The organism is Pseudomonas sp. KK4 (assembly GCF_001984065.1).
Classification (GTDB): Bacteria; Pseudomonadota; Gammaproteobacteria; order Pseudomonadales; family Pseudomonadaceae; genus Aquipseudomonas.
Genome location: NZ_LYVP01000003.1, coordinates 57672 through 112323 on the forward strand (window position 1 = coordinate 57672; position 54652 = coordinate 112323).

The 54652-nt window shown below is 59.5% G+C and carries 60 protein-coding genes and 2 tRNA genes (1 of these 62 running past the window's edge); 42 read left to right on the top strand and 20 right to left on the bottom strand.

Annotation, left to right across the window (positions count from 1 at the left end; all coding sequences use genetic code 11):
• The 7 genes from fghA to rpoS all read left to right on the top strand — a co-directional run.
• Window positions 1-591 carry the 3' portion of an S-formylglutathione hydrolase gene (gene fghA, locus B0W55_RS01700; RefSeq protein ID WP_077044313.1) on the top strand. The gene continues 255 nt to the left of window position 1, outside the view, so only the last 591 of its 846 coding nucleotides appear in the window; its start codon lies off the left edge, out of view; its stop codon occupies window positions 589-591.
• Between the two features lie 43 nt (window positions 592-634).
• Window positions 635-1108 (top strand): 2-C-methyl-D-erythritol 2,4-cyclodiphosphate synthase, encoded by a 474-nt coding sequence (ispF, locus tag B0W55_RS01705; RefSeq protein WP_007970721.1) that lies wholly within the window; start codon window positions 635-637, stop codon window positions 1106-1108.
• On the top strand, window positions 1105-2163 hold the full coding sequence (truD, locus tag B0W55_RS01710) for a tRNA pseudouridine(13) synthase TruD (protein WP_077044314.1): 1059 nt from the start codon (window positions 1105-1107) through the stop codon (window positions 2161-2163). The genes ispF and truD overlap by 4 nt, the downstream gene beginning before the upstream one ends.
• Window positions 2151-2900: a 5'/3'-nucleotidase SurE gene (gene surE, locus B0W55_RS01715; protein WP_077044315.1), complete on the top strand. Its 750-nt coding sequence runs from the start codon at window positions 2151-2153 to the stop codon at window positions 2898-2900. The genes truD and surE overlap by 13 nt, the downstream gene beginning before the upstream one ends.
• Window positions 2901-2941: 41 nt before the next feature.
• Complete coding sequence (locus B0W55_RS01720) at window positions 2942-3577, top strand: protein-L-isoaspartate(D-aspartate) O-methyltransferase (RefSeq protein ID WP_172901226.1); 636 nt, start codon at window positions 2942-2944, stop codon at window positions 3575-3577.
• 211 nt (window positions 3578-3788) lie between these two features.
• Entirely contained in the window at window positions 3789-4646 is an 858-nt protein-coding gene (locus B0W55_RS01725) for a peptidoglycan DD-metalloendopeptidase family protein (RefSeq protein ID WP_077044317.1), read from the top strand.
• A 105-nt stretch (window positions 4647-4751) separates the two neighbouring features.
• Window positions 4752-5759 carry an RNA polymerase sigma factor RpoS gene (gene rpoS / locus B0W55_RS01730; protein ID WP_077044318.1) on the top strand — a complete coding sequence of 336 codons (1008 nt, stop codon included), beginning with the start codon at window positions 4752-4754 and terminating at the stop codon, window positions 5757-5759.
• Between the two features lie 482 nt (window positions 5760-6241).
• Here the strand turns inward: rpoS and fdxA are convergent, their stop codons facing one another.
• Together fdxA and mutS are read right to left on the bottom strand one after the other, a co-directional pair.
• Window positions 6242-6565, bottom strand: coding sequence for a ferredoxin FdxA (gene fdxA / locus B0W55_RS01735; RefSeq protein WP_077044319.1), 324 nt, complete (start codon window positions 6563-6565; stop codon window positions 6242-6244).
• A gap of 142 nt (window positions 6566-6707) precedes the next feature.
• Window positions 6708-9287 carry a DNA mismatch repair protein MutS gene (gene mutS / locus B0W55_RS01740; RefSeq protein ID WP_077044320.1) on the bottom strand — a complete coding sequence of 860 codons (2580 nt, stop codon included), beginning with the start codon at window positions 9285-9287 and terminating at the stop codon, window positions 6708-6710.
• A 211-nt stretch (window positions 9288-9498) separates the two neighbouring features.
• On the opposite strand from mutS, the gene B0W55_RS01745 reads away from it, so the two are divergent.
• The 23 genes from B0W55_RS01745 to recX all read left to right on the top strand — a co-directional run bounded on the left by B0W55_RS01745 (window position 9499) and on the right by recX (window position 26521).
• Entirely contained in the window at window positions 9499-10233 is a 735-nt protein-coding gene (locus B0W55_RS01745; protein WP_077044406.1) for an XRE family transcriptional regulator, read from the top strand.
• A 483-nt stretch (window positions 10234-10716) separates the two neighbouring features.
• Window positions 10717-11133: a tail fiber assembly protein gene (locus B0W55_RS01750; protein WP_077044321.1), complete on the top strand. Its 417-nt coding sequence runs from the start codon at window positions 10717-10719 to the stop codon at window positions 11131-11133.
• A gap of 151 nt (window positions 11134-11284) precedes the next feature.
• A complete protein-coding gene (locus B0W55_RS01755) occupies window positions 11285-11635 on the top strand; it encodes a phage holin family protein (RefSeq protein ID WP_077044322.1) in 351 nt (116 codons plus the stop codon).
• 29 nt (window positions 11636-11664) lie between these two features.
• Window positions 11665-12189: a hypothetical protein gene (locus tag B0W55_RS01760; protein ID WP_077044323.1), complete on the top strand. Its 525-nt coding sequence runs from the start codon at window positions 11665-11667 to the stop codon at window positions 12187-12189.
• Between the two features lie 3 nt (window positions 12190-12192).
• Window positions 12193-12804, top strand: a complete 612-nt coding sequence (locus B0W55_RS01765) for a phage baseplate assembly protein V (protein ID WP_077044324.1) — start codon at window positions 12193-12195, stop codon at window positions 12802-12804.
• 11 nt (window positions 12805-12815) lie between these two features.
• Window positions 12816-13148 carry a phage baseplate protein gene (locus B0W55_RS01770; protein WP_077044325.1) on the top strand — a complete coding sequence of 111 codons (333 nt, stop codon included), beginning with the start codon at window positions 12816-12818 and terminating at the stop codon, window positions 13146-13148.
• Window positions 13145-14140 carry a baseplate J/gp47 family protein gene (locus B0W55_RS01775; RefSeq protein WP_077044326.1) on the top strand — a complete coding sequence of 332 codons (996 nt, stop codon included), beginning with the start codon at window positions 13145-13147 and terminating at the stop codon, window positions 14138-14140. The genes B0W55_RS01770 and B0W55_RS01775 overlap by 4 nt, the downstream gene beginning before the upstream one ends.
• The gene (locus B0W55_RS01780) at window positions 14137-14772 is read left to right on the top strand and encodes a phage tail protein I (RefSeq protein ID WP_077044327.1); all 636 of its coding nucleotides are present in this window, start codon (window positions 14137-14139) and stop codon (window positions 14770-14772) included. The genes B0W55_RS01775 and B0W55_RS01780 overlap by 4 nt, the downstream gene beginning before the upstream one ends.
• Complete coding sequence (locus B0W55_RS31045) at window positions 14772-16544, top strand: phage tail protein (protein ID WP_256576167.1); 1773 nt, start codon at window positions 14772-14774, stop codon at window positions 16542-16544. The genes B0W55_RS01780 and B0W55_RS31045 overlap by 1 nt, the downstream gene beginning before the upstream one ends.
• Window positions 16545-16555: 11 nt before the next feature.
• On the top strand, window positions 16556-16978 hold the full coding sequence (locus tag B0W55_RS01790; RefSeq protein WP_083743152.1) for a phage tail assembly chaperone: 423 nt from the start codon (window positions 16556-16558) through the stop codon (window positions 16976-16978).
• Window positions 16979-17077: 99 nt separating this feature from the next.
• The gene (locus B0W55_RS01795; protein WP_077044328.1) at window positions 17078-17287 is read left to right on the top strand and encodes a hypothetical protein; all 210 of its coding nucleotides are present in this window, start codon (window positions 17078-17080) and stop codon (window positions 17285-17287) included.
• 2 nt (window positions 17288-17289) lie between these two features.
• Window positions 17290-18456: a phage tail protein gene (locus B0W55_RS01800; RefSeq protein WP_077044329.1), complete on the top strand. Its 1167-nt coding sequence runs from the start codon at window positions 17290-17292 to the stop codon at window positions 18454-18456.
• On the top strand, window positions 18456-18962 hold the full coding sequence (locus tag B0W55_RS01805; protein WP_077044330.1) for a phage major tail tube protein: 507 nt from the start codon (window positions 18456-18458) through the stop codon (window positions 18960-18962). The genes B0W55_RS01800 and B0W55_RS01805 overlap by 1 nt, the downstream gene beginning before the upstream one ends.
• A 152-nt stretch (window positions 18963-19114) precedes the next feature.
• A complete protein-coding gene (locus B0W55_RS01810; RefSeq protein ID WP_077044331.1) occupies window positions 19115-19693 on the top strand; it encodes a phage tail assembly protein in 579 nt (192 codons plus the stop codon).
• Window positions 19694-19821: 128 nt separating this feature from the next.
• Entirely contained in the window at window positions 19822-21597 is a 1776-nt protein-coding gene (locus tag B0W55_RS29525; RefSeq protein WP_083743153.1) for a hypothetical protein, read from the top strand.
• Complete coding sequence (locus B0W55_RS01820) at window positions 21597-21980, top strand: phage tail protein (RefSeq protein WP_077044332.1); 384 nt, start codon at window positions 21597-21599, stop codon at window positions 21978-21980. The genes B0W55_RS29525 and B0W55_RS01820 overlap by 1 nt, the downstream gene beginning before the upstream one ends.
• Window positions 21973-22185 (top strand): tail protein X, encoded by a 213-nt coding sequence (locus B0W55_RS01825; protein ID WP_077044333.1) that lies wholly within the window; start codon window positions 21973-21975, stop codon window positions 22183-22185. The genes B0W55_RS01820 and B0W55_RS01825 overlap by 8 nt, the downstream gene beginning before the upstream one ends.
• A 9-nt stretch (window positions 22186-22194) precedes the next feature.
• A complete protein-coding gene (locus B0W55_RS01830) occupies window positions 22195-23211 on the top strand; it encodes a phage tail protein (RefSeq protein ID WP_077044334.1) in 1017 nt (338 codons plus the stop codon).
• Between the two features lie 36 nt (window positions 23212-23247).
• On the top strand, window positions 23248-23811 hold the full coding sequence (locus B0W55_RS01835) for a glycoside hydrolase family 19 protein (RefSeq protein ID WP_077044335.1): 564 nt from the start codon (window positions 23248-23250) through the stop codon (window positions 23809-23811).
• Window positions 23793-24320, top strand: a complete 528-nt coding sequence (locus B0W55_RS01840) for a lysis system i-spanin subunit Rz (RefSeq protein WP_077044336.1) — start codon at window positions 23793-23795, stop codon at window positions 24318-24320. The genes B0W55_RS01835 and B0W55_RS01840 overlap by 19 nt, the downstream gene beginning before the upstream one ends.
• Before the next feature lie 79 nt (window positions 24321-24399).
• Entirely contained in the window at window positions 24400-24900 is a 501-nt protein-coding gene (locus B0W55_RS01845; RefSeq protein WP_077044409.1) for a CinA family protein, read from the top strand.
• An 83-nt stretch (window positions 24901-24983) separates the two neighbouring features.
• Window positions 24984-26042: a recombinase RecA gene (gene recA / locus B0W55_RS01850; RefSeq protein WP_077044337.1), complete on the top strand. Its 1059-nt coding sequence runs from the start codon at window positions 24984-24986 to the stop codon at window positions 26040-26042.
• 8 nt (window positions 26043-26050) lie between these two features.
• Window positions 26051-26521, top strand: coding sequence for a recombination regulator RecX (recX, locus tag B0W55_RS01855; protein ID WP_077044338.1), 471 nt, complete (start codon window positions 26051-26053; stop codon window positions 26519-26521).
• A 45-nt stretch (window positions 26522-26566) separates the two neighbouring features.
• Here the strand turns inward: recX and B0W55_RS01860 are convergent, their stop codons facing one another.
• Window positions 26567-27688, bottom strand: coding sequence for a TIGR00730 family Rossman fold protein (locus B0W55_RS01860; protein ID WP_077044339.1), 1122 nt, complete (start codon window positions 27686-27688; stop codon window positions 26567-26569).
• Window positions 27689-28029: 341 nt separating this feature from the next.
• On the opposite strand from B0W55_RS01860, the gene B0W55_RS01865 reads away from it, so the two are divergent.
• Window positions 28030-28230 carry a hypothetical protein gene (locus B0W55_RS01865; RefSeq protein ID WP_077044340.1) on the top strand — a complete coding sequence of 67 codons (201 nt, stop codon included), beginning with the start codon at window positions 28030-28032 and terminating at the stop codon, window positions 28228-28230.
• Here B0W55_RS01865 and B0W55_RS01870 read toward each other — a convergent pair whose 3' ends face one another.
• Window positions 28231-28656, bottom strand: coding sequence for a PA3611 family quorum-sensing-regulated virulence factor (locus B0W55_RS01870; protein WP_077044341.1), 426 nt, complete (start codon window positions 28654-28656; stop codon window positions 28231-28233).
• A gap of 189 nt (window positions 28657-28845) precedes the next feature.
• Between B0W55_RS01870 and B0W55_RS01875 the strand changes: the two genes are divergently transcribed.
• From B0W55_RS01875 to B0W55_RS01885, 3 genes are all read left to right on the top strand, one after another.
• Window positions 28846-29589 carry a tRNA-uridine aminocarboxypropyltransferase gene (locus B0W55_RS01875; RefSeq protein WP_077044342.1) on the top strand — a complete coding sequence of 248 codons (744 nt, stop codon included), beginning with the start codon at window positions 28846-28848 and terminating at the stop codon, window positions 29587-29589.
• Window positions 29590-29779: 190 nt separating this feature from the next.
• Entirely contained in the window at window positions 29780-30430 is a 651-nt protein-coding gene (gene erdR / locus B0W55_RS01880) for a response regulator transcription factor ErdR (protein ID WP_077044343.1), read from the top strand.
• 76 nt (window positions 30431-30506) lie between these two features.
• A complete protein-coding gene (locus B0W55_RS01885) occupies window positions 30507-30869 on the top strand; it encodes a diacylglycerol kinase (protein WP_008060649.1) in 363 nt (120 codons plus the stop codon).
• Here the strand turns inward: B0W55_RS01885 and B0W55_RS01890 are convergent.
• Window positions 30866-31792 carry a LysR family transcriptional regulator gene (locus B0W55_RS01890; protein WP_077044344.1) on the bottom strand — a complete coding sequence of 309 codons (927 nt, stop codon included), beginning with the start codon at window positions 31790-31792 and terminating at the stop codon, window positions 30866-30868. The two genes, B0W55_RS01885 and B0W55_RS01890, sit on opposite strands and share 4 nt — an antisense overlap.
• A 148-nt stretch (window positions 31793-31940) precedes the next feature.
• Between B0W55_RS01890 and fpr the strand changes: the two genes are divergently transcribed.
• A complete protein-coding gene (gene fpr, locus B0W55_RS01895; protein WP_003443014.1) occupies window positions 31941-32720 on the top strand; it encodes a ferredoxin-NADP reductase in 780 nt (259 codons plus the stop codon).
• Between the two features lie 125 nt (window positions 32721-32845).
• Here fpr and tsaA read toward each other — a convergent pair whose 3' ends face one another.
• The 6 genes from tsaA to rimO all read right to left on the bottom strand — a co-directional run bounded on the left by tsaA (window position 32846) and on the right by rimO (window position 38009).
• Window positions 32846-33544, bottom strand: a complete 699-nt coding sequence (gene tsaA, locus B0W55_RS01900; protein ID WP_077044345.1) for a tRNA (N6-threonylcarbamoyladenosine(37)-N6)-methyltransferase TrmO — start codon at window positions 33542-33544, stop codon at window positions 32846-32848.
• 183 nt (window positions 33545-33727) lie between these two features.
• The gene (locus B0W55_RS01905; protein WP_077044346.1) at window positions 33728-34498 is read right to left on the bottom strand and encodes an SDR family oxidoreductase; all 771 of its coding nucleotides are present in this window, start codon (window positions 34496-34498) and stop codon (window positions 33728-33730) included.
• Between the two features lie 191 nt (window positions 34499-34689).
• Complete coding sequence (locus B0W55_RS01910) at window positions 34690-35160, bottom strand: DUF1456 family protein (protein WP_077044347.1); 471 nt, start codon at window positions 35158-35160, stop codon at window positions 34690-34692.
• Between the two features lie 76 nt (window positions 35161-35236).
• Window positions 35237-35947: an rRNA pseudouridine synthase gene (locus B0W55_RS01915; protein ID WP_077044348.1), complete on the bottom strand. Its 711-nt coding sequence runs from the start codon at window positions 35945-35947 to the stop codon at window positions 35237-35239.
• Window positions 35948-36072: 125 nt separating this feature from the next.
• Window positions 36073-36546, bottom strand: coding sequence for a GNAT family N-acetyltransferase (locus B0W55_RS01920; protein ID WP_077044349.1), 474 nt, complete (start codon window positions 36544-36546; stop codon window positions 36073-36075).
• 125 nt (window positions 36547-36671) lie between these two features.
• Complete coding sequence (rimO, locus tag B0W55_RS01925) at window positions 36672-38009, bottom strand: 30S ribosomal protein S12 methylthiotransferase RimO (protein WP_077044350.1); 1338 nt, start codon at window positions 38007-38009, stop codon at window positions 36672-36674.
• Window positions 38010-38300: 291 nt separating this feature from the next.
• Between rimO and B0W55_RS01935 the strand changes: the two genes are divergently transcribed.
• The 3 genes from B0W55_RS01935 (at window position 38301) to B0W55_RS01945 (ending at window position 40957) form a co-directional block, all read left to right on the top strand.
• Complete coding sequence (locus tag B0W55_RS01935; RefSeq protein WP_077044352.1) at window positions 38301-40202, top strand: potassium transporter Kup; 1902 nt, start codon at window positions 38301-38303, stop codon at window positions 40200-40202.
• Between the two features lie 165 nt (window positions 40203-40367).
• Window positions 40368-40658 carry a Phd-YefM gene (locus tag B0W55_RS01940; RefSeq protein ID WP_077044353.1) on the top strand — a complete coding sequence of 97 codons (291 nt, stop codon included), beginning with the start codon at window positions 40368-40370 and terminating at the stop codon, window positions 40656-40658.
• Window positions 40659-40669: 11 nt separating this feature from the next.
• On the top strand, window positions 40670-40957 hold the full coding sequence (locus B0W55_RS01945; protein WP_077044354.1) for a type II toxin-antitoxin system RelE/ParE family toxin: 288 nt from the start codon (window positions 40670-40672) through the stop codon (window positions 40955-40957).
• Between the two features lie 68 nt (window positions 40958-41025).
• Here the strand turns inward: B0W55_RS01945 and B0W55_RS01950 are convergent, their stop codons facing one another.
• The 4 genes from B0W55_RS01950 to B0W55_RS01965 form a co-directional block, all read right to left on the bottom strand.
• Window positions 41026-42321: a virulence factor family protein gene (locus B0W55_RS01950; RefSeq protein ID WP_077044355.1), complete on the bottom strand. Its 1296-nt coding sequence runs from the start codon at window positions 42319-42321 to the stop codon at window positions 41026-41028.
• Window positions 42321-44963 carry a bifunctional lysylphosphatidylglycerol flippase/synthetase MprF gene (mprF, locus tag B0W55_RS01955; RefSeq protein ID WP_077044356.1) on the bottom strand — a complete coding sequence of 881 codons (2643 nt, stop codon included), beginning with the start codon at window positions 44961-44963 and terminating at the stop codon, window positions 42321-42323. The genes B0W55_RS01950 and mprF overlap by 1 nt, the downstream gene beginning before the upstream one ends.
• Window positions 44964-45242: 279 nt before the next feature.
• Window positions 45243-45319: transfer RNA gene (locus B0W55_RS01960), tRNA-Met, on the bottom strand.
• A gap of 227 nt (window positions 45320-45546) precedes the next feature.
• A tRNA-Met gene (locus B0W55_RS01965) sits at window positions 45547-45623 on the bottom strand.
• A 300-nt stretch (window positions 45624-45923) separates the two neighbouring features.
• Between B0W55_RS01965 and dinB the strand changes: the two genes are divergently transcribed.
• Window positions 45924-46985, top strand: coding sequence for a DNA polymerase IV (dinB, locus tag B0W55_RS01970; RefSeq protein ID WP_077044357.1), 1062 nt, complete (start codon window positions 45924-45926; stop codon window positions 46983-46985).
• A gap of 100 nt (window positions 46986-47085) precedes the next feature.
• On the opposite strand, the gene B0W55_RS01975 is transcribed toward dinB, so the two are convergent.
• The 4 genes from B0W55_RS01975 to B0W55_RS01990 form a co-directional block, all read right to left on the bottom strand.
• Window positions 47086-48039 carry a hypothetical protein gene (locus B0W55_RS01975; protein WP_077044358.1) on the bottom strand — a complete coding sequence of 318 codons (954 nt, stop codon included), beginning with the start codon at window positions 48037-48039 and terminating at the stop codon, window positions 47086-47088.
• Window positions 48040-48056: 17 nt separating this feature from the next.
• Complete coding sequence (locus B0W55_RS01980) at window positions 48057-49772, bottom strand: proline--tRNA ligase (RefSeq protein WP_077044359.1); 1716 nt, start codon at window positions 49770-49772, stop codon at window positions 48057-48059.
• A 144-nt stretch (window positions 49773-49916) separates the two neighbouring features.
• On the bottom strand, window positions 49917-51476 hold the full coding sequence (locus B0W55_RS01985) for an AmpG family muropeptide MFS transporter (RefSeq protein ID WP_077044360.1): 1560 nt from the start codon (window positions 51474-51476) through the stop codon (window positions 49917-49919).
• Window positions 51477-51520: 44 nt separating this feature from the next.
• The gene (locus B0W55_RS01990; RefSeq protein ID WP_077044361.1) at window positions 51521-51874 is read right to left on the bottom strand and encodes an MGMT family protein; all 354 of its coding nucleotides are present in this window, start codon (window positions 51872-51874) and stop codon (window positions 51521-51523) included.
• 160 nt (window positions 51875-52034) lie between these two features.
• Here B0W55_RS01990 and B0W55_RS01995 point away from each other — a divergent pair, with 160 nt between their 5' ends.
• Window positions 52035-53042, top strand: a complete 1008-nt coding sequence (locus B0W55_RS01995) for a DUF481 domain-containing protein (RefSeq protein WP_077044362.1) — start codon at window positions 52035-52037, stop codon at window positions 53040-53042.
• A gap of 146 nt (window positions 53043-53188) precedes the next feature.
• On the opposite strand, the gene B0W55_RS02000 is transcribed toward B0W55_RS01995, so the two are convergent.
• Complete coding sequence (locus B0W55_RS02000; RefSeq protein WP_002554837.1) at window positions 53189-53398, bottom strand: cold-shock protein; 210 nt, start codon at window positions 53396-53398, stop codon at window positions 53189-53191.
• A 353-nt stretch (window positions 53399-53751) separates the two neighbouring features.
• Here B0W55_RS02000 and dcd point away from each other — a divergent pair, with 353 nt between their 5' ends.
• Complete coding sequence (dcd, locus tag B0W55_RS02005) at window positions 53752-54318, top strand: dCTP deaminase (RefSeq protein WP_007904652.1); 567 nt, start codon at window positions 53752-53754, stop codon at window positions 54316-54318.
• 107 nt (window positions 54319-54425) lie between these two features.
• Entirely contained in the window at window positions 54426-54635 is a 210-nt protein-coding gene (locus B0W55_RS02010; protein ID WP_017336784.1) for a hypothetical protein, read from the top strand.
• Window positions 54636-54652: the final 17 nt, after the last annotated feature.

Genomic DNA, 54652 nt, shown 5'->3' on the forward strand with positions numbered 1-54652 from the left:
CCCCGCGGCGCCGATGTGCCGGGCGATCCGGATGGTGCCTGGGACTTCGGCCTCGGTGCCGGGTTCTATCTCAATGCCACCCAGGATCCCTGGTCGCGCCACTATCGGATGCATGACTATGTCGTGCAGGAATTGCCGGCATTGGTCGAAGGCCATTTCCCGGCGTCGGACAAGCGTGGCATCAGCGGGCACTCAATGGGTGGCCACGGTGCGCTGGTCTGCGCGTTGCGCAATCCTGGGCGTTATCTGTCGGTGTCGGCGTTTTCGCCAATCAACAATCCGATGGACTGCCCCTGGGGGCAAAAAGCGTTTTCCCGCTATCTGGGCGAAGACCGCTCGAAATGGCGGGAGTGGGATGCCTGCGCGTTGATCGCCGAGGCCGAAGAGAAGCTGCCGCTGCTGGTGGATCAGGGTGACCGTGACGATTTCCTCGCCACCCAGCTCAAGCCGCAAGCCTTGCAACAGGCAACCAAACAGGCAGGTCATCCGCTGACGTTGCGCCTGCAACCCGGCTACGACCACAGCTATTTCTTCATCGCCAGTTTCATTGACGACCACTTGCGGCATCACGCGCATGCTCTGGGTGCCTAATGCAGGTAGAATCACGCCCTGACAAAAATCGGGGCGTTTTTTTATGCGTATTGGCCACGGCTATGATGTGCACCGTTTCGCTGAAGGCGATTTCATTACTCTGGGCGGTGTGCGTATCGCACACAGCTTCGGGCTGCTCGCTCACTCCGACGGTGACGTCCTGCTGCATGCCCTGAGCGATGCCTTGCTCGGCGCAGCCGCGCTGGGTGACATTGGCAAACACTTCCCGGACACCGACCCGCAATTCAAGGGCGCCGACAGCCGTGCGCTGTTGCGTCATGTCGTCGCACTGGTCCATGCCAAGGGCTGGAAGGTCGGCAACGTCGATAACACCATCGTCGCCCAGGCGCCGAAAATGGCCCCGCATATCGAATCGATGCGCGCGCTGATTGCCGCCGATCTTCAAGTTGAGTTGGATCAAGTGAACGTGAAAGCCACCACCACCGAGAAGCTGGGCTTCGTCGGTCGCGAAGAAGGCATTGCCGTGCATTCCGTTGCCTTGTTGCTGCGCGCATGAACGAACTGCAATTGCTCGGCCCGCGGGCTTATGGCGAGGCCCTCGGCACGGCGGTATTGAAAGCGATCGCCGAGGATTTTCAGGTCGACGAAGTCCTTGATATTCCCCTGAGCGGCGACGGTGAACACCTGTGGATCTGGGTGGAAAAGCGTGGCCTGAACACCGAGGAAGCGGCGCGGCGCATCGCCAAGGCCGCCGGTGTGCCGTTGCGCACCGTCAGTTATGCAGGGCTCAAGGACCGTCAGGCCCTGACCCGTCAGTGGTTCAGCGTGCAGTTGCCGGGCAAGGCCGACCCTAATCTGGCGGCGGCGGAAAACGACACGCTGAAAATCCTCAAGACGTCCCGGCACAAGCGCAAGCTGCAACGCGGCGCTCATTCGGCCAATGGCTTCACCTTGCGCCTGACGCAGTTCGCCGGTGACAAGGCGGCCATTGAAGAACGACTGAGGTTGATCGCCAAACAAGGCATCCCCAATTATTTTGGCGCCCAACGCTTCGGGCATGATGGCGGCAACGTGGTCGATGCCCGGGCCTGGGCGGCGCGAAAGGCCTTGCCGGAGCAGCGCAATGTGCGCTCGCGCCTGCTCTCGACCGCCCGCAGTTTTCTGTTCAACCAGGTATTGGCCGCGCGTGTCGCCGACGGCACCTGGCAGCGGGCTCAGGTCGGTGACCTGCTGGCGTTCACCGACAGCCGCAGTTTTTTCCCCGCCGGCGAAGCGGAGTGCAGCGACCCGCGCCTGGCCATTCTCGACCTGCACCCGACGGGGCCACAGTGGGGCGAAGGTGACTCGCCGGCCACCGGCGCAGTCCATGAACTGGAGCAGGCAATCGCCGCCCGCGAAGCGGACCTTCGCGATTGGTTGATTAATGCCGGAATGAGTCACGAACGTCGAATCCTGCGGCTGCCCATTGCCGGGTTGACGTGGCATTATCCCGAGCCTGACATTCTGCAACTGGAATTCGTCCTGCCGGCCGGATGCTTCGCCACCGTATTGGTGCGCGAGCTTGTTGATCTGGTGCCGGTGGGGCAGACGGACAGCCCATGCGTATTCTGATTTCTAACGACGATGGGGTAACCGCACCCGGTCTCGCCGCGCTTTATGCTGCGCTGGCGGATTACACCGAGTGCGTGGTTATCGCCCCGGACCAGGACAAAAGCGGCGCCAGCAGCTCGCTGACGCTCGATCGTCCGTTGCACCCGCAAATCCTGGCCAATGGCTTTATCAGTGTGAACGGCACCCCGACCGACTGCGTGCACCTGGGCCTCAACGGCCTGCTGGAGCGTGAGGCCGACATGGTGGTTTCCGGAATCAACCTGGGGGCCAACCTGGGGGACGACGTGCTGTATTCCGGAACCGTGGCGGCAGCGCTCGAAGGGCGCTTCCTGACGCGCCCGGCGTTCGCCTTCTCGCTGGTCTCGCGCCAGGTCGACAACCTGCCGACGGCCGCCTATTTTGCGCGCAAACTGGTCGAGGCCCACGCCGACCTGGATCTGCCTGCGCGCACGGTATTGAACGTGAACATTCCCAACCTGCCGCTGGAGCACATCCGCGGCATCCAGTTGACTCGCCTGGGGCACCGCGCCCGTGCCGCTGCGCCGATGAAAGTCGTCGACCCGCGGGGCAAGGCCGGGTACTGGATCGCCGCGGCCGGGGATGCCGAAGACGGCGGCCCGGGCACCGATTTCCATGCGGTGATGCAGGGCTACGTGTCGATCACGCCACTGCAACTGGATCGCACCTTCAATGATGCCTTCAGAAGTCTCGATGGTTGGCTGGAGGGACTGCGCTGATGTCTCGTGAGCAAGACGATATGCTGCGACGCGGCATCGGCATGACGTCGCAGCGAACCCGCGAACGCCTCATCCAGCGCTTGTACGAGGAGGGTGTGTCCAACGCCAAGGTGTTGGAAGTCATCCGTCGTACGCCGCGTCACCTGTTCGTCGATGAAGCGCTGGCGCACCGTGCCTACGAAGACACGGCACTGCCGATCGGCCATAACCAGACCATCTCCCAGCCTTATATGGTGGCGCGCATGAGCGAGCTGCTGCTGGAGGCGGGGCCTCTGGACAAGGTCATGGAGATCGGGACCGGTTCGGGCTACCAGACGGCCGTGCTGTCGCAACTGGTCGAGCGGGTGTTTTCCGTAGAGCGCATCAAGGTGCTGCAGGATCGGGCCAAGGAGCGTCTGGTCGAGCTGAACCTGCGCAACGTGGTATTTCGCTGGGGCGATGGCTGGGAAGGGTGGCCGGCGCTGGCGCCGTACAACGGCATTATCGTGACCGCGGTGGCCACTGACGTACCTCAGGCGTTGCTCGATCAACTGGCGCCCGGCGGGCGGCTGGTGATCCCGGTTGGCTCTGGTGAGGTCCAGCAACTGATGTTGATCATTCGCGAGGAACAGGGCTTTTCCAGGCGTGTTTTGGGGGCGGTACGCTTCGTTCCTTTGCTCAACGGGCCATTGGCCTGAGCATTTATTCAAGCGCGCTGAATTCTCTTCGATGGCCTTTGTCTTACAGCGGCGTCGATGGTTTAAACGGGTGGTTTTGTGTAACAGCAAACGTGTGCGTGAAGCCTTTTCGCTTCATGGAGAGTAAAGCCTGCACGGCCCGTTATACTTGCGACATTTCGCGCCGGAACACGGCGAATCCTATTTTCAGCCACCACAAAGGGAGCGGCGGGTGAGTCTCACAGTCATTGCGCAGCGTATGGGTAAAACGAGCTTTCAGCGCCTGGTGACTGGCCTTGTCATGAGCACCTTGCTGGTCGGTTGTTCCAGCAATAAATCCAGCGACGTACGCGTCGTCGACCGCAACAATGCTGCCCCTCAGCGTCCGGCGGTGACCACGGGACAGTACGTCGTGCGCCCCAAAGACACCCTGTTCTCGATCGCCTTTCGCTATGGCTGGGACTACAAGGCCCTGGCGGCGCGTAACAACATTCCCGCGCCTTACACGATTCACCCGGGTCAGACGATTCGCTTCGATGGTCGCACCGGTTCAACGCCGACGACGGTAGTCAGTTCATCCAATTCAACGCCATCGTCCTCGAGTAAAACCACTGTGATTCGTCGCCCTGTCGACGGTGCCACTACGAGTACGCCGGTGGTTGTACCGTCCGTCGCCAACAAGCCGGCACCCGCTCCATTGCCGCCTCCCGGCCCGGCCCCAACCGGCTGGGGATGGCCTTCTAATGGCATTTTGATTGGAAAATTCTCTTCAAACGGTAGTTTGAATAAAGGAATTGATATCGCCGGAGATTTGGGACAGCCTGTTTTAGCTGCGTCTGATGGGACGGTGGTATACGCCGGGAGTGGCTTAAGGGGCTACGGCGAATTAGTCATCATCAAACACAGCGAAACCTACGTCAGTGCCTACGGACATAACCGCAGGCTGTTGGTTCGGGAGGGGCAGCAGGTCAAGGTCGGACAGACAATTGCCGAAATGGGGTCAACGGGTACAGACCGGGTGAAACTGCATTTTGAGATTCGCCGCCAGGGTAAACCTGTAGATCCGCTGCAATTCCTGCCACGCCGTTGATTGCTACCAGCCTGTTTCCTTCACGTAGAGGGGACAGGCTCCAGCGTTGCCAAGGATAAAGGCGCCGCTTGAGCTTGAGGTCGAACTCACCAAAGGACTATAACAATGGCTCTCAGTAAAGAAGTGCCGGAGTTTGACATCGACGATGAGGTTCTCCTGATGGAGACCGGCATCGATACGGATTCGATGTCGAATGATGAAGGGGCGGCTCCACCTTCCGTTCGTGCCAAATCCAAACACTCCGCTTCGCTAAAGCAACACAAATACATTGACTACACGCGGGCACTCGATGCCACGCAGCTGTATCTCAATGAAATCGGTTTTTCCCCACTATTGTCCCCAGAAGAAGAAGTTCATTTTGCGCGACTGTCGCAAAGTGGCGATCCGGCCGGGCGCAAACGCATGATTGAAAGTAACCTGCGGCTGGTGGTGAAAATCGCCCGGCGTTACGTCAATCGTGGCTTGTCGCTGCTGGATCTGATCGAAGAGGGCAACCTTGGCTTGATCAGGGCCGTGGAGAAATTCGATCCCGAACGTGGCTTCCGCTTCTCGACCTACGCAACCTGGTGGATTCGTCAGACCATCGAGCGCGCGATCATGAATCAGACCCGGACCATCCGGCTGCCGATCCATGTGGTCAAAGAGCTCAACGTGTACCTGCGGGCCGCACGGGAGCTGACGCAGAAGCTTGATCATGAACCCTCACCCGAAGAAATCGCCAACCTGCTGGAAAAACCGGTGGGAGAGGTCAAGCGCATGCTGGGCTTGAACGAGCGGGTGTCTTCGGTCGACGTCTCGCTGGGTCCGGATTCGGATAAAACCCTGCTGGACACCCTGACTGACGATCGTCCAACCGATCCATGTGAACTGCTGCAGGATGACGACCTGTCCCAGAGCATCGATCAGTGGCTGTCGGAGCTCACCGACAAGCAGCGCGAGGTGGTTGTACGCCGCTTCGGTCTGCGCGGCCATGAGAGCAGCACCCTCGAAGACGTAGGCCTGGAAATCGGCCTGACCCGCGAGCGGGTCAGACAGATTCAGGTTGAAGGCCTGAAGCGTCTTCGTGAGATCCTGGAGAAAAACGGCCTGTCGAGCGAGTCGCTGTTTCAATAACAGGCTCGTGTAGATGGCAACAAAACGCCCCGACTGGTCGGGGCTTTTTGTTGCCCGGTGAAAAGCGGCTAAAGGAAGGCCGTCGCTCATTTTTGCAGACCCGCACTGTAAGCCTTCGCTTACTCCTTGCGTAAGTGTTCGTTATTTTTACAGTGCGAGAGTCGTCAGTTGTCGTTGTTTATAACCGCTATATATATGAAAAATAAGAATTTTTTTAAAGATTATAAGTATGTGACAGGCTGTTCTGTCTGAAAGCGGTGGTTGCTATGAGCGCGGATCACATTAGTATCGGCGGTGTGTCAACGGACAGACACGCCCTTCACGGATGAAGGGAAGGACATCGCTGGAAGCGATTCATCAGGACGATGAAAAGGAATACAGGGAATAGGGAAAAAATGTGGGCGGGTCAAACCGCCCCTTTTTTTGCCCGCAGAAAAGCAAAAAGGCCCTTGTGGGGCCTTTTTTTGGGAACGCGTGGGTAATCAGCGTTCGAGGTGTTCGATCTTGCCTGGCTTGCCATCCCAATCGGCGGAGTCCGGCAAAGGATCCTTGCGCTCAGTGATGTTCGGCCAGACTTCGGCCAATTCCAGGTTCAATGCAATGAAGTTTTCCATGCCGGCCGGGATTTCATCTTCGGAGAAGATGGCCACGGCAGGGCATTCAGGTTCGCACAGTGCGCAGTCGATGCACTCATCCGGGTGAATCACCAGGAAATTCGGGCCTTCGTAAAAGCAGTCCACCGGACACACTTCTACGCAGTCGGTGTACTTGCACTTGATGCAGTTGTCGGTGACGACGAAGGTCATTTCTAATTCTCTCCTCAGGCGCGGCTTGCTGCGCCCCTTCACGTGGGGGTCGCATGGTTCGGGAGCGATAGTCTGCTGGCCAGGCTAAAAGCCAGCAGCATCCCAAACCGCGCGAGATTCTAACAGCTTGCAAGCCCGTGCGTTAGATCCGTGTCTTTAGTGTATAGAGCATTTCCAGCGCGCGGCGCGGCGTCATGTCATCCAGATCGAGCTTGGCCAGGTCATCAAGCACCGGATGCGGCAGGCTGGCGAACATATCGCTCTGCTGCGGCGCCGCCGGTTTGCCTTTGACAGGCTTGGGCGCTTCATGGGGCAGGGCGGTGTCTTCCAGGCGGCTCAAATGCTCCCGCGCACGCACGATCACTTCGCTCGGTACACCGGCCAATTGTGCCACGGCCAGGCCGTAGCTCTGGCTGGCAGGCCCTGGTAGTACGTGGTGCAGGAACACAATGCGTTCGTTGTGCTCGGTGGCATTGAGGTGCACGTTGGCCACCAGCGGCTGGGCTTCCGGCAGCACCGTCAGCTCGAAGTAGTGGGTGGCAAACAGCGTGTAGGCACGCAGATGCGCCAGTCGTTCGGCCGCAGCCCAGGCCAGGGATAGACCGTCGAAGGTGCTGGTACCGCGGCCCACTTCGTCCATCAGCACCAGGCTGCGTTCGGTGGCGTTGTGCAGGATGTTGGCGGTTTCACTCATTTCGACCATAAAGGTCGAGCGCCCACCGGCCAAGTCATCGCTGGAGCCGATCCGGGTGAAGATCCGGTCGACCAGGGACAATTCACAACTGGCTGCCGGTACGAAGCTGCCGATATGGGCCAACAGTACGATCAACGCGGTCTGGCGCATATAGGTGGATTTACCGCCCATGTTCGGGCCGGTGATCACCAGCATGCGGGTGTTGTCATCCAGGCTCAGGTCGTTGGCCACGAACGGTGTGGTCAAGACTTGCTCGACCACTGGATGACGACCCTGGCTGATGCGCATGCACGGCTCGCTGACGAAGCGTGGGCAGTTCAGGTCAAGGTTCAGCGCGCGCTCGGCCAGGTTGCTGAGCACGTCCAGTTCGGCCAGTGCGCCAGCGGTGTCCTGCAGGGGCGGTAATTGCGCGATCAAGTCTTCGAGCAGCGCTTCGTACAGCATCTTCTCCCGGGCCAGGGCGCGGCTCTTGGCCGACAGCGCCTTGTCTTCGAAGGCCTTGAGTTCCGGGGTGATGAAGCGCTCGGCGCCCTTGAGCGTCTGCCGGCGGATGTAATCGGCCGGTGCCGACTCAGCCTGCTTGCTGGGCAATTCGATAAAGTAACCGTGGATGCGGTTGTAGCCGACCTTCAGGTGCGACAGGCCGGTGCGGGCCTTTTCTCGTGCCTCGAGGTCGATCAGGAATTGTCCGGCGTTCTCGCTCAGCGATTGCAGCTCGTCGAGTTCGCTGTCGTAACCGGTCTTCAGCACGCCGCCGTCGCGGATCACCGCCGGCGGGTTGTCGATGATGGCTTTCTCCAGCAACGCGGCCAGTTCCGGGTAGGTGCTGGTGATGGTCGCCAGTTGCTGCAGGTGCGGTGCCTCGAGCTCGGTCATCGCCCGTTGCAGCTCAGGCAGTGCGCCGAGGGCGTCACGCAGGCGTGCAAGGTCTCGCGGACGAGCATTGCGCAGACCGATACGCGCGAGAATCCGCTCGATGTCGCCGATTTCCTTGAGCTGCGGCTGCAGCTTTTCAAAACGGTAACCGTCCAGCAGGCAAGTGATCGACGACTGGCGAGCCAGCAATACGCTCAGGTCCCGCAGCGGGCGATTGAGCCAACGGGTCAGCAAGCGGCTGCCCATGGCCGTCTGGCAACGGTCGACCACCGATTGCAGCGTGTTGTCGCGACCGCCGGCCAGGTTGGTATCCAGCTCCAGGTTGCGCCGACTCGCACCGTCGAGCACCACGGTGTCATCCAGGCGTTCATGGCGCAGGCTGCGCAAATGGGGCAGGGCCGTGCGCTGGGTTTCCTTGGCGTAGGCCAGGAGGCAACCGGCGGCGCCGATGGCCAGGGTCAGGTTCTCGCAACCGAAGCCTTTGAGGTCCTGGGTGGAAAATTGCTGGCACAGACTTTTCAGCGCCGAATCCCGTTCGAAATCCCACGGCGCGCGGCGACGAACCCCACGACGCTTTTCCGCCGGCAGGTCCTTCGGCCAATCGTCCGGGATCAACAGTTCCACCGGATTGACCCGTTCCAGTTCCGCCAGCAGATTTTCCCAGCCCTTGATTTCCAGCACGCTGAAGTTGCCGCTGGTGATATCCAGTACCGCCAGGCCGAACAGGCGTTCGTCACCCAGCACCGCAGCAATCAGGTTGTCACGGCGCTCGTCCAGCAGCGCTTCGTCACTCACCGTCCCCGGCGTAATGATCCGCACCACCTGTCGCTCCACCGGCCCTTTGCTGGTGGCCGGGTCGCCGACCTGTTCACAGATCACCACCGACTCACCGAGCTTCACCAGCTTCGCCAGATACCCTTCGGCGGCATGGTAAGGAATCCCGCACATCGGAATCGCCTGCCCGGCCGACTGCCCGCGGGCAGTCAGGGTGATGTCGAGCAACTTGGCTGCCTTCTTCGCGTCTTCGTAGAAGATCTCGTAGAAGTCGCCCATGCGGTAGAACATCAATTGGTCTGGGTGTTGATTCTTCAGGCGCCAATACTGCTGCATCATCGGCGTGTGGGAAGACAGGTCGGAAACGGCTTTATTCATTGGGGATCGGAAAACTCGTTCAAGGGTGTGGGACAAAGGTGGGGCATCTGCCCGGCTTTTCCGCAATGGGCGCAAGATTAACATGGGCGGTTGGCCGGACGCAGGCATGAACGCCATGTGGTCCTGCTCGGCAGCGTCATTCATCCTGTTATGCGAAATTCATGCAAATATGCATTTGTCTTCCGCGCGAAGAACAAGCAATATGCGCATTATGCAAAAACGCAACGTTTCTACCGTTTTAAGAGCACTGCTCGATCAGCACGGCATCTCCCCCACGGAGCTTCACCGTCGCACCGGCGTGCCTCAATCCACTCTCTCGCGGATTCTCAGCGGGAAGATCGTCGATCCTTCGGATAAACACATCTCCAGAATCGCCGAGTACTTCGCCGTGAGCACCGACCAGTTGCGCGGGCGCGCCGATGTCGCGCCGGCGGCCGCTGGCGGGCGCGATCAATTGCATTCGGAACTCAAGGACATAAGTCTGTGGGACGACGATACCCCCGTCGATGACGACGAAGTGTCCGTCCCCTTTCTTCGCGAGGTTGAATTGGCAGCGGGATCGGGAAGATTCGTCATCGAAGAGAGCGAGCGCTCCAGCCTGCGCTTCGGCAAGCGCAGCCTGCGTCATAACGGCGTGCAGTTCGACCAGGCCAAATGCGTGACAGTGCGCGGCAACAGCATGTTGCCCGTGCTGCGCGATGGTGCCACGGTCGGGGTCAACGCCGGCAAATGCGGGATTGGCGATATCGTCGACGGCGACCTCTATGCCATCAATCACAACGGCCAGTTGCGCGTGAAACAACTGTATCGCCTGCCCACCGGCATTCGCCTGCGCAGCTTCAATCGCGACGAACACCCCGATGAGGACTACAGCTTCCAGGAAATGCAGGAAGAGCAAATCGTCATCCTCGGTCACGTCTTCTGGTGGGGCATGTACGCCCGTTAACCCCTTCACCTTGAATCGAAACCCGCCCTGAGCGGGTTTTTTTTCGCCTGCAAAAAGCCGCCAAGCCCTTTGTTTACAGATGTTTCATGCGTTGGTGCATTCTCGATGCATAAATAAATGCATTTGTGCATTGACTGTATATGCATCCATGCATATTCTTTGTCTCAAGCCGCTCAACAAAGTGGCTCGAAACCAGGCTCTTTAGTTTCACCAAAAGGCAGCGATGAACCGGCCTCAACGGTTCAGAGGGTTGGCAACTGACCCGGGTGTGCAGCGTAAAGCACCAGAAGCAGTTATCCGGCGGGCAGGGACCGCGGTCGGAAGAACAATTTGAACAGACCCGTACCGCGCCAGTAGCGCCGAAAGGTCGACGCGAAGGACCGCATTACTGAAAAGCCTGGCGCGAGCCGGGCTTTTTGGAATGCCTACCTGATATAGGCAGATCGCAACGTGCCGGATGCCGGCATTTATAAGGAAATTGAGATGAAGAAATACGTACGCATCGTCGACGGCAAGGTCGACAACATCTTTGAAACGAACAATCCGATTACCGAGGAGTTTCCAACCGATCAAGTGTGGGTTGATGTAACTGCATTGCCCAAGATCGACTATTCGTGGAACGCGGTTAACACCAACGGCGTCTGGACATTCAGCGACAGCGATCCGTGGGGCCAGCCATCTTGGCTTTCCCAGCAACTGCGAAGCGAAAGGGGGCCCCGAATCGATAAGGCCAACGCCACGCTGGCTTCTACCGCGCTGCAGTACAAGGTTGAACTGGGTCTTGCCACTGCGGCGGATGAAGCCGGTTTGCTGGCCTACAAGCAGTTCTTCATTGATATGAGCAACGTGAACAAACAACCGGGTTACCCGTTGACTGTCACTTGGCCAGAACTTCCTTAAATACAGCGTCCAGCACTTGCCAGACACTCCGCAAAGCCAAGCGCATTACTGAAAGGCCCGGCCAATGCCGGGCTTTTCACAGTCCCTGCCTTAAGACACGTGGTTGAGCCCAACACACCGATCACTCATCAATCACCCCAGGAGGCGTGACATGACAAACGAGCACCAAGCGTTGCTGGACATGCCGATCTGGCTCGTCATCGTCCTCGCCCTGGTGGGCGGGGTGTCCGGCGAAATGTGGCGAGCCGACAAGGATGGCGCCCGAGGCTGGTCATTGCTGCGGCGGCTGGCCTTGCGCTCTGGCGCCTGCATCGTGTGCGGCGTTTCGGCCGTCATGCTGCTGTACGCCGCCGGGATGTCGATCTGGGCGGCGGGCGCCTTCGGTTGCCTGACGGCGATGGCGGGGGCGGATGTGGCCATCGGGCTCTACGAACGATGGGCGGCGAAGCGGATCGGGGTTTGTGACGTGCCACCTCGTGATTCTCGTTCCGACCAACAGTGAACCCTTCGACGCCCTAACAGGAAGTTTTTATGCCCCTTGTTATTGAAAGGCCTTCGCAGCTTTACGCCGCGATTGTCGCAGCCCTGCGCGACTCAACATTGGGAATCAACATCGGGAGCCGTGAAGATTCGATCGATGTCAGCGATCAACCCTGGGTGTCGATCGCCATCGATCGCGACGCCACGGATAGTCGTGCCAGTGATGGGCGCATCGCCCATGTGCTGACGGTTTCGTTGCAAGCTGTGGTGGACGCGACAGCCGTGAACCCGAGCCTCGCAGCCTGTGACCTGACCAGTGCGCTCAAGGATTTGGTCACGGATAACCGGTGGGGGCTGCCCATCGATCAATGCGATCTGCCGTCAAACCTGGACGCTCTGCCTTCGCTATCTGCCAGTGGCATGCGGGAGCACAACGCGTGGACCCTGACGTTCACTCAAACGCTGTACTTCGGCGCTCCTGTGCTGGACGACCCGTTGGGCACACCAAAGTTCGCCCGCACCTGGGAAGTCTCGAGCATCGACGACCCGGACCAATACACGGAACTGGAGGACTGACTCATGTTCGATGCGTTTTTACGCTCGCAATTGGGGCCGATCATCGAACGCCTGGCCGAGATGGAAGCCGAGCTCGAAGACTTGTACCGACGCACCGACAGCCTGTGTCGCATTGGCGTCTGCCAGGAAGTCGATGCGGCCAGCAACACGTGCCGGGTTCGTCACGGTGAGCTGCTGACACCGGCCATCCGCTTTTTCAATCCCAGCGCCGGAGCGCAAAGCGAGTCGCGGATCCCTTCGGTGGGCGAGCAATGCCTGTTGCTCAACCACGCGGCGGGTGAGGGCAGCGCTCAATCCGTTGCGTTGTTCGGGCTCACCAGCAATCAGTTTCCTCCCGCCTCGACTCAAGCGTCGCTGACGCGTCGCGTTTACGGGGACGGTACGGAAAGTGGTTACGACGATGCCAGTCATGCCTTGCACTGGAAAAACGGCCCGGCGGCGTTCAACGGCGATCGCCAGGCGCTCGAGTTGAATATCGGCCCGGCGCGGCTGGCCATGAGCCCCCAGGCCATTGAGCTGCAAATGGGCGCGGTCGGCATGCGACTCGACGCATCCGGTGTGCACCTGAGCGGTCCGGTGGTGGATCACCAAGGCCGCGTGATCAGCACTGCATAAGGGTATTTCCAATGATTGGAATCGATAGAAACACCGGGGCAACGGTCGATGACTGGCCGCAGTTCGTGCAGCGCGCCACCCGGGCGCTGACCACGCCTTTGGGCACACGGCAGAAGCGTCCGCTTTATGGCTCTGCAATCCCGGACCTGTTGGGCCAGAACCTCGGCGACGATTTGCTGATCCTCGCCCAAAGCCATGCCGCACAGGCGTTCTACAACAGCCAGAACGGCATCGACGATTTCCAGCCGCAGGTCATTGTTGCCAGCCGGCAAGGTGCCGGTTTGCTCCTGCGCTTCGCCGGCACTTGGCAAAACCGCAATCAGACGTTCGAGGTGGTGACATGAGCATGTTGATACCGGGTCAGAACCAGTTGGCCGAGCCGGCCATTGTCACGGTCGAGGCGTTTGAGGATCTGTTGGCTGAGTTCAAGACTTTCGTCGTCGAGTACGTGGGCGCTCGTGCTCCCGCCACTGCGACAAAGCTCAAGGTCAGCCTTGAAAACGAAAGCGAGCTGCTGACCCTGGCCCTCGAGGCTTTTTGTGTGCGACTGCAATTGCACGAGCGTAAATACAACGCTCGCATCAAGCAGATGCTGGCCTGGTGGGCGACTGGCAGCAATCTCGATGCGCGCCTGGCGGACATGGGGCTGGAACGCCAGTTGCTCGATCCCGGCGACCCGGCCGCTTTTCCGCCCGTCCCGCCGGTGTATGAAAGCGACGACGACGCGCGATTGCGTTACTACCTGGCACCCCATGCGCCGGCTGCCGGCTCGCGCATGCAGTATCGCCGCGAAGTGTTCACCCTCGGCGAGCGCCCGGTGGTGAAGGTTGAATCCCCTTCGGCGGGGGAGGTGACGGTCAACTACAGCTTTGATCCTGACGGCTTTGCCGCGCAGGTCAAGGATGGCAACGGGCGACGCACGGCCCCTGGCGAAGTGATGGTCACCGTACTGTCTCGCGAGGGCAATGGCACCGCGTCCCCTCAACTGCTCGAGGGTGTACGCCGGCACTTCGACCGCCCCGATGTACGACCGGAAACGGATCGAGTCACGGTGCAGAGTGCCCTTATCAAACCCTACAGGATTCGGGTGACCGCGAGGATCAACGCCGGCCCCGACTCGGGTCTGACGAAGATTGCCGCGCAGCAACAGTTGCAGGCCTATGCCGACAGCTGTCATCGCCTCGAAGGAAGGGTCGACCCGAGCTGGATCGACTACACGCTGCACAACGCCGGCGCTGTTCAACTGGACATCGTCGAACCGCTTTCGCCGATCGTGGCGACCGCATTCGAGGCGCCTTACTGCACGGGCGTTGAGGTAGAGGTGCTGACGCTATGAGTGACTCTCAACCTCGCCCAAGCCTGTTGCCGGCCAACAGTTCAGCGTTGGAAAGGGCTCTGGATATCGGGTTCGGCGCCTTGCTCGATCGCGTTGCGCCGCCGTTTCCCGAATTGATGAACCCGACCACCACACCCTCGGCATTTCTACCCTATCTCGCCGCAGATCGCGGTGTCAGCGAGTGGAGCACTGATGCCGCCGAAGCAGAAAAACGCCTGACCGTTGAACTCGCCTGGCCCACGGCGCGCCAGGCCGGTACACGACTGGCGCTGGAAAACGCGGCCAAGGGGCTGCGTCTGATGCCTGAAGTGCGGGCCTGGTACGAACAGACGCCCGTCGGCCAGCCCTACAGTTTTTCGGTCCGGGCGTTTACCGATCAGCCTTACAGCGAAGTCATCGATGCCCGTCTGGACCGACGCCTGGCGGACGCCAAAAGCGAACGCGACATCCTGAAAATATCCGTCGGGTTGAGTGCGTTCGGCAGCCATATCGTCGGCGCCGCAACGGTATGCGGCGAGCTGACGACGGTTTATCCGATGGTCATTGAAGGGCTGCAAGCGTCGGGCGAGGCGTTCATCGCCGCCGGACTTTACAGCGTCGAAACATCCACTATTTATCCTCAGGGGGCCTGATGGCTGACTATTACACCCTGCTCACCAACGCAGGGATTGCCTACGAAACCGCCTGCAAGGCAGCGGGCACGCCGATCAAACTGTCGCAGATTTCCGTGGGTGACGGCGGCGGCACGGTTTACAACCCGGCGGCAACCGACACCGCGCTCAAGCGCGAGGTGTGGCGTGGGCCACTGAACGCGCTGTTCCAGGATGAGAAAAACCCGAGCTGGCTGCTGGCGGAAGTGACCATTCCCCCAGATGTAGGGGGATGGTATGTGCGAGAGGCGGGGCTCTGGACCGACACCGGGATCTTGTACGCCATCGTCAAATATCCAGAGTCGTTCAAACCGGTGCTGGCGACTTCGGGGTCTGGAAAGGAATTCTATATTCGCTCGATTTTCGAGACGAGTAATGCGTCGTTGGTGACGTTGTTGATTGATGACACGGTGGTCAAGGCGACGCGGGCTTGGGTCACTGACTATGTAGCGGCAGAGTTGAACAAACTTGACGCTAAACAATCTGTACGCGTAGCCACCACGGCGAACATCATCCTGAGCGCGGCGCAAACGATTGATGGTGTGGCTGTTGTGGCGGGTGATCGTGTTCTGGTCAAAAACCAGACGCTGGCCAAGGACAACGGCTTGTACGTTGTCGCCAATGGAGCCTGGTCGCGGACCGGGGATGCGGACATCAATGCTGAAGTGACGTCGGCTATGCAGGTTTCCGTGGAGCAGGGAACGACTCAGGCGGACACTCGTTGGCAATTGGTGACCGATGGCGTGATTGTTGTGGGTACTACGGCCTTGGTGTTTCAGAACGTCACTTATGGTTTTGCACCATTGGTATCGCCGGCCCTGGTGGGTGTTCCAACAGCTCCCACGGCTGCACTTGGGGCCAACAGCTCACAGGTTGCTACTACCGGTTTTGTCCAACAGGAAATTGCCGCGGACCTGGCCACTTTGGCGCCTCTGATGGCGGGTACTGCTGCGGTCGGTACGTCCATCAAATTGGCTCGCGAAGATCACCGCCATCCGACAGACACCTCGCGCGCGCCCCTTGCTTCACCTGTATTTACGGGTGCGCCAACGGCTCCGACGGTACCGCGCTTTGATACGAGCCTTAAATTGATGAACGGGGCGGCAGTTGCTACCCGTGGACATCAGTTTTCCACGTTTACTGCGTTCTCAGGGGCGCTTGCCGGGATTGTCGGACATGTCGGTGGCGTCGTGCACTGCTCCGGAGCTACTGCCAATTCCTATAGCTTGCCTGACTCAACGGCCAACAGCATTCCGCCCGGAGCGACCGTCCGAGTGCAAAACTGGGGAGTGAATGTACTCGGGCTCGCCATCCAGGGCGCAGACAAAATGCAGGAGAATATCGACGGGGCATGGACTACCACGACTCGCTCGATTCCGCCCGATACTTATGTTGATTGCTTGTATATCGGCACGGGTCTTTGGTTGCTGACAGGGCCGGGGGTAGTGGGGAAAACACGTCCTTTTGGAGCATTGTTAGCACTTGCGGGTTATCAACGGTTACCTTCCGGCTTGATCATGCAATGGTTCACAGCGAATTTTGTGGGACCGTATAAGGCCGTAGCTTTTAATTTGCCAATTGCTTTCCCGAGTCAGTTTTTGGGGTGCAACGTCAGCATGACTGAGAGCGCCATTTATGACAGCACTGGTCAGCCCTTTGTGGCGGGCATGCCCAATGGCCTTGGTCAGGTACTTTTGCAGTCCAATTACACTGCCAGTGCATCGGCGGTACGCGTCCTTGCTTTTGGAGTTTGAGGAGAACCACTTTGATTTATTCCAGCAAGACTACGGGCCAATTTCACGAATTCGGCTACGGCCAGATACCAGCAGACGCGATTGAAATATCCGCCGAACTGCATCAATACCTAGTGGGAGGGCAGACGACTCAACATATGATCAACTTTAATACGGAGCCGCCCTCTCTGATGGACCGACCACCGATGTCGGTCGAGCATTTGGCTGAAGTTGAGCGACTTTGGCGTGACGCCCAGCTGATGGCAACTGATGGCCCCGTGACCCGTCACCGTGACGAGTTGGAAGAAGCCATTGCGACCACGTTCACGGCCGAGCAATACCGCGAATTGCAAACGTATCGCCGAAAACTGCGTGATTGGCCGCAAGAGGGAAGTTTTCCCGAGGTGGCCCACCGTCCGATAGCACCCTCTTGGCTAGTTGAACAAGCCCAATGACGCCCCGCAACCCCGGGGCGTTTTCTTTTTCTACCCAAAAAATCCGCAACACCCAACAGCCCCTTCCCAAGGGGCTTTTTCGTTCATGGAGAACCCCAAATGGCAGAACGCCAAACCTATACCGTGCTCGTTCCATTCCCCACCGGGGGTGGTCATTGGTCGAGCGTCGGCCAGCAACTGCAATTGCTCGACGTGGAGGCCCGTGCGTTGCGTAGCGCCGGTCGCCTCGAGTTGAAAAAAATCGAGGCGACCGATCCGGCCTCTCCATCCATCGCGGCCAAGAAAGCCGCTGCCAAGAAGGCTGAATAATCATGGCTGAGGTTTTGAATTTCGAGCACAACGGCATCACCGTCAATGCCACTGAATCCCCCGAGGCCATGGGTGGCCTGGGAGACAACGTCATCGGTCTGATCGGCACCGCGCCGAACGCCGACCCGCTGATTCCACGCAATGCGCCATTTCGTATCAACAGCTTCACCACCCAGGCGCTTCTCGATCCAACCGGCGACGAAGAGGGCACCCTGTATCACGCGGTGTTCCAGATCCTGAAGGTGGTCAAGGTGCCGGTGTACGTGGTGATCGTCGAAGAGGGCGATACCCCGGCGGACACGCTGAACAACGTTATCGGCGGCATTGACCCGTTGACCGGCCGCAAGCTCGGTCTGGCGGCATTGAGTGGCGTGGCTGAAGACCTGACCATCATCGGCGCACCGGGCTTTACCGGCACCAAGGCCGTGGCGGGTGAGTTCGCCTCCTTTGGCAAGCGGATCAAGGCTCGTGTGGTACTCGACGGCAAGGATGTGGCTGTCGCCGATCAGGTGACGTACAGCGGGGAGTTGGGTGGCGCGGAGCTCGGTTTCGACCGCTGCCTGCTGGTGCACAACATGCCGTCCGTGTATTCCAAGGCCGCGAAGAAAAACGTGTTCCTCTCGCCCTCGAGCCTGGCCATCGCCGCCCTGGCCAAGGTCAAGCAATGGGAGAGCCCGGGCAACCAGGTGACTTACGCCGAAGACGTGTCGCGGGTGGTGGAATACAACATCCTCGACACCTCCACCGAGGGCGATCTGCTCAACCGCTACGGCATCAGCTACTACGCCCGCACCATCCTCGGGGGCTTCTCGCTGCTGGGTAACCGCTCGGTCACCGGCAAGTTCATCAGTTATGTGGGCCTCGAAGACGCGATCAGCCGCAAGCTGGTCAAAGCCGGCCAGAAGGCCATGGCCAAGAACCTGACCAAGTCGTTCATGGATCAGGAGGTCAAGCGCATCAACGACTGGCTGCAAACCCTGGTCGCCGACGAAACCATCCCCGGCGGCAGCGTTTACCTGCACCCGGAATTGAACAGCGTCGAGAAATACAAGAACGGCACCTGGTACGTGGTCATCGACTACGGCCGCTATGCGCCGAACGAACACATGGTTTATCAACTCAATGCCCGCGATGAAATCATCGAGCAGTTCCTGGAGGACGTTCTCTAATGTTTACCAACCGCGTAAGACAGGCCATCGCGGCCACCCTGCAAGGTCTGCCGTTGTCGGCGACCGTCGATGAGTTCACGCCGCCGAAGATCGAGTTCGATATGGAATCGATGAGCGGTGGGCGCTTCATCGCCGAGGAAATGGCCAAAAGCGGCAAAGTGCTTGGCGCCAAGCTGATCCTGCAAGGCGCAGGCCCGGAAGTGATGCTCGCCCTGGGCGTAAAACTGGGCGATGACATTTTGCTCAACGTGCGTGAGGCCGGCCAGGACCAGGACGGCAATACCTGGTTCACCTACCACACCGTCGGCGGCAAGCTGAAGTCTCTGGAAGAGGCCAAGCTGAAAATGGGTGAAAAGCCTACCACCACGCTGGAACTGGCGTGCCGTACCTACAACCGCCTGGAAAACGGCATTCCGGTGATCGACATCGACGTACGCACTCAGAAGTTCGTGCTCAACGGCGTCGACATCCTCGGCGACGCCCGTCGCGCTGTGTTGCTGCCTTAACGCCGAAGTTAAGGCGAATATAAGAAAACTGTGGGAGCGGGCTTGCTCGCGAATGGGCATGACACTCATACCATTTCTGTCGATCGACCCATCGCTTTCGCGGGCAAGCCCGCTCCCACAGGGAACTCAATGACCTCAAAAGGAATTGCGACATGCCCTGGACACCACCCAAACACGAACTGCTGTCGCCGATCACCGGGGACGACGGTTCAGAGATCAAGCAGATCCAGCTGAAACCCCTGTACTACGCCGCACAAAAAGAAGCCCTGGCCCGCGCCGGCGATGATGAAGACGATCAGTTCTTCGAGCTCGCGCTGTTGGCCACCGGCCTGTCGGTCAAGGAAATCGACCAGCTCAAACGCCCGGACTACGTCAGCATCGCCCACTACGTGCACGAAATGTCGACCCTTGCGACTTCGCATTTCCTTGAACAATCGAGCGAGGACAAGTCGGCCGATCCCGATGAAGTTACCTTGCTGCAACCGCTCACCACTGCGGGTCGTACTCTGACGGCATTGACCCTGGAAATGCCCGTCCTGCGCGCCACCAAAGCCATGAAGAAACTCAAGACCCCCAAGGAACGCGCCGAATTCATCACCGCCCACTGCACGGGACTGATGCTGCCCGATCTGGATCACCTGACCGTGCCGGACTGGACGCAACTGCAGGTGCGTATCGACGATTTTTTAAACCAACCGGCGGCCTACTTTCGGAACGCGACATCGAAGTGATCCTCGATGTGGTGCCGCTCATTTACCCGGTAAGTGAAGCGGACATTCTGGAGTGGGACGCTGAGAAGGCGCTGCGTCGCTATGACATAGCGCTTGCTCGTCTTGGTGTGAAAGAGGAGTAGGGGAGGATGGCAGATAGTAAGTATTCGACGATCGATGCGACGCTGAACAGTTTTGAGCTACCGATATTCAGTGCTGCATCAGAACCTTTCGGATCGACCGGTTTTATTGCAGCCATGGCACCGTTGGGCATAGCGTTGAACGCGCTCAGTCTGGACATGCGATTGTTGACGGCTGGGCAGGTCAAACTCGGTGAGGCATTGACGTCGCTGACGGCAGCGTTGGCCTTCCCTCGCTCGCAACTGCAGGTTTTTTCAAGTTCATCTGTGGCGAGCATGGAAGCGCCGCTTAGGCTTAGCTCCAATGTTGAGCCGCGCTCAACGTCTGACTCGCACCGCATATCGACGGTACACAAAGCGCAAAACCACCTGTGTACCTGCGATCTGACATCGCTGATGCACGCACCGATACTGCATCAAACAGTGCTTCCCATGGCATCTCCCGTCAGCGATAGAGACACCGGCAAAGCGATGGGTCTGTCGCAGAGCGCAGTGTTTGAAAAGAGTCTGCACGCGCAATCAACGTTCGAACGCAAAGATTCATCGACGCAGAACAATGAGGTCGCGAAAAGCCCGACAACTCCTGCAGATCCGATTGATGCAAGTCTCGGTCGGCTTCGCAGTGCGGTGATTCCAGATTTATCCGGGCTTTCCGCTCCGATCGATAGCTTGAGCGCGTTTGCTGAAGACAACCCCAAGAAGGCCGTTGGGCTCGCGGCTGTCGCTGTCGTGTTGTATTCCATCGCATCCAAGTTGGTGGAATCTGTGGTCGATGAAGCATTCACCAATGTTGCTAAAAAGATCCTGAAGCGGGGTTCTTCGCGCAAGCTTTTTGGGCTGGGAAGGCTGATTGGTGAGGACGATCGTGGAGGTGGCAGGGGGCAGAACGAGAGGTCTCTCTTGGGCGCCTCCCCCAACGCGGGCAGTCCGGATCAAAGGGATGGTCGTAGAGGCACGCAAAAAAAACAGGGGGAGTGGAGTACCCACTTCAAGAGTTATCCCGATGGTTTTGGCTACTCGAAGGGATTGAGTTCTTTCAGTGCCCGGGTTTCTTTGGCACAGGCGATCTATAGCAAGGTGCATACGCCGTACGCTCTTGAAGTGCTTCCGAGGCTGACTACGCCAGCAATGGCGCAGGCTCGGAGCCTGGTCAAGCAGGTTGAGTCGGCCCAGGTTCGGAGCCTGGTGGCGCCGGTTAATCCGGTGCAGGGTCAGAGTCCATTGAGGCTCGTTAGCCCGGCACAAGCCACTCCTCTGCTCGGTACGGCAGTAAAGGTTGGCTCTTATCTAAGTAAGAGGGCGCAACCGCTGCGGTTGCTCGAAGCGGGCATCGGAGTCGCCCAGGGAGTTGCCAGCGGTGACACCAAGACCCTTGTTTCATCTGCTGGCACATTGGCTGGCTCTTATGCTGGGGCGGCCGCCGGTGCAGCTGTAGGTACCATGATCTTTCCGGGTGTCGGCACCGCCATCGGCGGGCTGCTGGGGGGCTTTGCCGGTTCTGAACTCGGCTCGATGCTGGGAGAAAAACTGGGTGCCCTGGTCGACCGCCTTGGCGCACCGGCACAGGTCAGCAAGGACCTGGCCAACGCTCAGACACAAAACCAACCGATCAACTTCTCACCATCGATTCAAGTCAGCAGCACTGGTGCCGACAGTGCCGAGCAAATTCGAATGGTGGTTGCGCAACAGTTGCAGGCGCAGTTCCACAGTGAGTTCGTTCCGTTTATGAGTTCCAACGCCCTCGCCACTCGACGCGATGCGGCTCTGACCGATGGAGGTGTGTGATGCGTCAGCAACTGGCACTTGGCAGTTTTATCTTCGGATTGTCTCGCAACTTTGCCTACAGCGGCATTGTGCGTCAGTCGGACGGTGGCTGGGTGGAACTGGACATTGTGACGGGCAAGCCGAAATCCAGTCAGACCGGGCAAAAGGCACAGACCCTCAAGATTAGCGGCAAGTCAATGTACGCGGTGGCCATGGATCGGCTCGATGAGCTTCGCGCGCTACAGGCACAGCGCATGCCGGTGCCTATGGTCGATGGCATTGGCACCAATTGGGGGCTGTGGCGAATCAATAGCGTGACAGAGACACAGAGCGAAGTGATCGACGACGGTACCGCGATGCTCGTTAACTGGACCGTTGATTTGTCGGAGTTCATACATGCGTAGGGTTCGAAGTGTGGCCGGTGACTCAGTGAGTCTGTTGCTCTACCGCGAAACCGGTCGTTGCGATGATGCAACAGAAGCGGCGCTTTGGCGCCTCAACCCGATGTTGGCGGAACAAGGTGCAATATTACCGGCGGGTATCTGGGTGATTCTGCCAGAACTTGAATCCTTGTCAGTAGCCGGCACGCCATTAACGGCCTGGGATTAAGGAGGATTCATGACACTGGGTTTTACGCCAAAGGTCGTCATTTACGGGGCGAACCAGGCTTTGATCAATAAGCGGCTGATCAGTTGGGAGCACATTGATGCCGGCGGCATCGAGTCCGATCAGTTGACGCTGACGCTTGATCTGGAGGGGCTTGAAGGGATGCCGAGCCTGGGAGGCAAGATCGGTTTGAAGGTCGGTTATCTGGAGTCCGGATTGGTGGATAAAGGCCAATTCATGGTGACGCGTCTTACGCCAACGCTATTCCCATTGCGCTTGACCCTGGTAGCCACCGCCGCACCTTTCACTGCATCGGACGAGACCGGTTTCCTGCAACGTCGATCGGCCAGTTATGGTCCGACAACCCTCGGTGCGCTGTTCCGCCAGTTGACTATAAGACACGGCTTTTCGCCGCGTGTGGCCTCCAATCTGTCGCTGAAGAGAATTGATCACATCGATCAATCCAATGAAAGTGACATGGGTTTTCTGACGCGACTTGCCGGCAGGTACAAAGCGATCGCCAAGCCGATCAATGAGCTGTATGTCCTGGCATTGCCCGGTCAGATCAACTCGCTGTCGGGCAAGGCACTGCCCGAGGTGAAACTGTCAGTCACCACTAACAATCGTCCAGGCGATCGCGCCTTTATATCTGCCACCCTCGATGACACTGCTCGGGCGAAAACTCAGGGCTGCCAGACGAAGTGGTGGGACGCAGCAGCCGGGGTGGTGCGGGTAATCGAAACCGGTGCTCCGCCGTTCAAGGTGGTGCGCCAGGTCTGTCAGAGTGCAGAAGATGCCAGGGACGTCAGTGAAGGCGAAATGCGCAAATTGTTGCGCGAAAAGCTCAAGGTGAAGATCAGTTGCCCGGGCAATCCAGCCCTGTCCGCTGAAGGGTTGGTAATGCTGGATACAACTTGGCCGGATTTCATGCGTGGTCGCTGGTCAATCGAAAAGGTCACCGCCAGTGGTGATAAGTATCAGAGCTATCGCTGCCTGATTGATGCGACCTGTGTGGCCGCGCCTCAGTAGTGCGTTGGTGCTTGAATAGTGAATGGAATCTGACTTATGCCCCTGACGGTAGTGCAGCTACAGCAAATACTCCCGAACGCCCGCAGCCAAGCGGGCGTTTTCATTTCCGCGCTTGATCGCGCCATGACCTGTTGCAACATCAACACCCCCAAGCGCATCGCCGCATTCCTCGCACAAGTCGGCCATGAATCAGGACAATTGCAGTACGTGCGCGAACTGGGCAGCGATCAGTACCTGAGCAAGTACGACACGGGCGCTCTCGCTATTCGCCTGGGCAACACGCCTGACCCTGACGAGGACGGCCAACGCTATCGCGGCCGAGGCCTGATCCAGATCACTGGCCGCGACAACTATCGACGCTGCAGCCTCGGCCTGTTTGGCGACGAGCGTTTATTGAGCTCGCCCCAGTTGCTGGAACAGCCTCGATGGGCCGCCGAATCTGCCGCTTGGTTCTGGGAGCAGAACGGTCTCAATGAACTGGCCGACCGCGATCAGTTCAACAGCATTACCCGGCGCATCAACGGTGGTCTGAATGGATTGCAGGATCGCTTGCAGCTCTGGGCGCGGGCGAGGGCGGTGTTATGCCAGCCATCGGTTTGATTGCTGCGACTTATCGGTGGTTTGTGTTGGCGACCGTGCTGGCCTGTGGCTCGGCGGCGGTGACCTGGCGTGTCCAGGATTGGCGCTATGGCAGGCAGTTGGCGGAGCAGGCGCGATTGCACAGTGACACGTTGAATCAACTGACCTCGGCCGCGGAGACGCAGCAACGAGCCGAGCACAACAAACGGCTGGCGCTCGAGCAGCAGCTTTCGGCCAGTGAACAAAACCATTACCGGGTGTTGAGCGATGTCCAACGTGATCAAGATCGCCTGCGCGATCGGCTTGCCACTGCTGATGTGCGGTTGTCAGTCCTCCTCGATGCCAGCGATGCAGTTTCGATCGCAGCAGTGTCCACCGCCTCCGGCCCCGGCGGCGTGGATCATGGAGCCGTACGCGCCCGACTTGACCCGGCGCATGCTCAACGAATTGTCGCCATCACCGATGCCGGCGACCGCGGACTGATCGCATTGCAGGCCTGTCAGGCGTATGTCAGGGCGATCATCCGCTAACATTTTGATCGACCCTGTAACTTGCAAGCGCCATGCGCTCGTGTACGGTAGGTCTCATTCGCCCCATCAGGAGATGACCGTGAAAGTAATCACTCAGTTGGCCGCTGACCTTGGCAGGCATTTGCAGATGCTCAACGCTCATGTCTCCACGGCCGAGTCTTGTACCGGTGGGGGGATTGCCGAGGCGATCACTCGCATACCCGGTAGCTCGGCGTGGTTCGAGGCCGGGTATGTCACTTATTCCAACCTGCAGAAAAACCTGCAGTTGAATGTCCCGGTGGAGTTGTTCACCACCGTAGGGGCGGTCAGCCGCGAGGTGGTCGAGGCCATGGCCAGGGGCGCGCAGGAAAAAAGCCGCGCGTTCTTTTCCGTGGCGGTCAGTGGCGTGGCCGGGCCCGACGGTGGCTCGCCGAGCAAACCGGTGGGGACCGTGTGGCTGGCCTGGGGTGTCGGCGAGCGGGTGTTCAGCGAGCTGCAACACTTCCCGGGTGACCGCGACGAGGTCCGCCGACAAACGGTGAAGGCCGCGCTAGAGGGGCTGCTGCGGTATGCCGCGGCAGAAATCTCAAATCAGGGGTAGGCGTTCCTCAAACGCTGTGGAATAATACTGTCTACTTATACAGGTGTTGGCCGTCAGGCCTTATTGATTACGTGAGGACTTTAATGGACGACAACAAGAAGAAAGCCTTGGCTGCGGCCCTGGGTCAGATCGAACGTCAATTCGGCAAGGGTGCCGTAATGCGTATGGGCGATCAGGACCGTCAGGCGATCCCGGCTATCTCTACTGGCTCTCTGGGTCTGGACATCGCGCTCGGCATCGGCGGTCTGCCAAAAGGCCGTATTGTTGAAATCTACGGTCCTGAATCCTCCGGTAAAACCACGCTGACCTTGTCCGTGATCGCCCAGGCTCAAAAAGCCGGCGCAACCTGCGCATTCGTCGACGCCGAACACGCCCTCGACCCTGAATACGCCGGCAAGCTGGGCGTCAACGTCGACGACCTGCTGGTTTCCCAGCCGGACACCGGCGAACAGGCTCTGGAAATCACCGACATGCTGGTGCGCTCCAACGCCGTTGACGTGATCATCGTCGACTCCGTGGCAGCGTTGGTGCCAAAGGCTGAAATCGAAGGTGAAATGGGTGACATGCACGTGGGTCTGCAAGCCCGTCTGATGTCCCAGGCGCTGCGCAAGATCACCGGTAACATCAAGAACGCCAACTGCCTGGTGATCTTCATCAACCAGATCCGTATGAAAATCGGCGTGATGTTCGGCAGCCCGGAAACCACCACCGGTGGTAACGCGCTGAAGTTCTACGCATCGGTTCGTCTGGACATCCGTCGCACTGGCGCGGTGAAAGAAGGTGATGAAGTCGTCGGTAGCGAAACCCGCGTCAAGGTTGTGAAGAACAAGGTGGCTTCGCCGTTCCGTCAGGCCGAGTTCCAGATTCTTTACGGCAAGGGCATTTATCTCAATGGTGAGATGATCGACCTGGGTGTTCTGCATGGTTTCGTCGAGAAGTCCGGCGCCTGGTATGCCTACAACGGCACCAAGATCGGTCAGGGTAAGGCCAACTCGGCCAAGTTCCTGGCGGATAACCCGGAAGTTGCCGCAGCGCTCGAGAAGCAACTGCGCGACAAGTTGCTGTCTCCGGCAGTGATTGCGGACTCCAAGGCCTCTGCCGTCAAAGAGACCGAAGACGACCTGGCTGACGCTGATATCTGATTGCTGCGATGACGACCGCCGTACTCGATACACTCGTCGCGGTGCGGCGAACCGCCATGGACCTGCTCGCTCGACGCGAGCATGGTCGAGTCGAGCTGACGCGTAAACTGCGTCAGCGCGGCGCTCTCCCCGAAATGATCGAAACGGCCCTCGACCGGTTAACGGAAGAAGGCCTGCTCTCCGAATCCCGTTACCTTGAAAGCTTTGTTTCCTACCGTGCTCGTTCCGGTTATGGCCCTTTGCGCATCCGTGAAGAGTTAGGCCAGCGCGGTCTGCAACGCAGTGATATCGAGCTCGCCCTGCGTGAGAGCGGTATTGATTGGCAGGGGCAACTGGAAGACACCTGGCGGCGAAAGTTTTCCGGGCAGTTACCGATAGACGCTCGGGAACGGGCCAAGCAAGGCAGGTTCCTGGCCTATCGGGGATTTTCGATGGAGATGATCAACCGCTTGTTCAGCGGCAGAGGGATGGACGACTGACAAGGACGGCCCGCTATTTCGATAGCGGGCCTTTTTTTATGCCGCTCAAATGACCTTGGAGGGAGTGGTCCGTGCGCGGTGCTGTACCTGTGGCTGCGGCTGTGCCCAGTTCTCCGGCAGGTTGATGAAGTCCACCAGTTCTCGCAACCGGCCATGGTTACGGGCGTTGAAGGCGAAGGCCAGGCGCGCCAGGTGGCTGAACTGCGCTTCATCGTGTTCATCGTCGTTGTAGGCATGCTGGTGGAAGTGATCGCTCAAGCACAAGTCTGCGAACGCCTCCTGCATATGTTCCAGTGCCCTGTCACTGAGCTTGTGATTCATGCGAATCACGAACTGATGCTTGAGCCAGCGGCTGGAGTGGAAGTTGCTGTAGAACTGGTTGATGTGCTCGACCGCTTCCTCGGCGCTGTAGACCAGGCTGACGAGTTTCATGTCAGTGGGCAGAATGTAGCGATTGTCCGCCAGTTGGTGCTGGATGAAGTCCAGCGCTCCTTGCCAGAACGTGCCGCCGGGAACATCCAGTAATACCACGGGTACCAGAGGGCTTTTACCCGTCTGGATCAGGGTCAGTACCTCCAATGCTTCATCCAGGGTGCCGAACCCGCCAGGGCACAGCACCAACGCATCGGCCTCCTTGACGAAGAACAGCTTGCGGGTGAAGAAGAAGTGGAACGGCAGCAGGTTGGTTGTGCCGTTGACCGTCGGGTTTGCGTGCTGTTCGAAGGGCAGGGTGATGTTGAAGCCCAGGCTGTGGTCCAGCCCTGCACCTTCATGGGCCGCGGCCATGATCCCGCCACCAGCGCCGGTGATGACCATCATGTCCGATCGCGCCAGTGCGGCACCGAGCTCCTTGGCCATTGCGTAAAGCGGATGTTCTATCGGTGTGCGGGCGGAGCCAAACACTGTGACCTTGCGTCGTCCCTTGAACTGCTCCAGCACCCGGAAGGCTTGTTCCAGTTCGCGCAATGCCTGCAAAGTGATCTTGGCGTTCCAGCGGTTGTGGTCTTCCTGGGCCATGCGCAGCACGGTCAGGATCATGTCGCGGTAGATGGGAATGTTCGGGCTGTTGGGAGATATCAGGTTGAGTTGCTCTTCGACCTTGGTGATCAGGTCGTGGCCGCTTTCCTGAAAATGACGGTTCAAGAGGTCATTCGGTTGGTAAGGCATTCAACTTCTCCTTCTGCACAAAGCCCTCGGCCCGGGGCGGCCCCTGCGGCCCTGAAAATAAATAGGGATACCTGGAAATCTAGACCCTTGCCAGGAATTGCGCTGTCTTGATCATTGCGCCGCAAAGTCTTTCCTGGCAACCGCTTATTAACGATTTGCAAGGTGATTTCACCGCCCGTCCGAACCTGTGCCGCGTGTCCATCACTCTGATTTACTGAATACAGGCGATTTACCAAGTTACAGGCGCCATACGACAGCTTTGCGTCAACGGCACGGCGCACAGTACAAGCGGTACAAGGATTTATCGCTCAGACAGAGCGAGGTGCAAGGAGGCGGGAGCCATGGCCAGGGTCATTCTGGAGTTGGAGATCGATACGCAACTGTATCGATTGCTCAAATCATCAGCCGAGACCAATCATTTGAGTCTTGAAGAGGAGTGCTGCCGTCGACTTGAAGGAGCAGAGCGACGTTCGCGGTACTTACAGGCCTTGCTGGCGGAACTGCGCGCCGAGGATGAACAGCGGCGCGCCAAATCCACCTAGTTACTTCTTCTTCGCTGGCGTCGCTTTCGGGCAATCCGATTCCTGGAAGCTGGCGGAGCCGACCGCGCGATTGGTCTTGATTTCGGTGAAGTCGTAACGCATCACCGCCCCCTTGGCCATCAACTTGCGGTAGCCAGGGTTATTGCAGACCGAGGCGCCAAGCTGGAAGTAGACCGCCTTGGGATCGGCGCGCATCTTCTGCGCGTGGCTGCTCTGCACGCTCAGGTGGTTGATCAGCACGTTGCCTTCGACGGTGTAGCCCTGATCAAGAATGTCTTCATTGATCGCCCGTGGCGTGCCAACGCTGCTTTGTACGGCGACATTGCGCAGCTCTCTGTTCAGATTCTGCTCGCTCAGGGAGGCAGCCTGGACGCTGAAGGACGACGCCAGCAGAAGGGCAGCGGTGGGGACGATAAGGCGCAGCATGAAACTCTCCTGGTTCAGTGACTGGTGGTTCGACCAGCCACGTGACTGTGCGTTCAGTGGCGGCGGATTATAGGGGAGCTCGTCTGGACGGTACAGGCTTGCGCCGGTCGCTCTGGTAAACTGTCGGTCTTTATTGCCCTGCCGAGTGCTGTTCGTGTCGAGTTCCCCTGTCTGCCGGCGTTGCCCACGATGAACCATGCCCCCAACGCCGTAGCCCGTCTGCGTGACCAGCGCGAAGATGAAGGTATCAAGCCGATCCAGGCCCGAGGCTGGCGCGCAACCCGTTGCCGGGCCTGTCGCGTGATCGAGAGCCATTGCCTGTGCGCCTGGCGCCCGCAGGTCCAGACCCGTTCCGGCGTGTGCCTGATCATGACCAGCAAGGAAGTGTTCAAGCCCAGCAACACCGGTTGGCTGATCGCCGACGTGGTGCGCGACAACCACGCATTCATATGGTCGCGGACCGAGGTCGATCAACAGTTACTGGCGTTGTTGACCGACCCGCAATGGCAGCCTTACCTGGTGTTTCCGGGTGAATATGTCGAGCCTGAGCGCGTGACCCACACGGTGGCGGCCGATAACAGCAAACGTCCGCTGTTCATTCTGTTGGATGCGACCTGGACGGAAGCGCGGAAGATTTTCCGCAAAAGTCCCTATTTCGATCAGTTGCCTATCCTCAGCCTGCTGCCCGAAAAGCTTTCTCGCTATCAACTGCGTCGGTCCACCCGCAGTGAGCATTTGTGCACCGCCGAAGTGGCGGCTCTGTGCCTGGATCTGGCAGGCGATGTCCAGGCGGCATCGGCGCTGGACGCTTATTTCGACGTGTTCAGCCAACATTATCTCGATGCCAAGCGGCAACTCGAGATGAACGTTGACACACCGGCCCACGCCGAGTTGTTGCCGTTTGTGCAGAGCACTGCGGCTGACATCGGCTGATTGTCGCCCATACTGCAAAAGACTGTACTGGCCATTCGGCTTGACCACCCCGACTTCGCTGGGCATGCTTGGCGCCGATTAGGGCACGACAGAAATTTGATACGCCGTTTGCATGGGTGTTGCGTGTGCCCTGCTGGTGCAGTTCCGTGGCTGTACCCCGAGCTGTTAGAAGAACAGGATCATTTGAAAAATGGCCACATACGAAATCCTGATTGCCGATGACCACCCGCTTTTTCGTTCCGCCTTGCATCAAGCGTTGACCCTGGGCCTTGGGCCCGATGTCCGTCTGGTCGAGGTGGCGAGCATTGCCGAACTGGAAACCCGCCTGACCGAAAAGTCCGACTGGGATCTGGTGCTGCTGGATCTGAACATGCCAGGGGCCTACGGTTTTTCCGGATTGGTGCTGCTGCGCGGCCAATACCCGCAAATTCCGGTGGTGATGGTTTCTGCTCAGGAAGAAGCCTCGGTGATGGTCAAGTCCCGTGAGTTCGGCGCCAGCGGCTTCATTCCAAAGTCCAGCGACCTGGCAGTGATCCAGAAAGCCGTGCGCTCGGTACTTGATGGCGATGTGTACTGGCCACCGCAAGCGTTTGAAGCGGTCAGCGTTTCCGATGAGGCCAAAGCAGCCAGCGAAGGCCTCGCCAGTCTGACGCCGCAGCAATTCCGGGTATTGACCATGGTCTGCGAAGGTTTGCTGAACAAGCAGATCGCCTACGAACTGAGCGTTTCCGAGGCGACCATCAAGGCCCATGTGACCGCGATATTCCGTAAGCTGAACGTGCGAACCCGTACCCAGGCAGCGTTGCTCCTGCAACAACTTGAGTCAATTTCCAGCCACTAAAGGCTGGCATCTTCACGCTTTTTTGACTTGGGTTAATCTAGCTTTCCCACTCCTTTTCTGGTCAGTTGCTTACTCTATGTCCCCTTTCAAAGGCCAGACCGGCCTTAAACGCATCCTCAACGCATCCGGCTACTCCCTGGATGGCCTGCGCGCCGCCTTCACCGGCGAAGCCGCTTTTCGGCAGCTGGTTTTGCTTAACGTCATCCTGATCCCGCTGTCGTTCTTCCTGAATGTCAGCCGGGTCGAGCAGGCTTTGCTGATTGCGGTCTGCCTGTTGGCACTGATTGTCGAGTTGCTCAATTCGGCAGTGGAAGCGGCCATCGACCGCATTTCCCTCGAACTGCACCCCCTCTCGAAAAACGCCAAGGACATGGGCAGCGCCGCGCAGCTGGTGGCACTGACCATGATTGCGCTGGTCTGGGCGGTGATTCTGCTTTAAGCGATCGTCGGCAACACGATCTCGTCGCTGCGCTGCACCCCGGCGGTGAACGCGCGGCACAGATCGAGGAATTCGCGCATCGCTGAAGTTTGATACTTCTGTTTGTGCCAGATGAAATAGAACTGCCGCGCCAGGTCCAGATCGGGTGTCTCCACCGGGACCAGGCTGCCCCGGCGGAACGCATCTCGCAATGCCAGCCGAGAAATACAGCCAATGCCCAGGCCGGACTCCACCGCGCGCTTGATCGCTTCGGTGTGCTCCAGCTCCAGGCGAATGTTCAGTGCGCTGTGGTGATGACGCATGGCCTGATCGAACGTCAGTCGCGTCCCGGAGCCCTGTTCGCGCAGAATCCAGGCTTCCTGGCTCAACTCGTCCATGGTCGCGATGCCCCGTTCGGCCAGTGGGTGCTGAGGTGCGCAGAACACCACCAGCTCATCCTCGACCCAGCTTTGCACTTCGATGTCCGGGTGGTTGCAATCGCCTTCGATCAGACCCAGGTCAATTTCGTAGTGGGCCACCTGTTGCACAATATTGGCGGTGTTCTGGACGTGCAGCTTCACCTGGCTTTCCGGATGGCGCTGCATGAATCCGCCGATCAGCAGGGTGGCCAGGTAATTGCCGATGGTCAGGGTCGCGCCTACCGCCAATGAGCCGAAACCGGACTTGCCGTTGAGCAGGTCCTCGATTTCCTTGGCCTGGTCCAGCATCGCCACCGCCTGCGGCAACAGTTGTTTGCCAAGGGCGTTAAGGCTCAGCCGTTTACCGGCGCGGTCGAACAGCTGGCAGCTGGACTGACGCTCGAGTTCGGTGATCGATGTGCTCGCTGCCGATTGTGAAAGATTGAGCAGGCCGGCGGCGCGAGACACGCTTTCCTGCTGGGCAACGGCGACGAATACTTGAAGTTGACGGAGAGTAAATCGCATATCTATATAACCGATAACCCTTATCTTAATAATCCATTTAACAGATATTGTTACTGCTATTAGAATGCGATGCAATTGCGCGCTGCCAGCAGTCTTTCGGGATGTCGGCGTACAGCATGCGCAGACAAATCTCCAGGAGTCCCCGTACATGAGCAACATGAACCACGAGCGTGTCCTCAGTGTTCATCACTGGAACGACACTCTGTTCAGCTTCAAGTGCACCCGCGACCCGGGCCTGCGCTTCGAGAACGGTCAGTTCGTGATGATCGGCCTGCAACAGCCCAACGGCCGTCCGCTTATGCGCGCTTACTCGATCGCCAGCCCGAACTGGGAAGAGCATCTCGAGTTCTTCAGCATCAAGGTGCCTGACGGTCCGCTGACTTCCCAGCTGCAGCACTTGAAGGAAGGCGACGAGATCATCATCAGCAAGAAGCCTACCGGCACCCTCGTGCTGGATGACCTCAAGCCTGGCAAACATTTGTACCTGCTCAGCACCGGTACCGGTCTGGCGCCGTTCATGAGCGTTATCCAGGATCCTGAGACCTACGAGCGTTTCGAAAAGGTGATCCTGTGCCACGGCGTGCGTTACGTCAACGAAGTCGCCTACCGTGAGTTCATCACCGAGCACCTGCCGCAGAACGAATTCTTCGGCGAGGCGCTGCGTGACAAGTTGATCTACTACCCGACCGTGACCCGCGAGCCGTTCGAGAACGAAGGTCGCCTGACCGACCTGATGCGCAGCGGCAAGCTGTTCAGCGACATCGGCCTGCCACCGATCAACCCGCAGGACGACCGCGCCATGCTGTGCGGCAGCCCGAGCATGCTCGACGAGACCAGCGAAGTGCTCAACAGCTTCGGCCTGAAAGTCTCGCCGCGGATGCGCGAGCCGGGTGATTACCTGATCGAGCGTGCGTTCGTCGAGAAATAACAACCGCTGCACTGCTGTCCCTGTGGGAGCGGGCTTGCCCGCGAAAGCGATGTATCAGTCGACACCAACGTTGATTGACACGACGCCTTCGCGAACAAGCCCGCTCCCACAGTTGTCTCTGGTAGTCAGGTGCGCGCGGGGATGACCTCGAGGACGCGGATCAGCTGCGGCGTCGGATAATGCCAACGCACATCCACATCCCAGAATTGCGCGCCATATTCCCGTTCCGGTGCCGGTGTCTGATACGCCGGGCGCGGATCTTGCGCCAGACACTGCTCGATCAGCGCTACCAATGGCTCTCCCAGCCGCTGAGCATGCCCGTGCGCCTGTTCCAGCGCCGAATCCGCCCACTGCACCGTGATCAACTGCGGCGCAGCGCTGGCGATGCAGTTGCAGGCCCTGTCAACGATGTCGGCGTAAGGCACATAGGGTTTGATATCGAGAATTGGCGTGCCGTCCAGCAGGTCGATGCCGGATATCCACAGCCGATCGGCTTCGACCTTGTCCAGTTTGACCACCGACTGACCGATGCCATTGGGTCGATGCGTCGCGCGGGTGGCGAATACGCCCATGGACTTGTTGCCGCCCAGGCGAGGCGGGCGGACTTTGAGGCGTGGCTTGTCTTCCAGGGCCTGATGAAACAGGAACAACAGCCAGACGTGGCTGACCTGCTCCAACCCCTGCACCGCATCGCCCTGATCAAACGGCGTCACCAGTTCCAGAACGCCGCGAGCGGCCGGGGCCAGCTGCGGCTGGCGCGGGATGGCGAACTTCTCCTTGAAGCAGGAACGTACGAAGCCGATGGGGGAAACGCTGTAGGTCATGATTTGCGGTCGAGGCGGGAATGAGGCGGGCATGATAACCCGATCGACCTGGGGATCGTGGGTGCCTTTCAGGACGCCTTCGCGAGCAAGCCCGCTCCCACAGGTTATCGAGTGAACACCGCTATGGTGTCCACTACCAAACCTGTGGGAGCGGGCTTGCTCGCGAAGGCCGCACCACCAACCTCAGAGACTGAACCCACCATCCAGCGGAATGATATTCCCGGTCATATAAGCCCCCGCCGTACTGGCCAGGCTGATCGCCAGCGCCGCCATCTCCTCCTCGCGACCCCAGCGTTTCATCGGGATCAGCGCCGTATCCTGGGCCAGCGCCTGCTCATCATTGCCAATGTGCTGAGTCATCTTGCTCGGAAAGCGTCCGGGCGCGATCACGTTGACGTTGATGTGCTGGCTCACCAGTTCCCGCGCCAGAATCCGTGACAGCTGATGCAGGGCCGCTTTGCTGGGGCCATAGGCATAGGCCTGTTCCCCGAAGGATGAAATCCCGGCCACTGATCCGATGTTGATGACCCGTGCCGGATTCGCCGGGGAACCGGCCTTGCGCAGCAGTGGCAGGAACTGCTGGATGCAGTTGAATACCGACGTCACGTTGAGCTGCATGACTTTCTCCCAGCCCTTGATCGGGTAACTCTCCAACGGCGCGCCCCAGGTGGTGCCGGCGTTGTTGACCAGGATGTCGAGATGAGTGATCTGCTCGCCCAGGCGCGTGGCCAGTTGCGACACGCCTTCTTCAGTGGCCAGGTTGGCCGCCACGCCATGGCAGCGGCCCAGCGCCCCGAGTTCATCAGCGGTCTGCCGGCAGGCTTCGGCATCCCGGGCACAGACGTACACGGTGGCGCCGGCCTCGACATAAGCCTTGGCGATCATCTTGCCGATACCACGGGTGCCGCCGGTGACCAGCGCGGTGCGGCCTTGCAGGGAAAAGTAGGGATGCATGGCAAATCCTGAGAGCTGAGGGTCTTTACACCCTAGCCGTCAGCCGCTGGCAGCGGAGCCACTATTTTTGCAGGGAATGAGCATCCATACAGGACTGCCTCCCGCCCTTGTAGGAGCCCAGCTTGCTGGCGATGGCGTCCTCGAGATCCCATCGCCAGCAAGCTGTGCTCCTACAGGGCGGGAGCAGGCGTTTACTGAGGGCGAACGCGCAAGGTCAGGCCCTTGAGGAAATTACGCAGCAACTGATCGCCGCATGGACGGTAGTTGGTATGGCCGAACTTGCGGAACAGCGCGCTCAGCTCAGGCTTGGACACCGGGAACTCGGCGGCCTTGAGGATCGCATGCATGTCGTCCTCCTTGAGTTCGAAAGCCACCCGCAGTTTTTTCAGGATGATGTTGTTGGTCACCGGCACTTCGATCGGCAGCGGCGGACGGCTTTCATCCTTGCCGCGCTTGAAGATCACCAGGCCATCGAGGAAGTGCGCCATGACTTCGTCCGGGCAGCGTACAAAGCCTTCCTCGTCCTCTTCTTTCTTGTCGAGGTAGGTCACCAGGTCTTCGAGTTTCACATCCATGCCGCCGAGCTTGATGATCTCGATGACTTTCTTGTCGCTGATGTCGAGCATGTAGCGCACGCTGCGCAGTACGTCGTTATGAATCATGGTGTGCAGTCCTGATATTCAGCTGTGGGCGTCGCAGCCAGGCGCGACGCCGAAATGTGTGGCGGCGGGAAACGCCTTAGAACTTCTCTTTGCCGGACAGGTAGCGCCATTGGCCCAATGGCACTTTGCCTATGGACACGCCGCCAATACGGATGCGGCGGATGCCCACGACCTTCAGGCCGACGGCCTGGCAGAACAGGGCGATCACGCCCGGTTGTGGATTTTTCATGGCGAAGCGCAGGCGGTTCTCGTTTTGCCAGCTGGCCTTGACCGGCGGCAGTTCCTTGCCCTTGTAGGTCAGGCCGTGCTGCAAGCGGTTGAGGCCGTGCTCGACCATGTCGCCTTCGACTTCAACCACGTACTCCTGCTCGATCTTGCTGGCATCGGCGGTCAACTTGCGCAGGATCTTCCAGTCCTGGGTGAACACCAGCAGACCGCTGGCGTTGGCCTGCAGGTCAGTGCTGGCGGTCAGGCGCTGGAAGTGGCCCTTGAGCGGGCGTTTGCTGAAGCGATGTTCTTCGCTCAGGGTGTCGGCGCCGAGGCTGGCCATGGCGGTCTCTGCGTCCATGCCGGCGGGCACGTTGAGCAGGATGGTTACCGGTTCCGGCGCGGTGGCCTTGGCGTCCTTGTCGAGTTCGACTTTCTGGTCGGCGACCTTGAACTGCGGCTCGTCGATGACTTCGCCGTCGACGGTGACCCAGCCGCCCTCGATGAACAGCTCAGCCTCCCGACGGGAGCAGCCGACGAGTTCTATGAGGCGTTTGGAAAGTCGAATCGGGTCAGTCATGACAGGGCCGTAACAAAAAGGGGGTGGGCATTGTACCCGCGTGGCGCCGGTTAATCCCGGCTCCATTTGCACAGTGTGTCTTTATTGTGGGAGCAAGCCCGCTCTCACATTGGCTCTGAGTGGTGTCAGCCATTGCGACTCAGCTGATGCACCTGACGCAACCGCATATGCAACAACGGATACGGCTGCCCCATGCCATCGACCTCCGAGCGGCCGATCACCTCGAAGCCCTGCTTGAAATAAAACCCCAGCGCCTGCGGGTTCTGCTCGTTCACATCGAGCTCATCGGCGTTCAGGTGTTCCAGGGCATAGCGCAACAGCTGCTTGCCCAGGCCCTGGCCACGATGCGCCGGGTCGATGAAAAGCATTTCGATCTTGCCCGCCGCCACCCCGGCGAACCCGGTGATGCGCTGACGCGAATCCTTGGTGCAAATCAGCATCACCGCATCGAGGTAGCGGGTCAGCACCAGGTTTTTCAGCAGTTCGATGTAGCTGTCCGGCAAGAAGTCATGGGTGGCGCGCACCGAGGCTTCCCAAACCCGTGTCAGTTCTTCGAAGTCACTTTGTTTCGGCGTGTGGATAACCGAATGGTGGCGCATGGCCGGCTGCTCCCTGATGTCGATTGCCGTCAGTCTCAAATAAACGAGTCCTTTCCCAACAAACGATAGCCGTAAAAAAGCCCCGCATCTCGTCAAGAGAGCGGGGCTTTTCGTATTTTTTGCGTTTAGATCTGTTCGGCCCAGAGATCGTATTCGTCGGCGTCGGTCACTTTGCACCAGACCTTGTCGCCCGGCTTGAGGTTGCTGCCGTTGTCGATGAATACGTTGCCGTCGATTTCCGGGGCATCGAAGAAGCAGCGGCCGACCGCGCCTTGCTCGTCGACTTCATCGACCAGTACTTCGATTTCACGGCCGATGCGCATTTGCAGGCGCGCCGAGCTGATGGCCTGCTGGTGCGCCATGAAGCGCTCCCAACGGTCCTGCTTGACGTCGTCCGGAACGATTTCCAGGTCCAGATCGTTGGCCGGTGCGCCTTCGACCGGCGAGTACTGGAAGCAGCCGACACGGTCGAGCTGGGCTTCGGTCAGCCAGTTGAGCAGATACTGGAAGTCTTCTTCTGTTTCGCCGGGGAAGCCGACGATGAAGGTCGAGCGGATGATCAGGTCCGGGCAGATCTCGCGCCAGTTTTTGATCCGCGCCAGGGTCTTGTCTTCGAACGCCGGGCGTTTCATGGCCTTGAGCACTTTCGGGCTGGCGTGCTGGAACGGGATGTCCAGGTACGGCAGGATCTTGCCGGCGGCCATCAGCGGGATCAGCTCGTCGACGTGCGGGTACGGGTAAACGTAGTGCAGACGGACCCAGACACCCAGGGTGCTCAGCGCTTCACACAGTTCGGTCATGCGGGTCTTCACCGGCGCGCCGTTCCAGAAACCGGTGCGGTACTTGACGTCGACACCGTAGGCGCTGGTGTCCTGGGAGATCACCAGCAGCTCTTTCACGCCGGACTTGACCAGGCGCTGGGCTTCGTCGAGCACATCGCCCACCGGACGGCTGACCAGCTTGCCGCGCATCGACGGGATGATGCAGAAGCTGCAGCTGTGGTTGCAGCCTTCGGAAATCTTCAGGTAGGCGTAGTGACGCGGGGTCAGCTTGATCCCTTGCGGCGGCACCAGGTCGATCAGCGGGTTGTGGTCCTGGCGCGGCGGCACGACTTCGTGCACGGCGTTGACCACTTGCTCGTACTGCTGCGGACCGGTGACGGCCAGCACGCTGGGGTGCACGTTGCGGATATTGCCTTCTTCGACGCCCATGCAGCCGGTGACGATGACCTTGCCGTTTTCCTTGATGGCTTCGCCAATCACTTCCAGAGACTCAGCCTTGGCCGAGTCGATGAAGCCGCAGGTGTTGACCACCACGACATCGGCGTCCTGGTAGGTGGACACCACGTCATAACCTTCCATGCGCAGCTGGGTCAGGATGCGTTCGGAGTCGACCAGCGCTTTGGGGCAACCCAGGGATACGAAGCCAACCTTTGGATTGGCCGACGCAGGAGTGGTGGACATGTCTAACCTCGGTATTTTGTGACGCCGCTTGCCGAACCGGGCAAAACCGACGGACGGGCGCTTGAACGGCGCCTCTGATCAAAAAGTGCGCAATTCTAGCGATGAGACGTTCACTTGACCAGCTTTATGCAGGGAAATACGACGAGTGCTGCGCTATGCTTCGCGCCGTTGGGCTTTGCCGAATTTTTACGGTCAACAAAACGTCTGTAACAACAGGTAAAACAGCGCATGCTGCATTACAAAGCATAGTGCTTCGTTCGAAGAAGCCGGTCTGGGAATCAGGAGTGTTGGATGGGTCAGGCAAGTAGTCACGCGGCAGGCGCCGGGCATTCGGCGGCGAAGCCGATCGGCATGCTGGTGGCGGCGGTCGGGGTGGTTTATGGCGATATCGGCACGAGCCCGTTGTATACCCTCAAGGAGGTGTTCTCCGGAGGGTATGGCGTACCGGTCAACCATGACGGCGTATTGGGGATTCTGGCACTGATCTTCTGGTCGCTGATCTGGGTCGTGTCGATCAAATACATGATGTTCGTGCTGCGGGCCGACAACCAGGGCGAAGGCGGAATCATGGCCTTGACCGCGCTGGCCAGGCGGGCGGCGGCGGGGCATGCCAAATTGCGCGCCTTGCTGGTGGTGTGCGGGCTGATCGGTGCGGCGCTGTTCTATGGCGACAGCATGATCACCCCGGCGATTTCCGTCCTGTCGGCCATTGAAGGCCTGGGGCTGGCGTTCGATGGCATCGACCATTGGGTGGTGCCGCTGTCGCTGGTGGTGCTGGTCGGGCTGTTCTTGATTCAAAGCCACGGCACGGCTCGCATCGGCATTCTCTTCGGGCCGATCATGGTCACCTGGTTCGTGGTACTCGGCGCGTTGGGGGTCTACGGCATCCTGCAGCATCCCGAAGTGCTGCACGCGGTGAACCCGGTGTGGGGTGTGCGTTTCTTCCTCAACCATCCGGGCATGGGTGTGGCGATCCTCGGCGCTGTGGTGCTGGCATTGACCGGTGCCGAAGCGCTTTACGCCGACATGGGCCACTTCGGCCGCAAGCCGATTGCCCGCGCATGGTTCATCCTGGTGCTGCCGGCACTGGTGCTGAACTACTTCGGCCAGGGCGCCTTGCTGCTCGGTGATCCGGAGGCGGCGCGCAACCCGTTCTATCTGCTGGCGCCGAGCTGGGCACTGATTCCGCTGGTGGCGCTGTCGACCATGGCCACGGTGATTGCCTCCCAGGCGGTGATTTCCGGCGCCTTCTCGCTGACCCGCCAGGCGATCCAGCTTGGCTACATCCCGCGCATGCACATTCGGCACACGTCCAGCGCTGAACAGGGCCAGATCTATATTGGTGCGGTGAACTGGTCGCTGATGGTCGGCGTGGTCCTGCTGGTGCTGGGCTTCGAGTCCTCAGGCGCCCTGGCTTCGGCCTACGGTGTGGCGGTGACGGGCACCATGCTGATGACCAGCATCCTGGTATCGGCAGTGATGCTGCTGCTGTGGAAATGGCCGCCGTTGCTGGCGGTGCCGATCTGCCTGGGCTTTTTGCTGGTGGACGGCGTGTACTTCGCCGCCAACGTGCCGAAAATCGTTCAGGGTGGCGCCTTCCCGGTTATCGCCGGTCTCGCGCTGTTCGTGCTGATGACCACCTGGAAACGCGGCAAGCAGTTGCTGGTTGATCGCATCGACGAAGGCGGCCTGCCATTGGAGATATTCATCAGCAGCATCGCCGTGCAACCGCCCCATCGCGTCCAGGGTACGGCCGTGTTCCTCACCGCGCGCCCGGACGCCGTGCCCCACGCACTGTTACACAACCTGCTGCACAACCAGGTGTTGCACGAACAAGTGGTGTTGCTCACGGTGGTCTACGAAGACATTCCGCGGGTGCCGCCGAGTCGGCGTTTTGAAGTGGATTCCTACGGTGAGGGGTTCTTCCGGGTGATCCTGCATTTCGGCTTCACTGACGAACCGGACGTGCCCCAGGCGTTGAAACTGTGCCATCTGGCCGAACTCGACTTCAGCCCGATGCGCACCACTTACTTCCTCAGCCGCGAAACGGTCATCGCCTCCAAACTCGAAGGCATGTCCCGCTGGCGCGAGGCGCTTTTCGCCTTCATGTTGCAGAACGCCAACGGCAACCTGCGCTTCTTCAATCTGCCGCTGAACCGGGTGATTGAGTTGGGGACGCAGGTAGAAATGTAAGGCCCGCGCCACCCAAAAGCCCCCGACGGCCTTGCGGCACCGGGGGCTTTTTTGTGGCTGACAGATCAACTGCAGGATTGCCGCTGCTTGAAGTGTGTTTGATTCAGCGCAATACTCTGCGTAGAGCTGTGCGTTAAAATTTGCATCATGGGTAGAGAGGTGAGTATGACGGCATTGTTAGAGCGTGCTGACCAGGCGATATCAGTCACTGCGATGGTCAGAGGCTTCAGTGCGAGGCTCAAGGAAATCTCCAGCCGTGCCACTGAGCGTCTGGTCATTTTCAAAGACAATCAACCTGCCGCGGTGATCATCAACGTCGACGCTTATCAGGAAATGCTCGACGAGCTTGATGACTTGCGGATCGAAGCGGCGGCCAGGGAACGATTGAGCGGTTTTGATCAGGCCAATGCAATCAGCCATAGCGATATGCGCGCGCGGTACGCCAGGAAGGACTGAAGGAACTGTGGATGGTTTGGGGTGTTATCTATCATCCAGAGGTCCAGAAGGATTTGGATCTGCTGGGAGCGGTTGCGGCAAATCGCATTCTCGATGTCATCGAGGAGCGGATTATCAACGGCGAGCCAGACAAAAGCGGCAAGCCCCTGAGAGCCAGCCTGGCAGGCTGTAGAAGAATTCGGACGGGCGATACGCGGATTGTTTATCGAGTGGATGGAAAGGCGATTGAGGTGTTGATCATTGCCGTCGGTGCCCGCCGAGATGAAGAAGTTTATGGTGCCGCCGAGCGTCGTCTCTGACCCCAAAAGATCAAAAGCCCCCGCAACCCAAAGGTTGCGGGGGCTTTTTTATGGCGACGAGGGTCAGATCACTCCTGAGCCTCGGTCTCCTTCGCCTGGCGCTTCTCGATCACATCCACCAACCGTTGGGCCAGTTTCGGGTAGTTCTCGTCGAAGTGGTGGCCGCCGGGCAGTTTGATGGCTTCGCCTACGGCGGTCTTGTCGGTGCAGCCGCTTTCGTCGATTTCCTCTTCACCGAAGATGCACACCACTTTCTCTGCGGGCAGTTTTGCCATTTCCGGGCCGGTGGCGGCTTCCTTGCCGGCGTTGCCGAGCCAGCCTTCGACTTCGATTTCGAAGCTGCCGGTGCGGGCGAAGGCCAGCAGGATGATTGCGTCGACGCGTTGCTGCTCCGACTCCGGCAGGCGGTTGTAGATCGCTGGCAGTACGTCGGCGCCGAACGAGTAGCCGGTAAGGATGAAGCGCTTGGTGCCCCATTTCTGCCGGTAGTGCTGCATCAGTTCGGTCAGGTCCAGGGCGCTTTGCTCCGGGCTCTTGTGTTGCCAGTAGTAGCGCAGGGTGTCGATGCCCACCACCGGGTAGCCGATCTTGGCCATTTCGCCGGCCACATCGCGGTCCAGGTCGCGCCAGCCGCCATCGCCGGACAGGAACAGGGTCACGGTGTCCTTGGCCTGGCCGGCCGGCACTTCAACCACCGGAATCTGCAGGCCGCCCGCGGCTTTGTCGCCACCGACGAGGATCTTGCGCAATTCGTTGTTCAACACTTGCGGCAGGTTGATGTCGTAGTCGCTGATGCTGGTTTCGGCGTTCGGTTGATCGCGCACGAAGCCGGCACTGGCGTCGTCCGGGTTGTCGTTCCAGGCCACCAGCCAGTGGCCGTGGGCAGCGCTTTTGGGCAGCAGGTGGGTGCAACCGCCTTTTTCCAGGGCCAGGTCTACGGAGACCGCCTGGGCCTTGTCATCCTTTTGTTCCGACAGCCAGCGCCAAGCCAGCACGGCGCCGGGGCCGATACCGCTGACCAGGGTCGCCGGGCCTTTGAGTTCGCGCAGGCCCGATTGCAGGGCGCGGCTTTGCAGCAGGCATTCCTTGGGCAGGATCACTTGAACGATTTGCGCCGAGCCGGAGCGGCTCAGGGTCATCAGTTGCTGGTCGCTGAGTTTCTGTTCTTCATTGACCGCCACCAGCACCCGGGCCTTGGGGGTAGTGCCAGGGGTCACGCGGGTCATGGCGGCGCCACCAGGCGGCGTCAATTGTTCGAGCGTCGGCAACGGCGCCGGGCGTTTGAGGTACCAGTAGCCACCACCGACAATCAGGGCAAGCACCACCAGCGTGCCCAATACGTAGCGCAAGGAGCGTTGAATCATCAGCGTTTCACCAATCCGGTCAAGCCGCCCGCGATCAGGGCAGCAGTGTCGGCCAGGGCAACCAGCGGATCGAGTCCGGCGGGCACGGCCATATAACGGGGTTCCCAGTCGGGCTGGAACTTGTCTTTGAAGCGGCGCAAGCCTTGGAAGTTGTAGAGCTGCTCACCACGGCGGAAGACCATCGAGCCCAGGCGCTGGGTCAATGGCGCGCCGCGACGAGGTTGCAACCCCGACAACGGCACCATGCCCAGGCTGAAGCGCGCGTATCCGTGACTCTTATAATGTTGGATCAGGCCGACCATCATGAACTCCATGGTCAGCTTGGGGGCATCCGGGTGCGCGCGCATCAGGTCGAGGCTGGCCAGGTCATGGCCGTAGGTCTCAAGAAGATTGGCGAACGCCACAGGGCGCCCTTCGAAGCGAATCACCGCGATGCGGAAATGCTTGAGGTAGTCATCGCTGAAACGGCCGAGGGAGAAGCCTTTCTCGCGTACGTTCTTGCCCGTCAGCCAGGCGTCGGAAATGACCTTGAGCTCATCCATGGGCGCGTGCCCCGGTTCATGGATCTCCAGTGACAAACCGTCACGGGTGCCACGGTTCCAGGTGTAGCGCAGGTCTTTCATCTCCTTGCCCTTGGCTTCGAGATCAAAGCGCCGCAGATCGACCCGGGCTTCTTCGCCCAGTTTGATCGCAGTCAGGCCGATGTCCATGTAGTACGGCAGGTTCTCGGCGCGGACCTGGTAGAACACCGGGCGGGCGTGGTGGATGTCGCACAGGTCACGGAATTGCCAGATCATTTCCGCCCGCTGCTGGCCGGGACCGATCGGGTCATACAGGGCCACCAGGCTGCGGCCACGGCGGGCGTACATCAGGAACGCTTCGTCGTTGGGGTGGAACAGCAGCGCCTTGTCACCGGTCAGCGCCAGGCCGCCATCGGGTTGCGCCGAGGCCATGAGGATCTTGCTCGCACGCTCCAGTTCGTCAGGCGTTGGCAGGTGGATCACGGGACGCGCAGTGCGCAGCAGCCAGGTCAGGGACACCACCACCAGCAGCACGGCGGCGCCCAGCAGCGAACGCAGGCCACGGGGAGCATCGGCGTCGAGGGTGAACTGCCACCACAGTTGATGGCTGTATGGAACGTCCTGGTAGGCGAACAGCAGCAGCCAGATCGAGGCGCCCAGCACGCACAGGCTGGCCACCAGATACAGCGGCGAAAACGGCAGTTCAGTCAGACGGCTTGGGCGATAGAACGAGCGCCGGAATACCCCCAGCAGGGCGGCGGTCAGGGTCATCAGGCAGGCTTCTTCCCAGTCGAAACCCTTGAGCAGCGAGAGCAGGGCGCCTACCAGCAACAGAACGGTGGTCAGCATCCACGCCGCCGACAGTCGGCGACGCAAGCCTTGGGCCAGCAGCAGGCACAGCACGCCGATCAGGCTGGCACCAAAGTGCGAGGCGTCGACCAGGCGATGGGGGATCAGAAAGCCGATGTGTTCCAGACGGGTGTCGATCTCCGGCGTGGCGCCGGAAAACAGCAGCACCACGCCAGACAGGAACACCAGTACAGCGAGGATCGGTGCGGCCAGGCCCGAAGCGGCGCGCAAGGACTGGCGGGTCTGGAACAGGCGTTGACCTTCGTTGATCAACAGCAAGAGGCAGGCCACCAGCATGGGCAGCACGACATAGATCAGGCGATAGAGCAGCAGGGCGGCGGCCAATGGCGCGGCGCCCAGGGTGTCGGAGAAGGCGGCCAGCAGAATCGCTTCGAACACCCCGACACCGCCCGGCACATGGCTGAGCACGCCGGCGGCCAGCGCCAGCAGGTAGACGAGCAGGAACGCGCCGAAGGGTGGGGCTTCCGGCAGCAATAGATAAAGCACGGTGGCCGCAGCGGCCACGTCCAGTGCGGTGATCACCAGTTGCAGGAAGGTCAGGCGGCGTCCCGGCAGGCGCAGAGTGCGGCGGCCAACCTTGACGAACAGGTTGTCGGCAAACGGTTGTTCTGGCAGGCGGCGACGGTAGATGCCCACGGCCAGCACGCAAAACAGTAGTAGCACCGCGGCTGCGACAGTACCTAGCAGGCTTTGCGATAACCCCAGTGCTGCCGAGGCGCCGGGCAGGTTGCTCAGGGTTGCCAGGGCGGCAAGCGGCGGCAGGGCGCAGCCGAGCGAGAGGCTGGCGAATAGCGTCATGTGAGCAACTTCGCTGGCCCCCAGGCCATGACGTGCATACAAGCGATAGCGAACCGAGCCCCCCGACAGCATCGAAAGGCCGATCGCATTACCGATGGCAAACGCGGTGAAACCGCCCAGCGCCAGTGTGCGCGGGGCCAGGCTCACGCCGGCATAGCGGCTGGCCGACCACTCGTAGCCCAGCAAAATGATGAAGCCGGCAACGGTCGCGCCGAGCGCGCCCAGCAAGGCTGGTTTTGGTACTTCGAGGATCGAGTCGTGCAGCGCGTCCAGATCCAGTTCGCTCAGCAGATGGCGACAGGCAATCAAGGCGATGGCAAACAACAGCAGGGTGACCGCGAGGCCGATGGGCTGACGGTATTTGCTGATGCGGTCGAGCAGACGCAACCGTTCAGCCTTGATCGGTTGTGTTGCGGTAGTGGTGTCTTGTGAATCAGACGAGTTGGCGCGCATCAATCACCTCTTGGATTGTGCGCGACAGGATGGGGGTATCCAGCCAAGTTACCAATCCCTGTAGAAAAAAATAATCACAAATAATAACGCCTGCCACTGGGTGGTGGCGACGGCGCGACCTCAGTCCTGGAGGGCTGGGGCTGCGATTGAGCATAGCCTGAACTTGACGCATGGGTGACCCCTCGACGACTCATCCCACAGTGACAGATCATTGTTGCGAAAGGGTTTTTTCGACAGATACAAAAAAGGCCACTCTTTCGAGTAGCCTTTTTTGATGTTTGGTTGCGGGAGCCGGATTTGAACCGACGACCTTCGGGTTATGAGCCCGACGAGCTACCAGACTGCTCCATCCCGCGTCTGTGTGGCGGCATTCTATAGAGAAACGCCGGGGTGTCAACCGTTAATCCCGCGAAGGGTCAAATAAACGTTAATGCGCGTCAAACGGTCGCAGGGGCGGCTTAAGTTTCAGAATCGCAACGGATTCTCATGGGGTGGTCAAGGCGCTGTAATCCAGGTGGGCGGTCCTGCTCAAAACGGACGCGCACAAAAAAGGCCACTCTTTCGAGTGGCCTTTTTCGATGTTTGGTTGCGGGAGCCGGATTTGAACCGACGACCTTCGGGTTATGAGCCCGACGAGCTACCAGACTGCTCCATCCCGCGTCTGTGTGGCGGCATTCTATAGAGAAACGCCGAGGTGTCAACCGCTAACATCGGAAAAATCTCTTCAGGTTCAATCATTTAGCTTGGAAAGTAGAGGGGCGATCGGTCTGAGAAGCAGGCGCTGCAAGGCCTGCGGGTCTATTAGCGAATGGCTTTTGATTGAGAAATTAAATTTTCCTCGTGCTTTTCCCACAGCCATCGGAGAACATTCTGAGTACTGGTGCTATATACAGGTGTCAGTGAGATAATCCAGGTCTGACACCAAAAGTCGCCATTTCTTTACCGCGAATCCCGCTCGATATGACCCAGCGAAAAATCATCCACGTGGATTGTGACTGCTTCTACGCCGCGATCGAGATGCGTGACGATCCTCAACTGGCCGGTAAACCCCTGGCCGTCGGCGGTGCCGCCGATCGCCGTGGAGTGATTGCGACCTGCAATTATGAAGCTCGGGCCTATGGCGTGCGTTCGGCCATGTCGTCCGGGCATGCGCTGAAGCTGTGTCCGGACCTGACCATCGTCAAGCCGCGAATGGATGCCTACCGGGAAGCTTCAAAGGAAATTCATACAATCTTTCGCGATTACACCGACATCATCGAACCGCTGTCCTTGGACGAGGCCTACCTTGATGTGTCGGACAGTGCGCATTTCGGCGGTAGCGCGACGCGCATCGCCCAGGACATCCGGCGCCGGGTATCGAATCAGTTGCACATCACCGTTTCGGCGGGTGTGGCGCCGAACAAGTTTCTTGCCAAGATCGCCAGCGACTGGAAAAAGCCCAACGGCCTGTTTGTCATCACCCCGGATCAGGTCGAGGACTTTGTCAGTGGCTTGCCCGTGAGCAAACTGCATGGCGTCGGCAAGGTCACCGCCGACAAATTGGGCAAACTGGGCATCGCCGACTGCGCACACTTGCGCGAGTGGAACAAATTGGCGCTGGTGCGCGAGTTCGGAAGCTTTGGCGAGCGACTCTGGAGCCTGGCCCGTGGGATCGACGAGCGCCTGGTGCACAACGACAGCCGTCGACAGTCGATCAGTGTCGAAAATACCTATGACGCTGACCTGCCAGACCTGCGCAGTTGCCTGGACAAACTGCCGGAGTTGCTCGAAACACTGAAAAACCGCATGGCGCGGATCGACAGCAGCTACCGCCCGGGCAAACCGTTCGTCAAAGTGAAGTTTCATGATTTCACCCAGACCACCCTGGAGCAGGCTGGGGCAGGGCGGGATTTGGGGAGTTATCAGTTGCTGCTGACCCAGGCTTTCAATCGCGGCGGCAAGCCGGTGCGGTTGCTGGGGGTAGGCGTGAGGCTTGAGGATCTGCGTGGTGGGTTTGAGCAGATGGAGTTGTTCGAGCGGTGAGTCGGTGGTGAATGTACCGGCCTGATCGCGGGCGAGCCTCGCTCCTACAGATTGCGTTAATCCTGTTGGAGCGAGGCTTGCCCGCGAAGCTTTTCACGCCTTAATTCGGCCCCGGATCCGCCACCAGCCGCCCGGCATCCTTGGTCAGGGACTTGAGGAATTCGGTCTGCAGTTCGGGATCGTTGCGAGTCAGTTCGATCAGGCTCTGTTCCAGCTCACTGGCTTCTTCTTCCAGCCCCAGTTCCGACAAACGCTTGACCCGGTGTACCCACTGGCTCACTTCGTCGTCTTCGAGGTCGTCGTAAATCAACCCGTGAGCCTCGAGCAGCTTGCCGCGCAAGGTGTTGCTCAGGGCCAGGGATGAGTCGCTGTGCACTTCATCCTTTGCGTCTGCGACACGGATCTGCAGCTTGCCCAGATGGTTCAGGTCATGCTCGGCAAACGGGCTGTCCAGCAGGTTCAAGCGCAAGACGCCGTTTTTGTCGGTGCTCAGCTCGAAGGTTTCCTTGCCCGCCTTGACCTCCACCGGACGCTCGCTCCAGGGCAGGCTCGAGTATTCGGTGCGTTTATCGCGTTGTACTTCGTCTATTCCGGCCAGGTTCTGCTGGGCACGCCCGTTGGATTGCACGTTCATGAACGGGTTGAGCCCGGCGAAACCGTAACTGAGCCAGTCCTTGGTCACGCTATCGGGAAGGTTGCCGAGGGCGAACACGTTGACCACGTTCGCACCGACACCGCCTACCACCGCCACCGCGCCCAACGGGATCTCGTAGATTTCCCGCCAGGGCTGGTAAGGCGTGTAGCGATCATAGTGGCGTGTGACTTCGAACTCGGTGACTTCGAAGGTCTTCTGCTCGTGGATTTTCACCCGACGTTGCGGCAGCTCAAGCACCTTGGGCTCACCGACATCGATCTGCAGGCTGTGATCGAGCAGTTTGCGCTCGACACGTTCCTCGTGCTCACTGCGTTGTGACATGTGATTGGCACAGCCGCTGACCAGCAGGGTGCCGCACAGGGCGGCACCACCGAGGCCTAAGGTGTTTCGCTTGAACATGACGTCTCTATCTGGTTTCAGCGGCGGATACGGGCCTGAAGGAACGACAGCACGTCAGCGACCGGCAGCGCTTGCGGCTCGGCTTCTGTGCGGCTCTTGTATTCCAGGTTGCCATCGGCGAGGCCGCGGTCACTGACCACGATCCGGTGAGGGATGCCGATCAGCTCCATGTCCGCGAACTTGATGCCCGGGCTGGTTTTCTTGTCGCGATCGTCCAGCAGTACTTCGAAGCCGGCCGCCGTCAATTGCGCATACAGCTTGTCAGTGGCTTCGCGAACCAGGTCGGTTTCGTAACGCAGTGGCACCAGGGCGATCTGGAACGGCGCCAGGGTGTCGCTCCAGATGATGCCTTTATCGTCACTGTTCTGCTCGATGGCGGCGGCGACCACGCGGGAAACGCCGATGCCGTAGCAACCCATTTCCAGGGTTACCGGCTTGCCGTTCTCGCCCAGCACTTCGCACTTCATCGCCTTGCTATACTTGTTGCCCAGCTGGAAGATGTGCCCGACTTCGATGCCGCGCTTGATTTCCAGGGTGCCCTTGCCGTCCGGGCTTGGATCGCCGGCGACGACATTGCGCAGGTCCGCGACGGTCGGAACTGGCAGATCGCGCTCCCAGTTCACGCCGAAGTAGTGCTTGTCGTCGATGTTGGCGCCGATGCCGAAGTCGCTCATCAGTTCGACGGAGCGGTCGATGATGATTGGCAGCGGCAGGTTCAGCGGGCCGAGGGAACCGGCGCCGGCGCCAATGGCGTCACGCAGTTCGGAGTCGGTGGCCATCACCAGCGGGCTGGCTACGCCTGGCTGCTGGGCGGCTTTGATTTCGTTGAGTTCATGATCGCCACGGATGACCAGGGCAATCAGCTTGCCTTCCTCTTCGGCGCGCACGATCAGGGTCTTGATGGTCTTTTCAATCGGCAGATTGAATTTTTCCACCAGTGCCGCGATGGTCTTGGTGTCAGGGGTGTCCACCAGGCGTAGCTCTTCAGTCGGCGCAGGGCGGGACGTTTCCCGTGGCACTGCTTCGGCTTTCTCGATGTTCGCCGCGTAGTCGGAACCGTTGCTGAAGACGATGTCGTCTTCGCCCGATTCGGCCAGTACGTGGAACTCGTGGGAGCCGGCGCCGCCGATGGAGCCGTTGTCGGCTTCAACCGGACGGAATTTCAGGCCCAGGCGGGTGAACACGTTGCAGTAGGCCTGGTGCATGCGGTCGTAGGTGACCTGCAGCGATGCCTGGTCGGCGTGGAACGAATAGGCGTCCTTCATGATGAATTCGCGACCGCGCATCAAGCCGAAGCGTGGGCGGATTTCATCACGGAATTTGGTCTGGATCTGGTACAGGTTCAGCGGCAGCTGTTTGTAGCTGCTCAGCTCGTTGCGCATCAGATCGGTGATGACTTCTTCGTGGGTGGGACCTGCGCAGAAGTCACGACCGTGACGATCCTTGAAGCGCAGCAGCTCAGGGCCGTACTCTTCCCAGCGACCGGATTCCTGCCACAGCTCCGCCGGTTGGGTGCTCGGCATCAACACTTCGAGGGAGCCGGCGGCGTTCATTTCTTCGCGAACGATCGCTTCGACCTTGCGCATCACTCGCAAGCCCATCGGCAGCCAGGTGTAAAGGCCGGAGGCGAGCTTGCGGATCATGCCGGCGCGCAGCATCAGCTGATGGCTGATCACGACCGCGTCGGAAGGCGTTTCTTTCTGTGTGGCGAGCAAAAATTGACTGGTGCGCATGGTTGGCCGTTATCGATTGCTGATGACGAGAAATGACGGAGCATTGTACGGGCGAGATCCGCTGTCGTACAGGCGTGCGGTCGGCGGTGTGGCGCGCAAGGCGGGAATCTCTGTGCCTTGCGCAAGGTTTCCTGCGGATGTTTCCTACGATTCTTCCGCGACCTGGGTCGGCAGCGGTTCCGGGGTCGGTGTCGGGCCTTCGCGGCGGCTCTCCTGGAACCAGTGCAAGGCGATCAATACCAGAGTCGGAACGCCCAGCAGGGCCGTGATCAGGAAAAAATGGTGGTAGCCGAACTTCTCCACCATGACGCCGGAGTAGCCGCCGATCAGGCGCGGCAGCAACAGCATGATCGAGCTGAGCAGGGCGTACTGCGTGGCGGAGAACTTGAGGTTGGTCAGGCTCGACAGATAGGCAACGAACGCCGAAGTCGCCAGGCCCGAACTGAAGTTGTCCAGGGAGATGGTGACCACCAGCATCTGCAGGTTGGGGCCCATGTCGGCCAGCATCAGAAACAGTATGTTGGTGCTGGCCGACGCAACACCGCCGATGAAAAGGATCGGCAGGATGCCGAAGCGCACGATCAGCAGGCCACCCATGCCGGCGCCGACCAGGGTCATGATCAGTCCGAAGATTTTGCTGACGCTGGCGATCTGGTCCTTGGTGAAGCCTTGGTCGATGTAGAACACGTTGGCCATCACGCCCATGACCGTGTCGGACATCCGATAGGTTGCGATCAGTCCGAGCAGCAACAGTGCTTGCCAGCGGTAACGCAGAATGAAGTCGTTGACCGGTGTCAGGACGGGCGCCAGGCCGCGGCGCCCCATCGCCGACAGGCACAGCGCGGTGAGTGTGATGTAGAGGATCGCCCGCAGGAAGGCGCGGTCCTGGAGCAGCAGATCCAGCAGGCTCACGCCTTCGAACAACACGCTGGCGAAGTCGGTGTTGTAGAGCTGGGTGAACATGGCCGGTACGGACACCAGCAACACGATCAGCACGAACACGGATGCCAACTGGTGGACAAAAGTGTAACGACCGGCCTGCAGTTGCGTGCGCAGCGGTACCGGGGGTTCGCGCATGAACAGGCTGGTCAGCAGTGCCGGGACCATCAGCACGCCGAACAGGATGTAGGTGCCTGCCCATGCGGAGTGTTGGTAGTTGAAACCGGTTGAACCAAAGCCTTCAGCGAAATACAGGGCGCCGGCGGTCGCCAGCAGCGCGGCGATTCGATAGCCGGACATGTAGCTGGCGGCCAGCGCGGCCTGGCGATTGTCCTCGGCGATTTCCAGGCGGTAGGCATCCACCGCAATGTCCTGCGTGGCTGAAGCGAAAGCCACGATCACTGCGATGGCGATCAGCCAGGACAAATGCTTTTGCGGGTCGCAGAAACCCATCCCGATCAGGCCGAGGATGACCAGTGCCTGGGACAATACCAGCCAGGAACGTCGTCGACCGAGCTTGCCGAGCAGCGGCAGGCGCCATTGGTCGAGCAGTGGCGACCAGACCCATTTGAAGGCATAGGCCAGGCCGATCAGGCTTGCATAACCGATGGTTTCGCGAGCCACACCGGCTTCGCGCAACCAGACCGAAAGCGTCGAGAACACCAGCATGTAGGGCAAGCCGGCGGCGAAACCCAGCAGCAACAGTACAAGCGTCGAGGGGCTGGCATAGGCAGCAAGCGCGGCGCGCCAGGTTTTACGGGGCATGGGCTGGAGTCTGCCTCAAGAAATACGGAAACAAAGCGCGCACTCTAACCGCTGTGCTCTACCGGGCGCCAGCCATGGCGCTGAATATCAACACGATTATTCAGGATACTGATGCCCTCCATGCGCAATCGTGCGCGTTGTTCATCCCCGGATGGGCTACCTGCTGGGAGACTGAGGCGGCCGCCGGCTGCGAGAACACGATGCCAAGGCAGTTTTGTGTCGCCGGGCAGTTGGCTCAAGGTCCGGCCGACCCAGCGGGCGGCGCGGCCCAATCCGGCCAGTTCGGCCAACTGACCATAGCTCACCACCTTGCCTTGGGGCACCTGTGCGAGGGTCAGGTAGAGCGCCGTGCGTCGGATTTGTGCTGCGCTATCGGGTTCAGCGCCGGGTTCGTTCACGTTCAGTGTTCCTAAAAATCTACAGTACCGTTTATAGAGTAAAGGGTGGGTTATCAATTGAGAAATGAACTCAATACAAATAGTCGGGTCAGTCCTTGCTAGGGCCTTATCCCAGCGGATGATGCCGACTTTTTTTCGCAAACTTGAGTCTGTTTCGCCTATGTTGCCCAGAACTCTGCTGTGCCTCGCTGTCATCAGTGTCTCCTCTCCGTTGCTTGCCGACACCGTCTGGTTGAAGAACGGTGACAAACTGAGCGGCAAGATCATCCTGTTCGACGGCGGTAAATTGTTGGTCCAGACCGAATACGCCGGCGCCGTTCCGATCGACTGGAAGCAGGTTAAAACCCTGGAGAGCGACCAGGAACTGCTGGTCAAGCAGGACGCCTACACCGGCGAAAAAGCCAAATCCCTGCACGCCGCCGAAGACGGCAAGGTCACCCTGGCCAATGGCGAGGCGCCCAAGACCGTCGAACTGGCCAGCGTCCAGCAGATCCTCAAGCCAAAGCCGGTGGTTGAAGACCTGGTATGGAAGGGCAACATCGATGCGGCGCTGGACTACCAGCGCGCCGAAAAGGATACCGACGACTACGACATCGATTTCAAGACCACGGCGCGTCACGGTCGTTGGCGGCATATCGCCGAAGGCGAGTACAACCGCGAATACCAGGATGACGTGACCACCACCGACAACTGGCGGGCTGAGTACTCCCTGGACCGATTCCTGACCGACAAGTGGTTCTGGCAAGGTCGGCTGGTCTACAAACGCGACAAGGTTGAAGACCTGGCCCGGCAACGTACCGTCGGTACAGGTCCCGGTTATCAGTTCTGGGACGACGAACTGGGTGCGTTCTCCCTAGGGTCGCTGGTCAACCGCACCGACTATGAATACGCCGATGGCAGCAAGGAAAATTTCTATTCCGTGGCCATGAAGTGGGACTACAACCGCTATCTGATCGGCAAGAAGGTGGAGTTCTTCACCAATGGCGAAGTGGGCAAGCCGCTGTCCGGCGTGGCCGAGTATGCGCTGGATGCGGAGATGGGCCTGCGCTACAAGGTGACGGAATGGGCGTCGCTCAATCTCAAGGCTGAGCGCGACATCATCGACGGTTCCAAAGAGGCGGACCTGGACAAGACCCGTTACACCGCCGGGTTTGGCGTGACCTGGTAACAGCAAAAGATCGCACCCTGGGGCAGCTCCTGCATGGAACATGGGAGTCGCCTCGGGCCGCGATCTTTTTTTTGCCTGCGGAAAACACACAGGCACAAAAAAGCCCCGCTTTTGAGGGCGGGGCCTTTTGCTAAAGCAAGTACAAGTTAGATAACTTGAACTTCTTCAGCTTGCATGCCTTTCTGACCGCGGGTAGCGATGAAAGAAACCTGTTGGCCTTCTTTCAGGCTTTTGAAGCCGTCGGATTGGATAGCTTTGAAGTGAACGAACAGGTCGTCACCGGATTGTGGAGTGATGAAGCCGAAGCCTTTTTCATCGTTGAACCACTTAACGGTACCGGTTTGGCGATTAGACATGGTGTAACTCCTTGAACAAAGATAACTGCGACTCAGGAAGAACCCTGGCCGAGACTGAGTGCAAAGAGCAGGAAAAATTCTTGTAGATGGTTGGATCGAAATTCAACATATCGTGTAGAGATTCTCAGTGACACAAGCAGCACAGTGGCGCCACCTTAACCCTTTTTCCGGAACGTGCCAATGCTTCTTGCGAAGGTTTATCGGTTTTCATGATCGACGGTGCGCCTTATTGTTTCGATGGTCCGTTAATTTCGAGCGATCGTCGAGAATTGTGCCCGGTGCTTTGAACCCGGCGGCGCGCCCGGTAAGATGCCGGACAGATTTTTTCCACCTCGCTATTTCAGGACACCGCCATGAGCATCAAATCGGACAAGTGGATTCGCCGCATGGCGCAAGAGCACGGCATGATCGAGCCCTTCGTAGAGCGCCAGGTGCGTGGCAGCGACGACAGCCGTGTGATCTCCTACGGTGTGTCCAGCTACGGCTACGACGTGCGCTGCACCAATCATTTCAAGGTGTTCACCAACATCAATTCGGCGATCGTCGACCCGAAAAACTTCGATGCCGGCAGCTTTGTCGATATCCACAGCGACGTGTGCATCATCCCGCCGAACTCCTTCGCGCTGGCGAGCACCGTTGAGTACTTCCGCATTCCGCGCAACGTCCTGACCATCTGCCTGGGCAAGAGCACCTATGCGCGCTGCGGCATCATCGTCAACGTGACGCCGCTGGAACCCGAGTGGGAAGGCCACGTGACCCTGGAGTTCTCCAACACCACCAACCTGCCGGCAAAAATCTACGCCAACGAAGGCGTGGCGCAGATGCTGTTCCTGGAGTCCGACGAAGAGTGCGAAGTGTCCTATAAGGACCGTGGCGGCAAGTATCAGGGCCAGCGCGGCGTGACCCTTCCGCGCACCTGAGTCAGCCGTCCGACGAGCCAGGGGAATTCTTGAGCGAGCGTACACTCTATGGAGTGTACTGCTCCGATCCGCGCAAGGCGGATCGGGCCATCGCTCAGGAGTGCTTTATGAAGATCGACCCGCGAATCAGTGCCGAACTGGCAAGGCTGGAGCCCAATCAGGTTGGCGTCCTGGCCTGGTCCTTGTTGGCACACCCGCCGATCAGCATGGCAGGTGGCATCCCCGGCCAGCCTGATCCCGATACCCCCAACGAACAACCCACCGAGCCCGGCGAGCCGACCCTGCCGGACGAGCCGCCACCCGCGCCCGTGGCCTGATAAAACACCGAACCGCG

Excerpts from the sequence above, each read along its gene's own strand:
- B0W55_RS01885 (WP_008060649.1), top strand. The coding sequence starts at position 30,507 with ATGTCCCCTTTCAAAGGCCAGACCGGCCTTAAACGCATCCTCAACGCA.
- B0W55_RS01820 (WP_077044332.1), top strand. The coding sequence starts at position 21,597 with ATGCGTCAGCAACTGGCACTTGGCAGTTTTATCTTCGGATTGTCTCGC.
- mutS (WP_077044320.1), bottom strand. The coding sequence starts at position 9,287 with ATGAATAAAGCCGTTTCCGACCTGTCTTCCCACACGCCGATGATGCAG.
- tsaA (WP_077044345.1), bottom strand. The coding sequence starts at position 33,544 with ATGACCTACAGCGTTTCCCCCATCGGCTTCGTACGTTCCTGCTTCAAG.
- B0W55_RS01920 (WP_077044349.1), bottom strand. The coding sequence starts at position 36,546 with ATGCGCCACCATTCGGTTATCCACACGCCGAAACAAAGTGACTTCGAA.
- truD (WP_077044314.1), top strand. The coding sequence starts at position 1,105 with ATGAACGAACTGCAATTGCTCGGCCCGCGGGCTTATGGCGAGGCCCTC.
- B0W55_RS01975 (WP_077044358.1), bottom strand. The coding sequence starts at position 48,039 with ATGTTCAAGCGAAACACCTTAGGCCTCGGTGGTGCCGCCCTGTGCGGC.
- B0W55_RS31045 (WP_256576167.1), top strand. The coding sequence starts at position 14,772 with ATGGCTGACTATTACACCCTGCTCACCAACGCAGGGATTGCCTACGAA.
- B0W55_RS01905 (WP_077044346.1), bottom strand. The coding sequence starts at position 34,498 with ATGCATCCCTACTTTTCCCTGCAAGGCCGCACCGCGCTGGTCACCGGC.
- B0W55_RS01750 (WP_077044321.1), top strand. The coding sequence starts at position 10,717 with ATGAAGAAATACGTACGCATCGTCGACGGCAAGGTCGACAACATCTTT.
- B0W55_RS01875 (WP_077044342.1), top strand. The coding sequence starts at position 28,846 with ATGAACCATGCCCCCAACGCCGTAGCCCGTCTGCGTGACCAGCGCGAA.
- B0W55_RS01945 (WP_077044354.1), top strand. The coding sequence starts at position 40,670 with ATGGTTTGGGGTGTTATCTATCATCCAGAGGTCCAGAAGGATTTGGAT.
- B0W55_RS01995 (WP_077044362.1), top strand. The coding sequence starts at position 52,035 with ATGTTGCCCAGAACTCTGCTGTGCCTCGCTGTCATCAGTGTCTCCTCT.
- B0W55_RS01745 (WP_077044406.1), top strand. The coding sequence starts at position 9,499 with ATGCAAAAACGCAACGTTTCTACCGTTTTAAGAGCACTGCTCGATCAG.
- B0W55_RS01780 (WP_077044327.1), top strand. The coding sequence starts at position 14,137 with ATGAGTGACTCTCAACCTCGCCCAAGCCTGTTGCCGGCCAACAGTTCA.
- B0W55_RS01870 (WP_077044341.1), bottom strand. The coding sequence starts at position 28,656 with ATGCTGCGCCTTATCGTCCCCACCGCTGCCCTTCTGCTGGCGTCGTCC.
- B0W55_RS02000 (WP_002554837.1), bottom strand. The coding sequence starts at position 53,398 with ATGTCTAATCGCCAAACCGGTACCGTTAAGTGGTTCAACGATGAAAAA.
- B0W55_RS01950 (WP_077044355.1), bottom strand. The coding sequence starts at position 42,321 with ATGATTCAACGCTCCTTGCGCTACGTATTGGGCACGCTGGTGGTGCTT.
- fpr (WP_003443014.1), top strand. The coding sequence starts at position 31,941 with ATGAGCAACATGAACCACGAGCGTGTCCTCAGTGTTCATCACTGGAAC.
- fdxA (WP_077044319.1), bottom strand. The coding sequence starts at position 6,565 with ATGACCTTCGTCGTCACCGACAACTGCATCAAGTGCAAGTACACCGAC.
- dcd (WP_007904652.1), top strand. The coding sequence starts at position 53,752 with ATGAGCATCAAATCGGACAAGTGGATTCGCCGCATGGCGCAAGAGCAC.
- B0W55_RS01940 (WP_077044353.1), top strand. The coding sequence starts at position 40,368 with ATGACGGCATTGTTAGAGCGTGCTGACCAGGCGATATCAGTCACTGCG.
- B0W55_RS01840 (WP_077044336.1), top strand. The coding sequence starts at position 23,793 with ATGCCAGCCATCGGTTTGATTGCTGCGACTTATCGGTGGTTTGTGTTG.
- B0W55_RS01805 (WP_077044330.1), top strand. The coding sequence starts at position 18,456 with ATGTTTACCAACCGCGTAAGACAGGCCATCGCGGCCACCCTGCAAGGT.
- B0W55_RS01825 (WP_077044333.1), top strand. The coding sequence starts at position 21,973 with ATGCGTAGGGTTCGAAGTGTGGCCGGTGACTCAGTGAGTCTGTTGCTC.
- B0W55_RS01985 (WP_077044360.1), bottom strand. The coding sequence starts at position 51,476 with ATGCCCCGTAAAACCTGGCGCGCCGCGCTTGCTGCCTATGCCAGCCCC.
- B0W55_RS01795 (WP_077044328.1), top strand. The coding sequence starts at position 17,078 with ATGGCAGAACGCCAAACCTATACCGTGCTCGTTCCATTCCCCACCGGG.
- B0W55_RS01800 (WP_077044329.1), top strand. The coding sequence starts at position 17,290 with ATGGCTGAGGTTTTGAATTTCGAGCACAACGGCATCACCGTCAATGCC.
- B0W55_RS01980 (WP_077044359.1), bottom strand. The coding sequence starts at position 49,772 with ATGCGCACCAGTCAATTTTTGCTCGCCACACAGAAAGAAACGCCTTCC.
- B0W55_RS02010 (WP_017336784.1), top strand. The coding sequence starts at position 54,426 with ATGAAGATCGACCCGCGAATCAGTGCCGAACTGGCAAGGCTGGAGCCC.
- B0W55_RS01760 (WP_077044323.1), top strand. The coding sequence starts at position 11,665 with ATGCCCCTTGTTATTGAAAGGCCTTCGCAGCTTTACGCCGCGATTGTC.
- B0W55_RS01835 (WP_077044335.1), top strand. The coding sequence starts at position 23,248 with ATGCCCCTGACGGTAGTGCAGCTACAGCAAATACTCCCGAACGCCCGC.
- B0W55_RS01765 (WP_077044324.1), top strand. The coding sequence starts at position 12,193 with ATGTTCGATGCGTTTTTACGCTCGCAATTGGGGCCGATCATCGAACGC.
- B0W55_RS01770 (WP_077044325.1), top strand. The coding sequence starts at position 12,816 with ATGATTGGAATCGATAGAAACACCGGGGCAACGGTCGATGACTGGCCG.
- recA (WP_077044337.1), top strand. The coding sequence starts at position 24,984 with ATGGACGACAACAAGAAGAAAGCCTTGGCTGCGGCCCTGGGTCAGATC.
- B0W55_RS29525 (WP_083743153.1), top strand. The coding sequence starts at position 19,822 with ATGGCAGATAGTAAGTATTCGACGATCGATGCGACGCTGAACAGTTTT.
- B0W55_RS01915 (WP_077044348.1), bottom strand. The coding sequence starts at position 35,947 with ATGACTGACCCGATTCGACTTTCCAAACGCCTCATAGAACTCGTCGGC.
- B0W55_RS01810 (WP_077044331.1), top strand. The coding sequence starts at position 19,115 with ATGCCCTGGACACCACCCAAACACGAACTGCTGTCGCCGATCACCGGG.
- erdR (WP_077044343.1), top strand. The coding sequence starts at position 29,780 with ATGGCCACATACGAAATCCTGATTGCCGATGACCACCCGCTTTTTCGT.
- rimO (WP_077044350.1), bottom strand. The coding sequence starts at position 38,009 with ATGTCCACCACTCCTGCGTCGGCCAATCCAAAGGTTGGCTTCGTATCC.
- recX (WP_077044338.1), top strand. The coding sequence starts at position 26,051 with ATGACGACCGCCGTACTCGATACACTCGTCGCGGTGCGGCGAACCGCC.
- mprF (WP_077044356.1), bottom strand. The coding sequence starts at position 44,963 with ATGCGCGCCAACTCGTCTGATTCACAAGACACCACTACCGCAACACAA.
- B0W55_RS01890 (WP_077044344.1), bottom strand. The coding sequence starts at position 31,792 with ATGCGATTTACTCTCCGTCAACTTCAAGTATTCGTCGCCGTTGCCCAG.
- surE (WP_077044315.1), top strand. The coding sequence starts at position 2,151 with ATGCGTATTCTGATTTCTAACGACGATGGGGTAACCGCACCCGGTCTC.
- B0W55_RS01860 (WP_077044339.1), bottom strand. The coding sequence starts at position 27,688 with ATGCCTTACCAACCGAATGACCTCTTGAACCGTCATTTTCAGGAAAGC.
- B0W55_RS01720 (WP_172901226.1), top strand. The coding sequence starts at position 2,942 with ATGACGTCGCAGCGAACCCGCGAACGCCTCATCCAGCGCTTGTACGAG.
- B0W55_RS01755 (WP_077044322.1), top strand. The coding sequence starts at position 11,285 with ATGACAAACGAGCACCAAGCGTTGCTGGACATGCCGATCTGGCTCGTC.
- B0W55_RS01935 (WP_077044352.1), top strand. The coding sequence starts at position 38,301 with ATGGGTCAGGCAAGTAGTCACGCGGCAGGCGCCGGGCATTCGGCGGCG.
- B0W55_RS01775 (WP_077044326.1), top strand. The coding sequence starts at position 13,145 with ATGAGCATGTTGATACCGGGTCAGAACCAGTTGGCCGAGCCGGCCATT.
- rpoS (WP_077044318.1), top strand. The coding sequence starts at position 4,752 with ATGGCTCTCAGTAAAGAAGTGCCGGAGTTTGACATCGACGATGAGGTT.
- ispF (WP_007970721.1), top strand. The coding sequence starts at position 635 with ATGCGTATTGGCCACGGCTATGATGTGCACCGTTTCGCTGAAGGCGAT.
- dinB (WP_077044357.1), top strand. The coding sequence starts at position 45,924 with ATGACCCAGCGAAAAATCATCCACGTGGATTGTGACTGCTTCTACGCC.
- B0W55_RS01830 (WP_077044334.1), top strand. The coding sequence starts at position 22,195 with ATGACACTGGGTTTTACGCCAAAGGTCGTCATTTACGGGGCGAACCAG.
- B0W55_RS01865 (WP_077044340.1), top strand. The coding sequence starts at position 28,030 with ATGGCCAGGGTCATTCTGGAGTTGGAGATCGATACGCAACTGTATCGA.
- B0W55_RS01910 (WP_077044347.1), bottom strand. The coding sequence starts at position 35,160 with ATGATTCATAACGACGTACTGCGCAGCGTGCGCTACATGCTCGACATC.